Raw genomic sequence first — 52,036 nt, forward strand, 5'->3', positions numbered from 1 at the left:
GACGGCTCCGGCAAGTTCCGCTGGTGCTCGGCCACCTCGATCCAGTCGAACTACCGCAACCTCGTCTCCACCGCCGGCCACTGCGTCTACGACACGGACAGCAACTCGGCGACCCTGGACAACTGGGTCTTCGTGCCCGGTTACTACCAGGGCAAGGCGCCGTGGGGCATCTACGTGGGCAAGCAGGCCTTCACCCACTACGACTTCGACACCTACGAGGACTACGACCGCGACTACGCGTTCGTCACCGTCTACAACGGCATCCAGTTCAACGGTGTCAAGCAGGTGGACCGCAAGGACTACCAGCGCTTCTCCGGCCCGAAGCGCTCGTGGGGCGGCCACTACTACATCCTGCTGTCGAAGGACGCGGGCCGTCTGGGTGACAACGTCGGCGGCCAGGGCTTCGCCTGGAACCAGTCCACCGGCAAGAGCGTGCGCGCCTTCGGTTACCCGGCCGCGCCGCACCCCGACGGCAACAAGCCGTACAGCGGTGTGACGCCGAAGAACTGCTACGGCAAGACCACCTCCAAGGCCGTCGGCGCGTCGTGGCTCAAGATCGAGGAGCACATCGGCCTCAAGTGCGCCGTGACCCCCGGTTACGACGGTGGCCCCTGGCTCCTGAACTACAGCAACGGCAAGCGCCTGGGCTACGTGAACGGTGTCACGAGCACGTTCGCGGACCAGGACGGCAACGACCGCATCGACTACATCACCTCGCCGTACTTCGACGGTGAGACGGCGTCCGTGTACAACGCCGCCAAGAACGTGTGGTCCGGCAAGATCGTCGGCCCGAACGGCGAGCTGTACAAGTAAGCCCTACCAGGGGAAAGCGAGGGCCTCGGAGTCACGAGGCCCTCGCCTTGTCATTTCCGGGCCCATTCGCCTGCGTAGATCTTTCTTTAATCCTCTGACACACCGTGTTGACGTCGTCACGATAAGCGCATGCGTCCTGGTGACCTGACGAACGCCGAGTGGGAGCGCCTGGCCCCGCTGCTGCCCACGGGCGACGATTGCGCCGACCGGCGGGCCGAGCACCGGGCAGTCATCAACGGAGTGCTCCACCAGGCCCGCACCGGCTCGCGATGGCGCGACCTCCCGCCCCGGTTCGGCTGCTGGGTGACCGTCTACAAGCGCCACCGCCGCTGGACCGCCGACGGCACCTGGCAACGCCTCCTGACCGCGATCCGCGCCACCCAAGAGGGCCCTCAGCCGCCCCCAGACGTCCCTCCGCCCGTCTGGCACCGGGAAGGCACAGCAGGCGACCCGATCCTGGCCAGCCTCCGCGCCCACCTGACGCAAACAAACAGGCACCTGAACGACTGACCGCCGCCGGCCCGTACCGCGCGCTGCGCATCGGCGAAGACATCACCGTGGCCGGCAGCCAGGCGGAGCAACCGGCCAGCCGCCGGCCACACGCACGGCTGGACGCTTCGAAGGCAGCCGAGTCCCCAGCCTTCTCACCCACGGCGCGAACCACCGCCGGCATCCGGTTCGGCCTGCCGCACACCGCCTCAACGCCGCGGCCGCGGCCGCGTGGCAAGCCACGCGCGACCCTTGACCCCGCTCTGGGACGGCCCTCGCGCCCTCAGAAACCCCGCCAGATGCGGCGAAACCTGAGAAGTCTGAACGCCCCAGACCGCTTCCTGAAGATCACCTGGCAGGATCGAGCGAGATTAGACGGGGCAGGGTTCCATCTGGTTCCTGTGATCTAAGTCACGTTTTGCCGACTACGTTATGTGTCGAGGCCCTAACGACACTTTCGTCCCGACATAAATAACCCCCGCATAGCCTGCGAAAACGTGATCTCTCCGTCACGATCAGCAAAGGTCTCTGACAGATAACAGCACGGTCACGACGGTCGAGACGCCTTCCGGATCGCCCAGACAGGGTTCCACCTGCGGAGATCACCACGCTATGTTCCTTGCTATCCCTTTACTGACGCATGGGACGCATGTTGCGACCCACGACAGAGCAAGGAGCAGTTCCCTTGAAGCGCATCCTCATCCCCGCCGGTGGCGCCATCCTGGCCACCGGTCTTCTGGCTGCCGGCCTCGCCGGTGCCGCCCAGGCCGACGACACGACCGCCAGTGACCCGATGGCGACGAGCGCGGCCAACGCGAAGGCCATCGCCGAATTCTGGGCGGACAACAACAGCGCGGCCCTCAAGGCAGCCACCGAGTCCAACGTCTGGTCGAAGTCTGAAGTCGCCAAGCTGCAGAGCAAGGGTGGCTACAGCTCCGACACCAAGCCCGGGTCGACTGCTCCGATCGGCGAGGAGAAGAAGACCACTGCCAAGACGCAGAACGTGAACCTGCCGAAGACCATCGGCAAGGTGTTCTTCGTCAACAGCAAGGGCGAGAAGAAGTGGTGCTCCGCCACTTCGATCCAGTCGACCTACCGCAACCTGGTCGCCACGGCCGGTCACTGCGTGTACGACACTGCGAACAACACGGACCTCGTGTCCAAGTGGGTCTTCGTCCCCGGTTACTACCAGGGCAAGTCCCCTTGGGGCATCTACGTGGGCAAGACGGCCTTCACCCACTACGACTTCGATGTCTACGAGGACTACGACCGCGACTACGCGTTCGTGACCGTGTACAACGGCGTGCAGCTGGGCGCCGGCAAGTCCACGAAGATCACCTTCGATGAGGCCAAGGCCGCTCAGGCCAAGGGCCAGGTCGTCGATGTCAAGGCGACCGAGGTCAAGAAGGAAGAGTACGAGTCGGCCATCAAGGACCCGACGAAGCTTCCTTACTACGACCTCAAGCTCGGCACCGCGAAGAAGGTCACCGGCCCGGACTACCCCGGCGCCGTCGTGGACAAGAAGGAAGTCTCCAAGTCCGTGTACGAGGCCGCCAAGGCCAAGGGCACCGGCAGGGGCCAGGACTTCATCTACGGTGAGCCGGTCGTCGAGAACGTCGACAAGGCCACCTGGACCGCCTACGAGGGCCCGGGTGAGAAGGGTGAGGGCGCCGACAAGTTCGGCAACTACCTCATCACCCACTACTACACCCAGGACTGGTACGTCCCCGGCACGGACACCAAGTACTACCGCCTCGACTACTTCGTGATCGAGGGCTTCGCCAAGGACGCCGGTCGCCTCGGCGACAACGTCGGCGGCCAGGGCTTCGCGTGGAACCAGCCCACCGGTAAGTACGTCCGCGTGTTCGGCTACCCGGCCTCGGCTCACCCCGACGGCAACAAGGCCTACACCGGCATTACGCCGAAGTGGTGCTACGGCAAGACCTCGGGCAAGCTTGTCGGCTCCGCCGCCAAGAAGATCGAGGAGCACGTTGCCCTCAAGTGCGCCATGACCGAGGGCGCCGACGGTGGCCCGTGGCTGTACAAGTACAGCAACAGCAAGCGTCTCGGCTACGTGAACGGTGTCACCAGCACCTTCAACGACCAGGACAGCAACGGCCGCGTGGACTACATCTCGTCGCCGTACTTCGACGGCGAGACCAACACCGTCTACAAGGCCGCTGCGGCCTCGTGGTCCGGCAAGGTGGTCTAAGTAACGCATAGCGACCGGCTCTGAGCCGTTCGTGTAACCGTTACAAGCGAAGGGCCCGGCATCCCGCCGGGCCCTTCCGCTTTTTCCGGCCAAAGTGAAGGCGCTTGGACGCATGGGATGCCCAGACGGTGCCATCAACTCGATGTGATCTGCGTCACATCGCCTCGCCCGGCCGAATCAGAGGAGCGCCTCGACATCGCGGATCACACTGACAACTTCCTTATGTTGATCAGGGCAAATGACCGCAAGGCCCGCTTCCTTCACCTCCTGCGCAACATCCGCCTAAACATCACAGAACGATCACGCCCGGCTTGTCGCATCTTTTCCTTCCAAAGCGGCTACCCGAGTTCAAGATCGACACTGTATGTTCCTGGCTATCCCTTTACTGACGCATGGGACGCAAGAAGCGTTCCACGACAGCGCAAGGAGTTACCTTGAAGCGCATCCTCCTCCCCGCCAGTGGCGCCATTCTGGCCACTGGTCTCCTGGCCGCCGGTCTTGCCGGTACGGCCCAGGCCGACGACACGCTGTCCGCCGACCAGCTCGCCAGTGACGCCAAGGCTGCTGAGATCCTGGACTTCTGGACCAAGGCCGACAACGCCGCCCTGAAGTCCGCCAAGGCGTACTACTGGGACAACAAGGACGTCAAGAAGATCGTCTCCAAGGGTGGTTATACGGCTGACGGCAAGCCGGGTTCCACCGCGCCCATCGGCGAGGAGAAGAAGTCCACCGTCAAGTCCCAGAACGTGAACCTGCCGAAGACCATCGGCAAGGTGTTCTTCGAGGGCCGTGACGGTAACCTCTACTGGTGCTCCGGCACCTCCATCCAGGCGAAGTACCGCAACCTGGTCGCGACGGCCGGTCACTGCGTCTACGACATCGCCGGGAACGACGAAGTCGTTTCCCGCTGGGTCTTCGTCCCCGGTTACTACCAGGGCAAGGCTCCTTGGGGCATCTACGTGGGCAAGCAGGCCTTCACCCACTACGACTTCGACGTGTACGAGGACTTCGACCGCGACTACGCGTTCGTCACCGTGTACAACGGCATCGGTGGCGTGCTCAACGCCGCGACCAAGGTCACGTACGAGGAGTACCAGGCCGCTAAGGCCAAGGGTCAGGCGACTGACGTCAAGGCCACGGAGATCAGCAAGGCTGACTACGACAAGGGCCAGAACGGCCCGGACAAGGTCTACTACGACAGCAAGCCGGGCGAGGACGCGAAGGTCGTTGGACCTGACCACCCCGGTGCCGTTGTCGAGAAGATCGAAGTCACCAAGGCCAAGTACGAGGCCGCCAAGGCTCTGGGCACTGGCCGTGGCCAGGGCTTCCAGTGGGGCGACCCGCTGGAGGAGCAGGTCGACAAGGCCAAGTACGACGCGGCGCCTGAGGACTCCCGGCGGACCGACGCGGCCGGCAACTACTTCGTGACGCACTACTACGTCCAGAAGTGGTCCGTGCCTGGCAAGGACGCCAAGTACTACCGTCTCGACTTCTACGTGATCTCCCACAAGATCAAGAGCGTTGGCCGTCTCGGCGACAACGTTGGCGGTCAGGGCTTCGCGTGGAACCAGCCGACCGGCAAGTACGTCCGTACCTTCGGTTACCCGTCGAACCCGCACCCCGACGGCAGCAAGCCTTACTCCGGCGTTACGCCGAAGTGGGTTTACGGCAAGACCGGTGCGAAGGCGACCAAGGTTCCGTCGCTGAAGATCGAGGAGCACATCTCGCTGAAGGGCGCCGTCACCGGCGGCTTCAACGGCTCCCCGTGGCTGCTCAAGTACAACAACGCCAAGCGTCTTGGCTACGTCAACGGCGTGACCAGCGTTCTGTACGACACGGACGGCAACGACCGTTGGGACTACCTGTCCAGCCCGTACTTCGACGGCGAGACCAACACGGTGTACACCGCTGCGGCCAACGTCTGGTCGGGCGACATCACCTGGGGCCTGCCCAAGTAGTCTCGGGTGATCTTCTGAGCTGAGAGTCTGACTCGCAGTTCAACCCAGTTTGTACCCAAAGGGCCCGGCATCCTGCCGGGTCCTTTGGCTTTTCTGGTGCAATCTGAGAATTCCCCTTACCAGAGTTACTAAAGGGTCGATAGGGTCTTTACACCCCTTTTGACAACTGTGGAGCCTCCCGTGAAGCGCCTGCTCATCCCCCTCGCCGCCGCCGGCCTGAGTGCCGCCGCCATCGTCATGCCCGCCAATGCCGCGCCGCACTGGGCCACCGAGAATCTCCAGCCCAAGCCTGCGGACGCGTACAGCACCGCCTATTTCTGGCTTGACTCCAACGGCGCCGCCCTGCGCAAGGCCACCCAGTACCACTGGGACTCCAAGGACGTGCCCAAGCTGGTCACGTCGCAGAGCAACGGCGCGCCTGACGGCAAGCCCGGCATGACCGGCCCGACCACCACGCCTAAGGCGGGCACGTCCAAGAACGTCAACCTGCCCAAGACCATCGGCAAGGTCTTCTTCCTCGACAAGAGCGGCCACTCTCGCTGGTGCTCCGCCACGTCCATCCAGGCCAGGAACCGCAACCTGGTCGCCACCGCGGGCCACTGCGTCTTCGCGAACGGCAAGGACGACGTCTACGACAAGTGGGTGTTCATCCCCGGCTACTACCAGGGCAAGGCCCCCTGGGGCGTCTACGCCGGCGCCTACGCCTTCACCGCCTACGACCTCGACACCTATGACGACTACGACGGCGACTTCGCCTTCGTGGCCGTTCACAACGGCTTCGCGCTGGCCGGTGAGAAAGAGGTGTCGCACAACGAGTTCAAGGCGTGGGCGGGCGACAAGTGGCTCAGGCCGCGCGAGATCGACGCCACGGAGTTCCGCAAGTGCCAGTTGAACCTCGGCGACTGCTGGTCCGAGGGTGAGGACAAGCCGGCCGACCTGGTGGGTCCCGACTACCCCGGTGCCGTGCTGGAGAAGGTCGAGGTCAGCTCGGCCACGTACCAGGCCGCCGGTACCGGCAGGGGCCAGGGCTTCAAGTTCGGCGAGCCCGTGGTCGAGCACGTCTCCAAGGCGCAGTGGGATGCTTACTCCGGGCCTGGCAGCAAGGGCGAAACCCCCGACCAGTTCGGCAACTACACCGTCACCCACTACTACACGCAGAAGTGGGTCAAGCCCGGCACCTCGCGTAAGTACTACGAGGCGCACTACGTCATCGGCTTCGCCAAGGACCTGGGCCGGCTCGGTGACGTCGTCGGCGGTCAGGGTGTCGCCTGGAACCAGCCCCTGGGCCAGAGCGTGACCGCCTTCGGGTACCCCGCCGACCCGCACCCCGACGGCGACAAGCCGTTCAGCGGCGTCACGCCCAAGTGGTGCGCCGGCAAGACCGGTACCAAGACCACCCAGGTCAACACCTTCAGGGTGGACACGCACCAGACGCTCAAGTGCTCGATGACCGGCGGCGCCGACGGCGGCCCCTGGCTCATCAAGTACAACAACAGCAAGCGCACCGGCTACGTCAACGGCGTGACCAGCTTGTTCTACGACAACGACGGCAACGGCCGCGTCGACTACATCAGCGCCGCGATCTTCGACGGTGAGGTGGCCGCCGTCTACGACAAGGCCAACTACGCCGCCACGAAGTCGATCGTGGGCCCCAAGGGCGAGCTGCTCAAGTAAGGCAAACGGAACGGCCCCGGACGTGCGCGCGTCCGGGGCCGTTCGCGTCATCTACACGACGGTGAGCGCGTCTACACGACGGTGAGCGCGTCTACACGGCGGTGAGCTCCCGCGTGCGCTCGCGCAGCGCCCGCACCGGGCGCTCGTTCTTGTACGGCTCCAGCCGCCGCCGGAGATCGGCCGCGTAGGAGCGCGAGCGGGCCGACTGCAGGTCGCCGGCCAGTGTCAGCGCGTTGGCGGCGGTCGCACAGGCCTCCTCCAGCTCGCCGCACTGCAGCAGCCCGGCCGCCAGCAGCGACAGGTTGAACATCCGCCCGCGCACGAAGCGGGTGTCCATGTCGAGCGAGCGCCGCGCCTGGCGCACGGTGCGCTCGCCCTCCCCCAGATCCCTGAAGCAGTGGGCGAACTTGGCCGACAGATAGGCCTCGTCGAAGTAGCTGAGCCACGTGGGCTCCTCGGCGGGCTTGCGGGTGTCGAAGGCGCACTCGGCCTCGTGCAGGGCGGCACCGCAGGAGCGGGGGTCGCCCAGGCCCGCGTGCGCGTGGGCCTCCAGGACGTGCGCGGAGGACAGCAGGGTCTGCACACCGGCCCGGCGGGCCGCGAGCTGGGCGGACCTGGCCAGGTCGAGGGCGTGGGCCGACTGGCCCATGTAGATGGCCTGGTGGGCCATTCCGGCCAGGATCTCCCCGCCCAGGGTGTGGTCGTCGGCGCCCCTGGCCAGGCGGAGCGCCTGGATGAGGTAGCGCTGGGCGAGGCCGTGCTGCTCCATGTCGTAGGCCATCCAGCCGGCCAGACGGGTCAGCTCGGCCGCCGCCGAGGCCAGCTGACGGCCCGTGCTCTCGCCGTAGGAGCCTTCTCTGAGCAAGGGGGAGACGGCGGTGTCGAGGTATTTGACCACGGACGAGCGGACCCGGCCGCTGCCGAACCGATTGTCGAGCTCCCCGAACGAACGGGTGACCTCATGGATGGCGGCGATGTCGGCGCGGCCCACGCGTCGCAGGCCCGTGCCGCTCGGTCGCCCTTCGGTGGGGGACGTCAGCCAGCGGATGGCTCCGACGGAGCCCGCCCCTATCGCGAACGTCGAGTCGATCAGGAACCTCCGTCTCTCCACGTCGGCCCGCCACAGCGCCGTCACGGTCGCGACCCCCTCCTGCCACGTGTGCGTGAACTCCTGTCCGAGGTCGAGGGGGGTGATGATGGCCGGCATCCCCAGGTCCTCTGAGGTCACCTGCCGGCCCAGCCGCAGTGCGAAGATCTCGGTGAGCAAGGAGGGCACCGGGTCACGCGGTCTCTGGCCTCCGATCCACCGCAGCACTGAGCTGTGGTCGTACTTGAGGCCGGGAGTGCCACGTGCGGCGCCCAGATCGTTGAGGCGCCTGGCCAGTCCCTTGTGGGAAAAACCCGCCTCCGCGATGAGCTGCTGCAGCAGTCGATTAGGCTCGCGTTCCATCGCTCTCCTCGTCACAGGAGTCGGCGCCCACATCCTTACAGAGAGCTACTGTTATAGCACCTTGCGTAAAGAGTTTTTGGCAGTTCCCAAAGGTCACCCGAACTCCCGTCCCGCCCCGGCCCGATCAGGGCGCCCACCTACCCCTGGCACCGGCGAATAACCCGAAGGCCGCTCCGACCTCGTACAAGCCGCAAAAAGGGGTGAGCGGGGGCCGAAAGCCCCCGCTCACCGGAAGAGGTCGGGTTCAGGCGCGGGCGACGCCGTCCGCGCGGGCCTGGGCGGCCACGGCGGCCGTGACCGCCGGCGCGACGCGGTCGTCGAACGGGCTCGGGATCACGTACGTCGCCGTGACCTCGTCGCCCACGACGGCCGCCAGGGCGTTCGCCGCGGCGACCTTCATGTTCTCGGTGATCGTGCTGGCCCGCACGTCCAGCGCCCCGCGGAACACCCCGGGGAAGGCCAGCACGTTGTTGATCTGGTTGGGGAAGTCGGAGCGCCCGGTGGCGACGACCCTGGCGTGCCTGGCGGCCACCTCAGGGTGGACCTCCGGCGTCGGGTTGGACAGGGCGAACACGATCGCGTCCGCGGCCATGGAGGCGATCGCCTGCTCGGACACGGTCGATCCGGACAGCCCCAGGAACACGTCGGCGCCCGCCAGGGCCTCCTCCGTCGAGCCGGTGTGGCCGGTGCGGTTGGTGTCGCGGGCCAGGGCCTCCTTGACGGGGTTGAGGCCCTCCCTGCCCTCGTAGATCATGCCCTTGGAGTCGGAGACCGCGATGTCGCCGATGCCCGCCTCCAGGAGGATGCGGGTGACGGCGACGCCGGAGGCGCCGGCGCCGGCCACGACCGCGCGCAGGTCGCCGAGGGAGCGGCCGGTCAGGCGGGCGGCGTTCTGGAGGGCGGCGAGCACGACGATGGCGGTGCCGTGCTGGTCGTCGTGGAAGACGGGGATGTCGAGCAGGTCGCGCAGCCGGTCCTCGACCTCGAAGCAGCGCGGGGCGCTGATGTCCTCGAGGTTGATGCCGCCGAAGGACGGCGCGAGGCGCACGACGGTCTCGACGATGGCGTCCACGTCGGTGCAGTCGAGGCAGATGGGGACGGCGTCGACGTTCGCGAACTCCTTGAACAGCAGCGCCTTGCCCTCCATGACCGGCATGGCCGCCGAGGGGCCGATGTCGCCGAGGCCGAGCACGGCGGTGCCGTCGGAGACGACGGCGACCACGTTGGAGACCCAGGTGTAGTCGTGGACCAGCGCGGGTGTGTCGGCGATGGCGGTGCAGACCCTGGCGACTCCTGGCGTGTAGGCGAGCGACAGATCATCCGCGTTGCGGACGGGAACGGTGGAGCGGACCTCGAGCTTGCCGCCGCGATGGAGCGCGAAGGCCGGATCCAGCTCGAACGGCTCGGCGGAAGCGGAAGCGGATGCAGAAGCGGGCGTGGCAGCCACAGCGACCCCTGTAATCATTGGAAGCGGAAGGACCTTCAGCGGACGTGCCGAGTGGGCTGGCTTCTGGTAGCTGCCAGGATCCCCTCGTCGACCGTCTCGGGAGGGGGTACGGGGGTCACCCGTCTCCCCATAGTGCCACATGCTGAGATGGTGTTCGGTGTCGGAGCCGACGCCGTTCTGTTGACGCATTGTTAAATGCATGGTGACCGACCGCGGCAAAGCCCCACTTAAACTGCACAAAACGCAAGTTTCGTGGCATTTCACTTTCGAGGAGGCCGTACATGGCCCTCAGTTCCCTGAGCCGTCGTGGCTATGCCGCCGGCGCGCTCGTCTTCGCCGCTGCTCTCACGCTGACCGCGTGCGGCAGCGAGTCCGGCTCGGGCACCGGCACGACCAGCGCCAGCGCCTCAGCGGCCGGCGGCGTCCAGCTCGTCCAGCCAGGCAAGCTCACCGTCTGCACGAACATCCCGTATGAGCCGTTCCAGTTCAAGGACGCGAGTGGCAAGATCGTCGGGTTCGACGTGGACATCGTGGATCTCGCCGCGAAGAAGCTGGGCGTGACCCAGGAGATCGTGGACATCGACTTCGCGGTGATCAAGAGTGGCGCGGCCATGGCGGCCAAGAAGTGCGACGTGGCCGCCGCGGGCATGACGATCACTCCGGACCGCCAGAAGAACATCGACTTCTCCGTCCCGTACTTCGACGCCACGCAGGCGCTGCTGGCCAAGAAGGGCACGGGCGCGACGTCGCTGGCCGATGTCAAGGCCAAGGGCCTCAAGCTGGGCGCCCAGGCCAGCACCACGGGCCTGGAGTACGTCAAGAAGCAGGGCTTCGACCCGACCGAGTACGCCGACTCGGCCAAGGAGCTGCTCGCCCTGCAGGCCGGTCAGGCGGACGTCATCGTCCAGGACCTGCCCGTCGTGCTCACCTGGCTCAAGAAGCCGGAGGTGGCCGAGAAGTTCGAGCTGATCGGCAGCCTCGACACCGGCGAGCAGTACGGCATCGGGCTGAAGAAGGGCGCCGACCCGGTCCTGCTCAAGACGATCAACGACGAGATCACCAAGGCCAAGCAGGACGGCACGTACGAGCAGATCTTCGTGAAGTGGTTCGGCAAGAAGCCCGGCGAGCTGGGCTGATCCATGGCCGACCAGCCGAAGACGGCTGAGCCTGCGCGCGCCAGGCTCAGCCCGCGGAAGAAGCAGCAGTACAGCCGCGGCGCCCAGTACATCGTGCTGGTCGCCGCGCTCGTCGCCGTCGTGCTGTACGCCGACTGGGGCAATCTGGCACAGAACTTCGCCAAGCCCGAGGTCGCGAGCGAGGCGCTGCCCGAGCTGTTCACGATCGCCCTGCGGAACACCGTCATCTACACGCTCAGCGGGTTCGTCTTCTCGTTCGTGGTGGGACTGGTGCTCGCCCTGATGCGGCTCTCACCGGTGCGGCCCTACCGGTGGATCGCGATCATCTACATCGAGATCTTCCGCGGGCTGCCGGCTCTGCTGATCTTCATCATGATCACCTTCCTGCCGATCGCGCTGCCCGGCTTCGAGGTGCCCTTCGGCACCTACGGCCAGGTCGCGCTCGGCCTCGGCGTGATCGGCGCCGCCTACCAGGCGGAGGTCTTCCGCGCCGGTCTGCAGGCCGTGCCCAAGGGCCAGACGGAGGCGGCCAGGTCGCTGGGCATGTCCGCGACCAGGACGCAGGTCACCGTGGTCATCCCGCAGGCCATCCGCATGGTCATCCCGCCGACCACCAACCAGTTCGTGGCCCTGCTCAAGGACTCCTCGCTGGTGCTGTTCCTCGGTGTGTCCAGCGAGTACGTCGAGCTGGCCAAGTTCGGCAACGACCTGGCCTCCCAGTACGCCAACGCCACGCCCATCATGGTCGCGGGCGTGACGTACCTGATCGTCACGATCCCGCTGGGCTATCTCGCGTCCCGGCTGGAGCGGCGTAAGGGAAGGATCCAATGACCCACGCCATCGAGCTGAGAGACCTGCACAAGTACTTCGGCAGCAACGAGGTGCTCAAGGGCATCGACCTGACGGTCGAGCCCGGCCAGGTGGTCTGCGTCATCGGCCCGTCGGGCTCGGGCAAGTCCACCCTGCTGCGCTGCGTGAACCTGCTGGAGGAGCCCACCAAGGGCAAGGTGTTCGTCAAGGGGGCCGAGCTGACCCACCCCGACGTGGACATCGACGCCGCCAGGCGGCACATCGGCATGGTCTTCCAGCAGTTCAACCTTTTCCCGCACATGACCGCGCTGCAGAATGTGATGATCGCCCAGCAGCGGGTGCTGAAGCGCGGCAAGCGGGAGGCCGAGATCGTGGCCAGGGAGAACCTGGACAAGGTCGGCGTCGGCGAGAAGTGCGACTCCTTGCCCGGCCAGCTGTCGGGCGGGCAGCAGCAGCGGGTGGCGATCGCCAGGGCGCTGGCCATGAACCCGGAGCTGATGCTGTTCGACGAGCCCACCTCGGCGCTCGACCCGGAGCTGGTCGGCGACGTGCTCACCGTCATGCGCAAGCTGGCGGAGGAGGGGATGACCATGCTGGTCGTCACCCACGAGATGGGATTCGCCCGCGAGGTGGCCGACCGGGTGGTGTTCATGGACGGCGGCGTGATCGTCGAGGACGGCGTGCCGGCCCAGGTGATCGGCGAGCCCCAGCAGGAACGCACGCGCACGTTCCTGCACCGCGTACTGCATCCGGAAGGGTAACCCGAGAGACGCAGGCAGGCGGGGCGCCACCGCGCCCCGCCTTCTCGTGTAATACTCCGGCATGGACCTGACCTCTTACGCCGAGTGGGCGGTCCGGCTAGCCAACGATCCCAGCCCCCCGCCGGAGCTGCGGCCGCTGCGCGACGAGCTGGCCGCCGTGTTCGACGCCGCCGGCGACCAGCGGGACGCGGTCGCGCGGCTCAACGCCCTGCTCGTGCGCTATCCCGTACGCCCCCAGCTCTCCGACCACGACGGCAGCGGCTGGCATCTGCACCTCGCGGAGGACTACGCCGCCGGAGCCGTGATGGGCCTGGCCGCGCTGGTGGCGGAGCTGGGCGTGGACCGGCTCGGCCGCTGCCAGGAGCCGCACTGCGAGCGGGCCTTCCTCGACACCTCCTCCAACCGCTCACGCCGCTACTGCTCGGCCAGGTGCGCCAGCCGGGCGAACGTGGCCGCCTATCGCGCCCGTCTCAAGAGCGGCCAGTAGCGCAGCACCACCCTGCCGACGATCTCCTCGACCGGGCCGAAGTCCCAGCTGTCGCGCCGCCCACTGGCCCGCTGATTGTCGCTCTCCAGCCACCAGCCGTCCGCGCCGCGCCACTGCGCCCGTTTCACGATGAGCTGATCGGGGTCGCCTGGCAGGCGGGCCACCACGAGGTCGCCGGGATGGACGATGGCCCCCCGGCGTACCAGGAGCCAGTCGCCGGGAACCAGCGCAGGACGCATGGAATCGCCCTCGACACGCACTCTCATGGGCTGTGACCCCCTACCCGCAGGCGTTCTGGACCCGAGTAAGGTCGGTTGTGGACCAAGCTGATTCAGCATCAAGGAAGGACTTTCTGATGCTCGCACGACTGCTACGACCCAAGCATGTCGCTTCCGCACACTGCGACCTGCCCTGTGGGGTCTACGACCCCGCTCAGGCCCGCATCGAGGCCGAGTCGGTCAAGGCGATCATGGAGAAGTACGCCGGCAACGAGGACCCGGTCTTCCGCGCCCGTGCGCTGACCATCAAGGAAGATCGCGCCGAGCTCGTCAAGCACCACCTCTGGGTGCTCTGGACCGACTACTTCAAGCCGCCGCACCTGGAGCAGTACCCTCAGCTTCACCAGCTCTTCTGGGACGCCACAAAGCTCGCGGGCGCCGCCGGTGCCAAGGGCACCGTGGACGTCGCCAAGGCCGAGGACCTGCTGGGCAAGATCGACGAAATCTCCAAGATCTTCTGGGCGACCAAGGCCGCCTAAAACAGCACATAAGGCTCTGTGCGGTCGCAGACCGCGCAGAGCCTTTTCTGTTGATGGCGAGTCTGATTCGTCCAACCACCGCTCGGGGGCGGTAAGTTGCAGTTGGCGTCGGATACGGTGAGCCGCGTCAGCGGCTCACCGCACGTAGCGTCCGCACGTAGGCGAGGAGGAACGTGACCGAGGAAACCGAGACGCGCGCGGAAGGCGTGGCAGGCATTCGCGACGTGGTGAGCATCAGGCTCCCCGCGGCGAGCGCCTACCTGTCTGTGCTGCGTACGGCCACCGCCGGGCTGGCGGCGCGGCTGGACTTCACGCTCGACGAGATCGAGGATCTGCGGATCGCGGTCGACGAGGCGTGCGCCATGCTCCTGAGTGAGGCGGTGCCCGGCACCGATCTCACCGCCGAGTTCGAGCTGACCGGGCAGGAGATGCAGGTCAGGGTCGAGGTGGCGACGGTCGGTAGCTCCGCGCCCAAGCGTGACGACTTCGCCTGGATGGTGCTGACCGCACTGGCCGACGACGTCGACGCGGTGACCGGCTCTCCCGATCGCATGGCGATCGTCCTGCGTAAGCGTCGAGGCGCAGCGAGGTCGGCGTGACGGAAAGGACTGGAGCCATGGCCACCAGCGAACACGCCGTGCCCGACAGGGTGCGCGCCCGCATGCTCTTCGCCGAGCTGGCCGAGCTGGGCCCCGAGGAGCCGCGCCGCCAGCGCATCAGGGATGAGCTGGTCGAGCTTCACCTTCCCCTGGTCGAATACCTGGCTCGTCGTTTCCGCAACCGGGGTGAGTGGCTCGACGACCTCACCCAGGTCGCCACCATCGGGCTGATCAAGTCCATCGACCGCTTCGACCTCAACCGCGGCGTGGAGTTCTCCACCTACGCCACGCCCACCATCGTCGGCGAGATCAAGCGGCACTTCCGCGACAAGGGCTGGGCGGTCCGCGTGCCGCGCCGCCTGCAGGAGCTCAAGCTCTCGCTGACCAAGGCGATAAGCGATCTGTCGCAGCGCGAGGGCCGGGCGCCGACCGTTGCCGAGCTGGCCACCTACCTCAAGATGACCGAGGAGGAGGTGCTCGAAGGACTGGAGTCGGCCAACGCCTACTCGACCGTGTCCCTCGACGCGCCCGACTCCGGCGACGACGACGCCCCCGCGGTGTCCGACTCGCTCGGCATCGTGGACGAGTCGCTGGAGGGCGTCGAATACCGCGAGTCGCTCAAGCCGCTGCTCGAACGGCTGCCGCCGCGCGAGAAGCGGATCCTGCTGCTGCGGTTCTTCGGCAACATGACGCAGTCGCAGATCGCGACCGAGCTGGGCATCTCGCAGATGCACGTCTCGCGCCTGCTCGCCCGCACCCTGGCCCAGCTGCGCGAGGGCCTGACCGCGGACGACTAGCCGTCACCGTAGAGGGCGTGGGTGGTGGGAGGCGCCAGCAGGGTCACCAGCCCGGCCACGGCGGCCACGATCAGCGGGATCCCGAGCTGCGGCTGATCCGACTGGATGAGCGTGACGCCGACGGGCAGCAGGAAGATCTGGGTCAGCACGGCCGGCGACCTCCCCCACCGCTCCATCTTGTACAGCCCGCCCCAGGCCACCCAGACCAGCCCCGCGCCGACCAGCAGGCCGAACACGGCCTCCGCCAGAGCGGTCGTCATCGCGTCCGGTGCGCCGGTGAGCGTCTCCACCGCGACCAGGACGCCGAGCCCGAGCGCCACCAGGCCCTCCAGGGCGACGACTGCGGCGGCTATGTAGAGGGTCAGGGGACGAGGGTTCACGCCCGTACCCTACCCGCGTCGCGTACGACGCGGGGAAATAGGACGTTCGGCCGATAAGGCGGACATCGATCACCGGCTACGCTGGCGTTATGCGCGCCATGCTGCTGGTCAATCCCAAGGCCACCACCACGAACGCACGTACGCGTGACGTGCTGATCCGCGCGCTCGGCGCGGCCGTGGAGCTTTCTGTCGAGGAGACCCGCTACCGCGGCCACGCCGCGGCGCTGGCCGCCACCGCCCGTGCCAAGGGCTATGACGTGGTGGCGGTCCTCGGCGGCGACGGGACCATCAACGAGACCGTCAACGGCCTGCTCAACCCGGTCAACGGCGACGAGCCGGGCGAGCTCCCGCCGGGCGACGACCCGAGCGCCGGGCGGCCCGCGCTCATCGTCATCCCCGGCGGCAGCGCGAACGTGTTCGCCCGCGCGCTGGGGCTGCCGAACGACCCGACCGAGTCCACGGGCGCGGTGCTGGAGGCGCTCAGCGAGGGCCGGCGCAGGACCGTGGGTTTGGGGCAGGCCCTCTGGGAGGGGCAGAGCCGCTACTTCACGTTCTGCTCGGGCATGGGTTACGACGCCGAGGTTGTACGGGCCGTAGAAGGCCTCCGGGGCACCGGCAGGAAAGCTACCCCTACACGGTATGTGAACACCGCTCTGAGGCACTATCTGGCCACGGACAAGCGGCATCCTCCGATGCGCCTGACCGGTCCGGGGATTCCGGCGGCCGACGGGGTGTACATGGCGATCATCTCCAACACCTCGCCCTGGACGTACGTGGGGACGCGACCGGTCACGCCGACCCCGTGGGCCAGCTTCGAGACGGGGCTCGACCTGCTCGGGCTGCGCCGGATGGGACCGATGACCCTGGCCACCACGATCCGGCAGATCCTCACGGAGAGTGAGGTTCTTCCGTCCGGCCGGCACCTCGTCCAACTGCACGACGAGCCCGAGTTCACCCTCACCGCGGATCGCCCTGTGGCCTTCCAGCTGGACGGCGACTACCTGGGCGAACTTGAAACCGTGACATTCCGGTCTACACCGAACGCGTTACAAGTTCTGGTCTAGTTGGTTACATTCGGTCATTGTGTGACGCATCCGACATCCATAACCGCCAAAACTTCGCGCCAACCCTCTTGCGTGCACTCTGCGTGGCTGAAAAGCTCAACACTGACGTCGGAACGTAGGACCTTTAACAACCCCAAGGCCCTCCGCGCGTCAACGGGCGACCCCGGTCTTTACAGGATTCGGGTAATCGTTCGGCTGAGTTAGTGAAACTCTTCACAAAGTAGTAGCCGCACGGAGCCGACCAAAGGCTCCATCTACTAAGGAGTGGACGCATGGACTGGCGCCACCGAGCTGCCTGCCGTGACGTGGACCCCGAGCTGTTCTTCCCGATCGGCAACACTGGCCCGGCCCTCATGCAGATCGAGGAGGCCAAGCAGGTCTGCCGGTCCTGTTCGGCCGTCGAGCGCTGCCTGAAGTGGGCGCTGGAGTCCGGTCAGGACGCCGGCGTCTGGGGCGGTCTGAGCGAGGACGAGCGTCGCGCTGTCAAGCGTCGTTCTGCTCGTGCCCGTGCCCGCGCCTCCGCCTGAACCCAACTGAACCTTCCCGTCACGCGCGCCGCGCTCAAGCGGCCGGGAGCGGGATCGACAGCGTGACCACCGTGCCGCCTTCCAAGCGCGGCTGGATGGACAGCTTGCCCGACAGCTCGCCCTCCACCAGCGTACGGACGATCTGCAACCCCAGGCTGGTGGAGCTGTCGAGGTCGAAACCCGCGGGCAGACCGCGGCCGTCGTCCCATACGGTGACGTGCAGCCGATCGGCCGTGGGCTCCACGAGCACCTCGAGCCGCTTGGGCCGTCCGTGCTGCAACGCGTTCTGCAGCAGCTCGGTCAGCGCCATGGCCACCGGCGTGGCGATGAGCGACGGCAGGACGCCGAAACCTCCGATGCGCTTGGGCATGACGGCCACCTCCGCCGCCGACACCTCGCCGGCCATCGCGATCACCCGATCCGCGATCTCGTCGAAGTCCACGAACTCCTCCGGCGCATGAGACAGCGTCTCGTGCACGATCGCGATCGAGCCGACCCGGCGTACCGCCTCCTCCAGAGCCTCCCTGCCCTCCGGCACCTGCAGCCGCCGCGCCTGGAGCCTGAGCAGCGCGGCCACGGTCTGCAAATTGTTCTTCACCCGGTGGTGGATCTCCCTGATCGTGGCGTCCTTGGTCATCAGCTCGCGCTCGCGCCGCCGCAGCTCCGTCACGTCCCTGATGAGCACCAGCGCGCCGATGCGGCCGCCGCCGACGATCAGCGGGATGGCCCTGAGCTGCACGATCGTGCCGCCGGACTCGACCTCGGTCTCCTTCGCCGCCCGCCCGCTGGCCACGATCATGAGGTCTTCGTTGATGGGCTCGTCCGAGTAGCACAGCGTCGCGGTGACCCGGCCCAGCTCGGCTCCGACCAGGTCGGCGTGCAGGCCGAGCCGGCGGTAGGCCGACAGGGCGTTCGGGGAGGCGTATGTGACGCGCCCGGCCCGGTCGAGCCTGAGCAGCCCGTCGCCGACGCGCGGCGAGCGGACCAGGATCGGCTCCTCGCCGGAGAAGGGGAAGCGCCCCTCCGCGACCATCTGCGCCAGGTCGGAGGCGCTCTGCAGGTAGGTCAGCTCCAGGCGGGACGGGGTGCGGGCCGAGGAGAGGTTCGTGGAGCGCTGGATCACCGCGAGGAAGCGGCCCTCACCGTTCTCGACGGCCCGGCGGACCGGGATCGTCTCCTCCCTGACCGGGACGCCCGTGGACCAGTCGGGGTCGCCCTCACGGCAGATGCGGCGCTCGTTCCAGGCCGTGTCGATGAGGTGGCGCTCGCCCTTGGCCGCGACGCTGCCGACGATGTCGTCGTGATAGACGGTCGGCCCGGTCGTCGGGCGCATCTGAGCGATCGCGATCCAGCCACTCTCCCCCAGCAGCGGCGCCCACAGGATCAGGTCGGCGAAGGACAGGTCGGCCAGCAGCTGCCAGTCGGAGACCAGCGAGTGCAGCCAGTCGAGGTCGGCCTCGTCGAGCGTGGTGTGGCGGGCTACGAGGTCGCTGAGAGTCGGCACGAGTGCATCATGCGTGCTTTCCCCCGCAACAACCAAACCGGCCCCCGCGCGAATGGCCACCTTTGACTACGCATCGGAGACACGGGCAGGAGCCCGCTCGACCCGCCCGCACGCCCGCGCACTCGCACAGTGAAGGCGGATACGGCATCGTGCACCCAACTGGTTTTATCGGAAATCTCATATTGTGAGAACCATCACACTGCCGAAGACGCTCGAACCCCAGGACGGGCAGTGCTCGGCGATGCCGGAGGTGATCTCCACGACCAGGTGGTTCCGCCGCGACACGAGTCCGGGACCGGCCTCGGTGACGATCGCGCGCGTCGCTGTGGATATCCTTCACAATCAACCTGAGCTGCTCGGATCCGTGCGTGCCAGGAGCCGTACGCGCTCGGCGCCGGTCGGCCGCACAAGCCCGCGGTTGACCGCTCGGGCCAAAGTGAGTTCCGATGATCTCGCGGTGATCAGACACGCCCTCACCGCCGTGGCAGAAGTGAAGGTGAGCGCGTGACAGACGACAGCCCCCGCGTACCGAAGTACTACGACGTGAAACGGAGCCTGCTCGAGCTCACCAAGAGCCTGCCGGCGGGCTCGGCGCTGCCGCCCGAGCGCACGCTGGCCGTACGTTTCGAGACCTCGCGCACCACGGTCAGGCAGGCGCTGACCGAGCTGGTGGTGGAGGGCCGGCTGCTGCGGATCCAGGGCAAGGGCACCTTCGTGGCGCAGCCCAAGGTGGCGCAGGTGCTGCAGCTCACCTCGTACATCGGCGACCTGCGCACGGCCGGGCTGGAGCCGGACACCAAGATCCTGGAGATCGGCTACGTCACCGCGGACGAGGCCCTGGCCCGCCGCCTGGCCATCAACCCGGGCGGGCGCGTGCTGCGCATCCACCGGCTCAGGCTGGCCAACGGGGAGCCGGTCTCGATAGACACCACCCACCTGTCCGCGCGGCGCTTCCCGCGGCTGCGGCGGGAGCTGGAGGTGCACGCGTCGCTGTACGAGACGCTGCACAACGCCTACAACGTGCGGCTCACGGACGCCGAGGAGATCATCGAGACCGTCCTGGCCACGCCGTACGACGCCAAGGCGCTCGGCGTGGACGTCGGCCTGCCGATGCTGCTGCTCACCCGGCACGCCTTCGACGCCGACGGCAACCCGGTCGAGTGGGCGCAGTCGCTCTACCGCGGCGACCGCTACAAGTTCGTCACCCGCCTGCGCCGCCCCTGACCATCTCGCAGGGTCGCCGGCCTCGCGTCCTTCTAGGCTGAGATGCATGAGCGTTCTCGTCGTGACCGGCACCGACGTCGGCGTGGGCAAGACGGTCGTCGCGGCGGCCCTGGCGGCACTGGCCAGGGCGCGCGGCTCTTCCGTCGCCGTGGTCAAGCCCGCTCAGACCGGGACGGCTCCGGACGAGCCTGGAGACGTCGACCAGGTCATCCGGCTGTCGGGGATCACCACCACCTTCGAGCTCTGCCGGTACGCGGGCCCGCTCTCCCCTGCCGCCGCCGCCAGGGCCGCCGGGATGCCGCCCGTGTCCATGGCGGGGGCCGCCCGGCTGATCCGGGAGCTGGCCGAGAGCAACCGGCTGGTGGTCGTGGAGGGCACCGGAGGGCTGCTCGTACGCTTCGACGAGGACGGCGCGACCATCGCCGACCTGGCCCGGCTGCTGGACGCACAGGTCCTCGTCGTGGCCGGCGCCGGGGCGGGGACCGTCAACCACACCGCGCTCACCCTGGAAGCGCTCGCGCATCGCGGGCTCGACCTGGCCGGGCTCGTCATCGGGCGCTGGCCGGCCGCGCCGGGGATCGCCGCGGTGAGCGCCGTGAGCGACCTGGAGATGCTCGCCGCGCGGCCCCTGGCCGGGGCGCTGCCCGAAGGGGCCGGGACGCTCGGCGGGCCGGCGTTCGCCGAGACGGCCCACAAGGGGCTCGGCGCCACGCTGGGCGGCGCCTTCGACCCCGCGGCCTTCCGCCACCGGCTCCCCCCGGCCTAGGCGTCTGGAGGGTGGGGCTAACCCCACCATTGATCAGCACACCAGACCTATTTCGCGCGTCGGCCGGTCGTCAATACCGTGGAGCCATGAAAGTCCCCCGCCCGTGGGCGGCACGGGCCTGGCTCGACACGTCACACGTGATGATCGGGCTCCCGGTCGCCGCGGTGCTCGGCGCGCTGACGCTCGTCCTGGTCGTGTCGCCTCCCCTGCTGCCGCGCGGCCTGGCCTGGGCCACCGCCGTGCAGCGTTCCAGGTTCGAGGCGTTCCTGGACGCCCGCATCCCGCCCATGCCCGCCCCGACCGGCTGGCGCAGCCCCGCGACGTACCGGCAGATCGGCTACCACCTGCTGTCTCCCGTCGTGAGCCTGCCGGCGGCGATCCTGGTGGCGCTGGTGTGGGGCGGGGCGGTGGTGGGGTTGCTGGCGTTCCTGGCGCCGAAGATGCAGCCGCCTCCGCTGGAGTTCATGTTCGACCTCAGGGACAAGCGGGTCATGATGGCCTTCGTGGCGATCGGGCTCGCGTTGCTGCTGCTCGCCCCGGTCCTGGCGCGCGGCATGGCGGCGCTGGACCTGCTGGTCGCGCGTACGCTGCTCGGACCCAGCCGTACCGAGCTGGGGCAGCGGATCGAGACGCTGACCGAGAGCCGGGCGGGCGTGATCGACGCGGCCGACGCCGAGCGCCGCAGGATCGAGCGGGACCTGCACGACGGCGCGCAGCAGCGGCTCGTCTCGCTCGCCATGAACCTCGGCCTGGCCCGGGCCACCCTGACCGATCTGCCCGACCCGGCCCGCGAGGCCATCGAGCAGGCGCACGAGGAGGCCAAGCAGGCGCTCAAGGAGCTGCGCGACTTCGTCCGCGGCCTGCACCCGGCGGTGCTCAACGACCAGGGCCTGGACGCGGCGCTGTCCGGCGTCGCCGCCCGCGCGCCCTTCCCCGTCAAGCTCCGCGTCGACATCGAGCGGCGGACCACTCCCACCATCGAGGCGGTGGCGTTCTTCACCGTGTCGGAAGCACTGACCAACATCGCCAAGCACGCCGCGGCCACCAAGGCCGAGGTGCGCGTGCGACGCGAGGGCGACCGCCTGCACGTGCTCGTCTACGACGACGGCTGCGGCGGCGCGCGGCTGGACGGCGGCACCGGGCTGCGCGGCCTGGCGCAGCGCATCGACTCGGTCGACGGCTCACTCCGCCTGTCCAGCCCTCTGGGCGGCCCTACGACGATCGAGGTGGATCTGCCGTGCGAGTAGTGCTCGCCGAGGACTCCGTGCTGCTGCGCGAGGGTCTGATCAGGCTGCTGGACGCCGCCGGCCTGGAGGTCGTGGCGGCCGTGGACGAGGCGGAGGGGCTGCTGCGCGCGGCCGAGGAGCACCGTCCAGAGCTGGTGATCACCGACGTCAGGATGCCGCCCACGCACACCGACGAGGGGCTGCGGGCCGCGCTCGTGCTGCGCCGCCAGCAGCCGGGCCTGGCCGTCCTCGTGCTCTCCCAGTACGTCGAGGAGCGCTACGCCGCCCAGCTCCTCGCCTCGGCCGCGACCGGCGGCGTCGGCTATCTGCTGAAGGACCGGGTGGCGGACGTGGCCGAGTTCATCGACGCGCTGCGCAGGGTGGCCTCCGGCGGCACCGCGCTCGACCCCGAGGTGGTCGCCCAGCTCCTGCTGCGCGGCAACAGCGATCCGCTCGAACGGCTGACGCCCCGGGAGCACGAGGTGCTCCAGCTGATGGCGGAAGGCCGCTCCAACGCGGGCATCGGCCAGGCGCTGGTGCTCAGCGAAGGGGCGGTGGGCAAGCACATCGGCAACATCTTCACCAAGCTCGACCTGTCACCCGCCGAGGGCGACCACCGGCGCGTGCTCGCCGTCCTGCAGTTCCTCAAGATCAGGAGCCTGCCATGAGAGCGGTCTGGCTGACGGCGGGCACCGTGGTGACCGTGCTCGCGCTGTTGCTGTCCACGCTGCAGCTGTGGCGCGGCTTCGCCAGGGCCACGCCGCCGACGGACACCACCCAGCGATCCATCCCGTTCACCAAGAACAAGGTCCTGGTCAAGGCGGGCACGGGTGACGTGAGCCTGATCATCATGCCGGGCGTGGCCGGGGAGCTGCTGCTCGACAGGACACTGCGCTGGGCCAAGGATCGGCCGACCGTGACCGAGGACTGGGACGAGCGCACCGGGACCCTGCGGCTCGACGCGACCTGCCCGGGATCCGACCAGCCGGCCGGGCCGCTCTGCCGGGCCGACTACGTCGTCATGGTGCCGCCGGAGACCGACGTCGAGGCCAGCTCGACCCAGGGCGAGCTCGATGTCAGCAACCTGTTCGGCGACGTGCGCCTGACCTCCGTCTCCGGCTGGGTCCACGTCCAGAAGGTCTCCGGCGCCGTCTGGGCCAGGTCGGGCTCGGGCAATGTCAGGGCGGACATGCTCAAGGGCGGGCCGGCCGACGTGGAGGTCGGCTCAGGCGACGTGGACCTGTCGTTCACCACGATGCCGACCGCCGTCAAAGCCGTGGTCAGGACATCGGGAGACGTGAACGTGAACGTGCCCAGAGGCTCCTACGACGTGACCGTGGACGCCGACGAGTCCCTCATCGACGTCAGGCTCGACGCCACGTCCGATCGCAAGATCACCGCGAAGGCGCCGGGAGGGTCGGTGTCCATCTGCTGCAAGTGAGCCCGGCCCCTGGAGAGCGGAGATGGCGGAACCCGACGCCTGCCTTAAGGTCTGTTTACTCCTGTGACTGGTTGGTAAGTTCCCGGCATGGAGTCTGCGAAGCACGCCGGTGACGCCGCCGTCGCCGTGTCCAAGGCCTATGGCGTCGAGACCATGTTCACTCTGTCAGGAGGGCACGTCTTCCCGCTCTACGACGGGGCGGTGCACGAGGGCATGCGCATCCTCGACGTACGCCACGAGCAGAGCGCCGTCTTCGCCGCCGAGGCGACGGCCAGGCTGACCAGGAAACCTGGACTGGCCGTGCTGACGGCCGGGCCCGGCATCACCAACGGCGTCAGCGGGGTCGCGACCGCCCACTTCAACGGCTCCCCCGTGGTCGTCATGGGCGGCCGGGCCCCGCAGTCGCGCTGGGGCAGCGGCGCCCTCCAGGAGATGGACCACCCGCCGCTGCTAGAGCCGATCACGAAGCTGTCGTTCACCGCCGGCGACGCCGAGTCCGTCGGCCAGGACGTCGAGATGGCCTTCCGCACGGCCGTCGCGCCCCACCGCGGCCCGGTCTTCCTCGACGTCTACATGGATCACCTGTTCTCCCCCTCTCCCGTGCACGACGTGCAGACGCAGACGCCCTCGCCGTACGAGCCCGACCCCGACGACCTGGCCGGCATCGCGCGGCTGCTGGCCGAGGCGCAGCGGCCCGTGCTGGTGTACGGGTCCGACGTGTGGATGGACCGGGCCGAGGAGGCCGCGCGCGACTTCGCCGAGACCTGGCGGCTGCCGGTCATCCCCAACGGCCAGGGCCGCGGCATCCTGCCCGCCGGCCACGAGCTGCTCGTCACGAGGGCCCGCGGCCGCGCCTTCAACGAGGCCGACCTGGTGATCGTGGTGGGCACGCCGCTCGACTTCCGCCTCGGCTACGGCTGGTTCGGCGGCAAGGAGGGCGCGCCGCTGGCCCGCGTCGTGCACATCGCGGACGCGCCGTCTCAGCTGGCCACCCACATGCAGCCGGCCGCCTCCGCGGCGGGCGACCTGTCGGTGGTGTTCTGGAGCCTCGGCGCCGCCTGCGGGGACGCGGGGGTCAAGCCGGACGCGTACGCCTCCTGGGTGTCGAGGCTGTCGGAGAGCGCCGCGGCGGCCATCGCGGGCGACGCCGAGCTGCTGGCCTCCGGCTCCGACCCGATCCACCCCATGCGCGTGTACGGCGAGCTGGGCAAGGTCCTGGCCGAGGACGCCGTGGTGATCGGCGACGGCGGCGACTTCGTCTCCTACGCGGGCAAGTACGTCGAGCCGAGGCAGCCGGGCAACTGGCTCGACCCGGGCCCGTACGGCTGCCTGGGCACCGGCCTGGGCTACTCCATCGCCGCCCGCCTGGCCAGGCCCTCGTCCCAGGTCGTGCTGCTGCTCGGCGACGGCGCCGCCGGCTTCTCGCTGATGGACGTCGACACCCTCGTACGCCACCGCCTCCCGGTCGTCATGATCTGCGGCAACAACGGCATCTGGGGCCTGGAGAAGCACCCCATGCAGCTCCTGTACGGCTACGACGTGGCCGCGGAGCTGCAGCCGCAGTGCCGCTACGACCAGGTCGTGACCGCGCTGGGCGGCGGCGGCGAGCTGGTCACCAAGCCGTCGGAGATCGGGCCGGCGCTGCGCAGGGCGTTCGACTCGGGCATCCCGTACATGGTGAACATCGCGACCGACCCGCAGGTCGCCTACCCCCGCAACACCACGGGGGTGTGAGCGTACCTGCTACTTCTGTGTGGCGGTCGGGGTGGCGACCGGCGACGAGGTCTCGCAGACGCCGTCGACGACGATCAGTTTGACCGGCTTCGTCACTTCGAGCGCCACACCGCCGCTCGGCACCGTCTGCTGGACCTTGCCGCACGAGAGGCCGTTGGTGCTGGTGGTCTTGTCGTCGACGTGCACGTCGAAGCCGGCCGCCTGCACCCGGTCCTGGGCCAGCAGGAACGCCATCCCGACGACCTTGGGCACGAGCACCTTCTTGACGCTCGGCGTGGGCGAGCTCGACGGCGACTTGGTCGGCGTCTTCGTGGGCGAAGGCGTGGAAGAGGGCGTCTCCGTCGGCTCCTCCGTCTCCGTGGGCCTCGGTTTCGTGGTCGTCGGCCTGGGATCCGGCCGCGTCGTCACGGGATCGGGCGACTTGGACGGCCTCCTGGTCGGCGGCTTGCTCGTCTTGATCGTGTCCTCGGAGGCACCCGCGGGAACCTGGGTGACCGTCGGTGTGGGCTCGCCGGGGGTCATGCCCGTCAGCGCGACCGCGCCCGCGCCCACGCCGAGCACCACCGCGGCGGCCACGCCCGCGATCAGCCCGGTCCTGCGCGGCGCCTTCGCGGCGCGGCGGCTGCCCGCGCGCCGCTCGGCCACCGTCGTCTCCTCCGGCGACTGACGGCTCGGCGCCTGGTGCGCCCCCGTCTGGTACGCCTCCACCGGCGGCGCCATCGAGGCCCCGGTGGTCAGCGGCGGAACGGGCTCCTGCACGGCGGGCGCCTGCCCGCTCGCGATCGCCCGCGCGGCCTCGCTCATCGCCCTGGCCGTCGGGTAGCGCCTGGCGGGATCCTTCGACAGCGCGATCTCCACCAGCGTCCGGACCGCCGGGGGGATCTCGGCGGGCAGGGGTGGCGGAGCCTCCCTGATGTGCTTGAGCGCGATGGTGACCGCGCTGTCACCGTCGAAAGGCCGCTGGCCCACGAGGCATTCGTACGCGACCACGCCGAGCGCGTAGATGTCGACCGCCGGGGTCACAGGAGCGCCCTCGGCCTGCTCGGGCGCGCAGTAGGCGGCGGTGCCGAGCACCATGCCGGCGTCGGTGAGCCGGTTGGCCAGGTCGGAGCGTGCGATGCCGAAGTCGGTCAGCACCAGCGTGCCGTCGCGCTGGACGAGCAGGTTGCCGGGCTTGACGTCGCGGTGCACGATTCCCCGGTCGTGCACGGCTTGCAGCGCCGACGCGGCCTGCGCGATCAGCTCCATGGCCGCCTGCGGCGGGATCCTGCCCAGCCTGGCCAGCAGCCGGTCGAGCGGCTCGCCGTCCACGAACTTCATGACGAGGTAGACGGTGTCGCCGCTCACGCCGTAGTCGTAGACGTCCACGACGCCGGAGTGGTTGATCGTGGCCATCGCCCGGGCTTCCGCCTGGAAGCGCGCGACGAACCCGGGGTCCTCCATCCGGCCGGGAAGCAGCACTTTGACGGCGACGGTGCGCGCGAGCACGACGTCCTCGCCTCGCCACACCTCACCCATGCCACCGGCGCCGATGCGGGTATCCAGTCGATACCGCCCCGCCAGCGTCGTCCCTTGTGCCACCATGACGCCCCCGCTACCCCCCTACGTCCGTAACCTCTCTCACCCCGCGGTTCTCCAACAAAGCGAACTTGTGTCGCGGTGAGGTAACACAGTGGTCACGGAACTCAGAGAGTGTACGACTCACCTGTCCCACATGCCACTTAAATGCCCCAAGCCGTACAAAGCCTATCCTGAGCCCTTACGCCCGCACTTGTCCGCGTTTTCGGGAACCCAGGGGCCCTATTAGTAAGCTGCACCCCATGACGCTCGTGCCGGGTCTCCGCTCGCAAATTCTGATCATGGTCGAGATGGAGGACACCGCGAAGAGAGCGGGCAGCGGAGACGTGCCCGTGCTCGCCACGCCCCGCCTGCTCGCGCTGGCCGAGGCGGCGACCATGCGCGCCATCGAGCAGCACCTCGCGCCCGGCGAGACGTCCGTCGGCACCCGGGTCGAGATGGAGCACCTGGCGGCCAGCCCGCTGGGCAGGCACGTGCAGATCGGCGTGGAGCTCACGGAGGTCGACGGCCGGCGGCTGGTGTTCGCCTTCGAGGCCCATGACAAGCACACCGTCGTGGGCAAGGGCACCATCGAACGCGTCGTGGTCGACCGCGCGAAGTTCCTCGCTCGCGCTACTCGATGACGGCGATCAGGTCGCCTTCCTGGATCACGTCGCCCTCGGCCACCTTGAGCTTGGACACGGTGCCGTCGTCCTCGGCCAGCACCGGGATCTCCATCTTCATCGACTCGAGGATGACCAGCGTGTCGCCGTCGGAGACGGTGTCACCCTCGCTGACGACGACCTTCCAGACGTTCGCCACCATCTCAGCGCGTACCTCAGCCACCGGAACTCCCCTCGTTCAATGATCTAACAATGTCATGCGGTCCAGGCGCGCATCCGCGCGACCAGACCCGTGTCGTAGTCGCCAGTGACGAACTCCGCGTTCTCCAGCAGCTCCGCACAGAATGGCAGGTTGTTCTTGGGCCCTTCTACTGCGAACTCGGCGACAGCCTTGCGCCCTTTCTCCAGGGCGTCGTCGCGGCTCTCCCCGTGGACGCACAGCTTGGCCATCAACGGATCGTAGAACGGGGTCACCGTGTTACCGGCTTCGTAGCCTGAATCCACGCGCACGCCGTCGATGGACGGCTCCTCCCACACCGAGATCTTGCCAGGACCCGGGAAGAACCGCTGAGGATCCTCCGCATAGACCCGGAACTCGATCGCGTGCCCCCGGGCGACCGGCCGTACCTCGGGGCTCTCCCCCGCCGCGACCCGGAGCTGCAGCTCCACCAGGTCGAGCCCGGTCACCAGCTCGGTGACGGGATGCTCCACCTGCAGCCTGGTGTTCATCTCCAGGAACACGAAGTCCTGCTCGTCGGCGTCGACCAGGCACTCGACGGTGCCCGCGCCCAGATAGCCGACGGCCTCGCCGGCTCGCACGGCGGCGGCCAGCATGCGCTCGCGCAGCTCGGCGGTGATGCCGGGGGACGGCGACTCCTCGACGACCTTCTGGTGGCGCCGCTGCACCGAGCAGTCGCGCTCGCCCAGCGCCACGACCCGGCCGTCCGGCAGGCCCAGGATCTGCACCTCGACGTGGCGTGCCCGCTCGATGTAGCGCTCCAGCAGCACGGCGGGACCGTCGAGCGCGTCGCCCGCCGTCCCCGCGAACCTGGCGGCCGCCCGCGCCGCCTGCTCGTACGCCTTGGCCAGGCCCTCGTCGTCGTGCGCCACGCTCATGCCGATGCCACCGCCGCCGCCCGCGGTCTTGACCATGACCGGGTAGCCGATGACGTCGGCGGCTTTCAGCGCCAGCGACAGGTCGGTGACCGGCTCGCGGGTGCCCGCGGCGACCGGCACGCCGGCGGCCTCCATGAGGTTGCGGGCGTTGATCTTGTCGCCCATCCGGTCGATCGCCTCGGGCGCGGGCCCGATCCACACCATCCCGGCGTCGATCACCGCTCTGGCGAACGCGGCGTTCTCCGCGAGGAACCCGTAACCCGGGTGAATCGCCTTCGCGCCGGTCGCGCGGGCCGCCTCCAGCACCTTGCCCGCGTCCAGGTAGCTCTGCGCGGGATGTGCCGGGCCGATCAGCACGGCCTCGTCGGCCTCGCGGACGAACGGCAGATCGGCGTCGGCCTCGGAGTAGACGGCGACCGCACGCAGGCCCATGCGCTGGACCGTGCGGATGATCCGCCGCGCGATCTCCCCTCGGTTGGCGATCAGAACGGGTCCGAGCGTCTCAATAAGCACCCGCCCACCCTATGACCGCCGCCGCCTCGATCCCGTTCCCCGAAACCACCGATCCGAGGATCACGATCTGTAGGAACCCCACAAAACCAAGGCGGAGGAACCAGGACGGATCGCAGGCCGGCTTGTACAGATCAGCCGCGACCCCGGTCGATCACCCGCGCGAGCGCCTCCAAGGCGTGCCCGTCGTAAGCACTGCCCGAGGAGAACCTGATCCGCTCCAGCGCCGCCCCCGCCCGGTCGCGGTCGGTGGACGGGCCCACCAGGTCGTCGTAGGCGTTGGCGACCTTGATGATGCGGCTCGACAGCGGCGGATCGTCGGTGATCGGGTCGCACTGGCGCCTGACCACCTCGGCCACCCGGTCGAGCACGCCCGTCTGCCTGATCACCTCCGCGCCCAGCTCGGCGATGCGGCGGGCCTGCTCGGGCTCGGTGAGCACGGTGGCGCCGCCGGGGATCGGGTCACGCAGCGAGAGCTGGCCGATGTCGTGCATCAGCGCGGCGTACTCCAGCTCCAGCAGCTCCGGCTCGGCCATGCCCAGCTCCCTGCCGACGGCCACGGCCAGCCGGCTGACCCGGCGCGAGTGGCCGGGCTCGACGTAGCCGCCGACCTCCGTGACCCGGGACAGGGCGCGTACGGTCTGCAGGTAGGTCGCGCGGATCCCGGCGTATTTCCTGAAGGCCACCTGCGTGACCAGCAGCGGCGCGGCGAACACCAGCAGCGCCACCAGATCCATGCTGTGCGTGGCCAGCGCGAGCAGCACCCCGGACGAGGCCACCGCCGCGCCCAGCGGGAAGGCCATGTTGATCTCGTCGCGCACGGCCACCCTGAACGCCGTGCGGACCTGCTCGGCGCGCAGCAGCGCGGCGATCAGCACGTCGATCAGTAAGGTGACCGCGATGAGCGTCACCATCACCGCGAGCGCGGGCCACCAGGTGCTGGTCGGCGGCTTGGTGAGCAGATAGAGCGAATCGGTCAGCGGCCGGAAGGCGAAGGCCAGCAGCGCGCCGGTGAGCAGGCGGCGAGCCATCGCGTCGAGCCGCGGCGGCCGGCCGACCGCCAGGTGCGGGAGCGCTCCCGCCAGCATGCCGACGGCGATCACCGCGACGACCTGCAGCGCGGAGTGGCGCAACTGGTTCTGGCTCAGGTCGAGCAGCAGCGTGTAGCCGAGGGCGGCGGCGGCCCCGATCGGCGCGACCTCCCTGTTGCCCGGCATGGTCAGCCTGGCCAGCTCGCCGACCGCGATCAGCGCCCCGAACCCGACCGCGATCTCCGGATCGACGAGCCCGACGGCGGCGGTGTGGGCGATGCCCGCGACCGCGACCAGCCCGGCCGCGCAGATGAGCAGGAGCTGGCCGGAGTCGAGCCGGCGCAGGACCGTGTGCAGGGATCCGTCGGTACGTCTGGCGCGCTCTGTGGCGGTCATTGGCCGGTCACGACCTCGATGGGCATGGTGGGGTCGTCATGGTCCTTGATCGGGGTCTCGGTGGCCTCGGGCGGTGGCGGATCGACGCGGCGCGGCGGCTGCCACGGCTCGTGCTCCAGCGCCCGGATGAAGGCCGCCACCATGACGGGGTCGAAGTGAGTGCCCGCGGTCTTGCGGAGCTCGTCGATGGCCTCCGGCACGGGCCGCGCGCCGCGGTAGGAGCGGTCGGAGGTCATCGAGTCGAACGCGTCGGCCACCGCGATGACCTTCGCGAACTCGGGGATCTCGTCGCCGGCCAGCCCCATCGGGTAGCCGGTGCCGTCGTGGCGCTCGTGGTGGTGCATGATCCCGGCGTACGCCTCGTCGAGGAAGCCGATGCCGCGCACGATCTCCAGCCCGCGCATCGGGTGGAGCTGGATCGCGGCGAACTCCTCCTCGGTGAGCGGCCCGTTCTTCTGCAGCACCTTGGTGGGCACGCCGAGCTTGCCGACGTCGTGCAGCATGCCCGCGTAGCGGATCGCCCGCACCCGCTCCAGCCCCATGCCGATCTCCTGCGCGATCATGGAGGAGGCGAGCGAGACGCGCGTGCAGTGGCCCCTGGTGTAGTAGTCCTTGGTCTCCACGGCCTGGCACAGGGCGGCGATGGTGGCGTCGTAGGAGCGCTGCTGGGCGTGATATTGGCCGAACGCCCACCGCGCCACGAAGAGCGGCAGCAGCACCAGCACCGCCGAGATCGACTGCACCGTCGCCCACAGCCCGGCCACCAGCAGCCCGAACGTGCCGTAGCCGAGATAGGACAGCAGGAACTGGGCCATGCCGCGCATCGGCACCTCGGTGGCCCGCACCTTGGTGGCCAATCCGATCATGGTCAGCGTGAGCACGATGTTGAGCGGCACGAAGACGGCCGTGGCCGCGGCGTACGGGCCGATCAGGTCGTCGAACGCGTTGACCTGCGGCACGCCGACCCGGCCGTCGAGCGCTTCGTACAGCAGCCCGGCCGCGTAGCCGCAGATGGCGAACTGCGCGCCGTTGAACAGCCGCTTGATCAGCGGCAGCCCCGGCCGCACGCTCAGCACGGCGGTGAGCCCCACCAGCGCCGCGCCCTCCGGCCCGATCAGCACGACCGCGGCCAGCGAGGCGGAGAAGCTCACCGACACCGCGAACTGCTCGACGTTGAGCAGCGTCGGCATCGACTCGCACACCAGGAACAGCAGCGCGAGGACCAGCAGGACATCCAGGTCCGCCGGGGCCACGGGGCCGCCGGAGACGATCACGCTGCGTACGATGAGAGCGGCCGCCGCGCCGATCACGGCGACCAGATAGACCCTTGCAGGCCACGGCAGATCACGCATTGCGGCCCCCTACGGTGTTCAGGTCCAGGACACCCCGGGCGGAACCGCTGCGCCGGCCGGCATGACCACCGGAGTGATCAGCACGACGGCCACGAGCAGCCGGGCGACCATAACCTTCAACATCCACATGCCTCCACGTCGACTTCTGGGGTTCACGCTACAGAAGACGACGTGGTCGTATGGGCTTAGTCGGAAATCGCAAGCAAAGCGTAATCAACCAACTACTTGCCGCGACGGCCCGCCGCCCACTCGACGGTCCGCTTGACCCCGGTCGGCAGATCGGTGCGCGGCTGCCAGCCGAGCCCGTCGTGCGCGGGCACCGGATCGACGGCCATCGCGGGCAGGTCGCCGGCGCGCGGCGGCGCGAACCCCGGCTTGTCCTGCGCGCCGGCCGCGTCGGCGATCAGCGCGTGCAGCCGGCGGTCGGTGGTCTGGATGCCGGTGCCGAGGTTGAACCGGCGGCCGTCGCCGTCCTGCCCGCACGCCCGGACGAAACCGTCGACCACGTCGTCGACGAAGACGTAGTCGCGGGTCTGGGTGCCGTCGCCGTACAGGACCGTGGGCGTGCCGCCGAGCAGCGCGTCGGTGAAGATCGCCACCACCCCGGCCTCGCCCTCGGGCGACTGGCGCGGGCCGTAGACGTTGGAGAGCACGAGTGTGGTGTATTCGATGCCGTGCAGCGCGCGGAACGTGGCGAGGTAGGTCTCGCCGCTCAGCTTCGAGGCCGCGTACGGCGAGCGCGGGTCGGTGGCCGCGTCACCAGGCACGGGAATCGTCGTCGGCCGCCCGTAGACGGCCACGGACGAGGCGAACACCACCTTGCGCGTGTGGCCCTGCTGGGCGGCGGTCAGCACGGCCGCGGTGCCCTCGACGTTGATCCGCGCGTCGCGCACCGGGTCGGCGACGCTCTTGCGGACGCTGATCTGCGCGGCCAGATGGCAGATCACCTCCGGCCGCAGCCTCGTCACCAGGCCGATCAGCGCGGGATCCAGCACGTCGAGCTCGTGCAGCCGGAAACGCTCGCTCTGGCCGGCCTGCGCCAGGTTGGCCCTGTCTCCGGAGGACAGATCGTCGACCACGTCCACCTCGTGCCCGTCGGCCAGCAGGCGATCGACGAGATTGGACCCGATGAACCCGGCACCCCCGGTGACCATGACGCGCATGGGGTGAATCCTAGTCGGCCAGCTCCGACCTCACCTGCGCGATGCGGGCCAGCACCTTGGAGCGCAGATCCGCCGGGATCGGGTCGCACCCGCAGTGCTTGGCCACGAGCGCCTTGACCGCCTTGTCCAGGTCATATTCCTTCAGACAGGGACTGCACTCGTCGAGATGGACGCGGATCTCGACGACGGCGCCCTCGGTGAGCTCGCCGTCGAGATAGGCGTAGACCCTGTCCAGAACTTCGCGACAGTCGGTGTCATGTGGGTTGCCACAGCTCATTTCGATCCCTCCGCCGGGACCAGGCCACGCCCGCGAGCATAATCCTCAAGGAGGCCCCGCAGCTGCCTTCGTCCCCTGTGCAGCCTCGACATCACGGTGCCGATCGGAGTGCCCATGATGTCGGCGATCTCTTTATAGGGGAAGCCTTCGACATCGGCCAGATAGACCGCGATCCTGAACTCCTCAGGCAGGGCCGCGAGGGCCTGCTTGATGTCGCCGTCAGGGAGGTGCTCCAGCGCCTCGACCTCGGCCGACTTCAGTCCGCTCGACGTGTGGGACTCGGCTCGCGCGAGCTGCCAGTCCTCGATCTCCTCGGTGCCGGACTGCTTCGGCTCACGCTGCTTCTTGCGGTAGCTGTTGATGAAGGTGTTCGTCAGGATCCGGTAGAGCCACGCCTTGAGGTTGGTGCCCTGCTGGAACTGATGGAACGATGCGAACGCCTTGGCGAAGGTCTCCTGGAGCAGGTCCTCCGCGTCCGCGGGATTTCGGGTCATCCGGAGCGCGGCGGAGTAGAGCTGTTCGAGATACGGCATGACGTCGCGCTCGAATCGCTCGCTGCGCTGCTCCAGCGTCTCCGCGCCTGTCGCGGGCACCGGACCCACCCCCCTAAGATCACCGGTGGCCGGCTGTGGCGGAACACCGTACTCAGGGGAGGATACCCGCTGGCCCGTGACCAGTCGGTCAGCGGGTTGGGGGCTGAGCAATGTGAGCATGCTCGTCGCAACACGCCCGCGCCCTTGTCTGTTCCCGCAAGATAGAAGGTACGAAGGAGCCGGTGCGGGGAACGTCAATACGTACCGGCTGGTAGCCCTTTTCCCGGAACCCAGGAGTCGCGTGTGCTGCCCATTCCGGCCGAGGAACTGAACGGCTCAGGGACGCTCGGGCCGTACTGGACCTTCTACCGCGCCGTCGCCGCCGAACAACTCAACCGATGGCTTCCCGCTGAGCCCTCTGTGATCCTCGACCTGTCCGGCGGCCGCGGGCGGTGGTCCGGTCAGGCGGCCAAGGCGGGGCACCGGGTGATCGAGGTCCTCGACTTCCGCAGGACGGTCGACGGGCAGTCGCGGCTGCGGGACGCCGACCGCGTCCGCCACGTGCGCGCGGACGATCTGGCGTTCCTGCCCGACGCGAGTGTGGACGCGGTGCTGGCCGAGGAGCGCGTGATGTCGATCGAGCTGATGGCCGAGTCGGCCATGAGCGACGTGGCCAGGGTGCTGCGTCCCGGCGGCCGGGCGCTGGTGTGCGTCGACTCGCTGGTGCTCGGCATGGCCATCCTCGCCGAGCAGGAGCAGTGGCAGCACCTGCGGCAGACCGGCGAGGTGATGCTCGTGCCGTGGCCGGACGGCAGCATCACCCGGTGCTTCAGCAGCGGGCAGCTGCGCGAACTGCTGATGGGCGCGGGGCTCGAGGTGGAGTGGATGCGGCCGCGCACGGTGCTGTCTCCGTCCACGGTCGACCACGTGCTCGGGTCCGACACCCGGTCACTGACCTGGCTCGTACGCACGGAGCTCGAGGCCCATCCCGACGACGACGACACGGTCGGCATCCATCTGGTGGCCAGCGCCCGTAAGTGCTGAGCCGGGTGACCCGCGTGAGCCGGGCGGCCGCCGTTCTTCGTGTCCGGCGGCGTTCGGCGCTCACTGCGGCGCAGGGGGTCCGCCGGTCTTTATCGGCGGCTGGTCCTTATCGGCGGCGTTCGCGCTTGCCCTGGCACCCGACGCAGCGCGAAGCCTCTGGGCGAGCCTCCAGCCGGCCCTCCGGCACCGGCTTCTCGCAGTCGACGCACCTGCCGTACACGCCTTCTTCGACGCGCTTGATGGCTTCGATCACGGCGCGGCGCTGTGCCGTGGCCACGGTCAGCATGGCCTGGACGCGATCGGCGTCGGTCAGATCGGAGCCGGCGTCGGCCGCCGAGTGCTCACGTACGGCGACGGGGTCGCCTTGGAGGACCCCGATCGAACGATCCAGTTCCGCGAGCATGTCTTCCAGCCGCTCACGAGCGGTCGCGACGTCCACGAATCCGCACCTCCGGGTAAATGAGGGCAGCCCGCGGCAAGGACTCCCCGGTTGTCCCGCCCGGTGCAATTTAGGGGGCATTCCTGGCGGTGACACCGAGTAAACGGATGCATCGCTTTCCTCACCGGATGCCCACTTACTGTGGTTCTTACACCTTTAGGAAAGTGCGGTTTCCTCCCCTTCCGGTAGCGGTTTGATGAGGTCGGGGCCGTTGTTCCGGACGTTGTTGACATCGGTGGAGACCTCGTACGCCGTGAGCCGTCCCGCCTCGGCGGGCACCAGCAGCCCGGAGGCCTGGGCGGTGTCGGTGAGCTTGGGATCGAGCCATTCGGCCCAGCGGTCGCGCTCGATCATCATGGGCATCCTGTCGTGGATGCGGCCCAGCTCGTCCTCGGCGTCGGTGGTGATGACGGTGCAGGTCACCAGCCATTTGAGTGGGTCGTCGTCGTCGCGCGACGGGTCTTTCCAGAACTCGTACAGGCCTGCCATGGCCAGCACCCCGCCGTCTTCGGGATGAATGAAGTACGGCTGTTTCTTCTTCTTTTCGCCTTCGACCGGCATCCATTCGAAATAACCGTCGGCAGGGAGGAGGCACCTGCGCTTGGCGAACGCCTGGCGGAACGACGGCTTCTCGGCCAGCGTCTCCGCCCTGGCGTTGATCAGCCGCGAGCCGATCGACGGGTCCTTGGCCCAGGCGGGCACGAGGCCCCATTTCACGATCCTGAGCTGGCGCACCGCCCGCTCGGCCTCTTTGGGCACGCGGCTGAGGACGGCGTAGACGTTCTTGGTCGGCGCCACGTTGAAGTCGGCGCCGAGCTCCTTGTCGGGGTCGCCGTCGAGCTCGACCTCGAACTCCTCCAGGAGCTCGTGCTTCTTGCGCGCCGAGGCGTATCTACCGCACATGACCCCACACTGCCATGTCCGGCATTCGATCGCATGTTTCGGTCACATGCGCCGCCCAGGCGCGACCCGCCGGCGTCATCCACGGCGCGACCCGCCGGCGTTGTCCACAGGCAGCGCGCCCGCGACAGGCGTCATCCACAGGCTGTGATCCCGCCCCACCCCGCCCAGTAGTCTTTGACCATGCCCGCTCCGCACTGGCCCGCCCCGACGGCGACCGCTCCGGTCACCGCCACCGTCGCGCTGCCCGGCTCCAAGTCGGTGACCAACCGCGCGCTGCTCCTCGCCGCGCTCGCCGACGGACCCGGCACCGTGCGCCGGGCGCTGCGCAGCCGCGACGCGGACCTGATGGCGTCGGCGCTGCGCGCACTGGGCGCCACGCTGGTGGCCACCGGCGAGACCGCCGCCGGAGTCGACTGGCGGGTGACACCCGGGCCGATCCGCGGCGGCGCGAGCATCGACGCCGGGCTGGCGGGCACGGTGATGCGGTTCGTCCCGCCGATGGCCGCCCTGGCCGACGGACCCGTCTTCTTCGACGGCGACCCGCACGCCCGCAAGCGCCCGATGGGCCCCATCCTCGACGCCCTGCGCGCGCTGGGGGCGCGGATCGACAACGACGCCCTGCCGTTCACCATCACCGGCCCCCTGACGGGCGGGGAGGTCACGCTCGACGCCTCGGGCTCGTCGCAGTTCGTCTCGGGCCTGTTGCTGACGGCCGCACGCTTCGAGAAGGGCGTCACGATCCGCCACGTGGGCCCGCCGGTGCCCTCGCAGCCGCACATCGAGATGACGGTGCAGATGCTCAGGGCGGCGGGCGTCACCGTGGACGACGGGGAACGCGACGTGTGGCGCGTCCAGCCAGGCCCGATCGCGGCCAGGGACATGACGGTGGAGCCCGACCTGTCCAACGCGGCCCCGTTCCTGGCGGCGGCGCTCGTCACGGGCGGCACGATCACGATCCCCTCATGGCCCGTGCACACGACCCAGGCCGGCGACGCCCTGCGCGGCCTCCTGACCGCCATGGGCGCCACGATCACCCGCTCCCCCTCCACCACCGACGCCCCCCACCCGGCCAACCGGCCGGAAGCCCACCCCACCGGCCAGCCCGGAGCCCACGCCCACCCCACCGGCCGGCCCGGAGGCGAGGCCGGCCCGGACACCACCGACCTCGTGGTCACGGGCTCTGGTGTGATCACCGGCATCGACGCCGACCTCCGCGACGTGGGCGAGCTGACCCCGACGATCGCCGCCCTGGCGGCACTGGCGACCACGCCGAGCCGCATCCGCGGGGTGAGCCACCTGCGCGGCCACGAGACCGACCGCCTGGCCGCGCTCGCCACCGAGATCAACCGTCTCGGCGGCGACGCGGAGGAGACCGACGACGGCCTCATCATCCGCCCCCGCCCGCTGCACGGCGGCACCTTCCACAGCTACGACGACCACCGCATGGCCACGGCAGGCGCCGTGATCGGCCTCGCGGTGCCCGGCGTGGCGGTGGAGAACATCGCGACGACCGCCAAAACGCTGCCCGAATTCGTGCAGATGTGGACGGCGATGCTGGACACCCCGTGACCGCCACCCAGGACTTCGACGCACTGCGGGACCTCGACCCGCTCCGGGACCTCCACACGCCGCAAAGCGCCCGCGCACCGCACGACCTCGGCCCACGACAGGACGTCCACGCACTGCGAGACCTCCACACATCGCAAAGCGCCTGCGCACCGCAAGGCGTCCGCACGCCGTATGACCGCGTCCCACGACGCGACCTTCGCGCACTGCGGGACCTCCAGGCATCGCCTGAGTCGCACGCACAGCCCCAGTCCAAAGCACGGCCTGAGTCTTGCCCGCTGCGAGGGCTTCGACCGCTGCCGGAGCTCCGCCCGCCGTGGGAGTCCCGGTCGTCCCGGGACGTCCGGGCGTTGTGTGGGAGCGGCGCCGGGCCCCATCCTGCCGGGAATGGCGGGTTTCGCGGGGGACGCGCCGGGCATTTCGGGGAGGGGCGGCACGCGCTGACACGCTGGCGCCCGCATGGCGACGAAGAGGTTCACCGACGCGACGCCACCCGCTCAGTCCCGGGTGACGGCCGAGACACCGGGCGGCATGACATGGGCCGGCCGCCCACCGCAGTGCAGCACGTAGACAGCCAGAGCGAGCCCAGGTGGTTCGCGCCGTCACCGATGCCGACCGGCGGAGAGCCCCGCCGGATCGCCGCGGCGACAAGGAAGTGCGCCCAAGGACCGCAGAGGGGAAGCGAGCGTATGGGAGCAGACCGCTGAGAAAGCGGGAATACGACGAGGACGACGTACGGGTCAGGCCGGGCAAGGGCTCCAGGCCGCGGACCCGGATTCGTCCTGCGCACGAGGATGCCGTCCAAGGGTTCGTGGTGGCCGTTGACCGCGGCCGCTACACGACGCTGGTCGAGCCGGAGCCCCCCAAGGGCTCGGCTCAGAAGCGCAAGCAGCGGCGCCTGGTGGTCGCCATGAAGGCACGCGAGCTGGGCCGTAAAGGCATCGTCGTGGGCGACCGGGTGGCCCTGGTCGGCGACGTCTCGGGCGAGCCCGACGCGCTGGCCAGAGTGGTGCGGGTCGAGCCCCGTACCTCGATGCTGCGCCGCTCGGCCGACGACACCGAGGACACCGACGGCATCGAACGCCCGGTCGTGGCCAACGCCGACCAGCTCGTCATCGTGACCGCGCTGGCCGACCCGCCACCCCGGCCCCGCATGATCGACCGGATCCTGGTGGCGGCCTTCGACGCGGAGATCGAACCCCTGCTCTGCCTCACCAAGTCCGACCTGGCCCCGCCCACCGGCCTGCTCGCCCTGTACGAGCCCCTGGGCGTGCCGCACCTCGTCGTGCACAAGGGCGGCTCACTGGACGAGCTGCGCGATCATCTGACCGGCCGCATCAGCGTCCTGGTCGGGCATTCGGGTGTCGGCAAGTCGACCCTGGTCAACGCCTTGGTGCCCGATGCCAACCGCGCGGTCTCGCAGGTCAACGCGGTGACCGGACGGGGCCGCCACACCTCCACCTCGGCCGTGGCGCTGGAGCTGCCGGAGGGCGGCTGGATCATCGACACGCCGGGGGTCCGCAGCTTCGGTCTGGCCCATGTGTCCGTGGAGACGGTGCTGGCCGCGTTCCCCGACATGATCGAGGTCACGGTCAACTGCCCCAAGGGCTGCAACCACCTCGGCGACGGCTGCGCCCTGGACGCCTGGGTGGCGGAAGGGAAGGCGGACCACGCCCGGCTCGAGTCCCTGCGCCGCCTCCTGTCCAGCCGCGAAGGCACCCTCGACGACACCGCCCCATCCCACCTGGCCGACTGAGCCCACCCCAGTCCGGCCGGGACCGAAGGGAACCGGCCGGTGGGAGACCCTCAGGGGCGGTTGAGGCGGAGGGTCCAGGAGACCGTCAGGGGCCGAGGGTCCAGGAGACCGTCAGGGGCGGTTGGGGCGGAGGGTCCAGGTGACGGTCAGGGCGGAGACCAGGGTGCCCTCGGCGTTCTTGATGTCCACCGCCACCCCGAACTCCGGCCGCTCCCCCGCGTCCAGCCTGTCCACCACGTCCTGCCGGGTCGCCAGCAGGACGGCCTCAGCCCGTACCTCGCCCTTGGCCAGTTTTCTGAAGTCGATCGTCGCCGTGGTCGGCAGCGGCACCGCGCGGCCGAGCTGGTCGCCGAAGGCGGACAGCATGGCCGCGCCCGAGGCCGACTCGGCCAGCGTGAAGAGCGCGCCCGCGTGCGGGCCCGCCACATGGTTGTGCAGGTCCGAGCGATCGGGCAGGCGACACGTGGCCCGGCCGTCTCCCACCGACTCGAACGTGATGCCCAAAGTGCGGGCGAACGGGACCATTTCCAGCAGCAGAGCACCGACATCCAGCGACATGACGGACATGCTACTGGCGAGTAACCCAAACGGGAGTTACCAGAAAGGAGTCGAAGGTGACTGATGTTCGGGATGCGCGGCACGATAGCGTGGGCGATCGTGCAGGGTTATACCGATGATCTTCGCCTCGCTCATGTCATGGCGGACGCCGCCGATGACCTGACCATGCGGCGGTTCAAGGCGGTCGACCTGAAGGTCGACACCAAGCCCGATCTGACCCCGGTCAGTGACGCCGACCGCACGGTGGAGGAGGCCATCCGGGGCACGCTGCGCCGCGCCAGACCGCGGGACGCGGTCGTCGGCGAGGAGTTCGGCAAGACCGGCTGGGGTGCCAGGTCCTGGATCATCGACCCCATCGACGGCACGAAGAACTACGTGCGCGGCGTCCCCGTCTGGGCGACGCTGATCGCGCTCATGGAGTACGGCAAGGTCGTCGTCGGCGTGGTGTCCGCCCCCGCGATCGGCCGCCGCTGGTGGGCGGCGACCGAGGGCGGCGCGTGGACGGGCAAGAGCCTGACCAAGGCGTCCAGGATGCGCGTCTCCTCCGTGACCGCCCTGGAGGACGCGTCGTTCTCCTACTCCAGCTTCGGCGGCTGGGAGAAGACCGGCAAGCTGGACAACTTCCTCGACCTCGGCCGGGCCTGCTGGCGCACCAGGGCGTACGGCGACTTCTGGTCGCACATGATGGTCGCCGAGGGCTCGGTGGACCTGTCCGCCGAGCCCGAGCTGTCGCCGTGGGACATGGCGGCGCTGACGGTGATCGTCGAGGAGGCCGGCGGCGTCTGGACCGACGTCGCCGGGGTGAAGGGCCTGGAGGGCGGCAGCCTCGTCTGCACGAACGGCTCCCTGCACGACGAGGTCATCGCCCGCCTCAACGGCACCATCGTCCTCTAGGAGCCTCTAGGAGCGGGGGCGCAGGAGCCCGGCCCGCTCCCGGATGGCGGCGGTGGCGGCGTTCAGGTCGTGTTCATCCTTGTACGTGACATTCCCCTCGTACGTGACCCCGCTCGGCGGATCGTCGTGCCCCACCGGGTCGGCGTCCCAGAAGTTCCCCCGGTAGACGACGTTCTCCAGCGGCGGCCCGACGTGCAGGACGGAGGTGTTGTCCGCGCGCATGACGACGTTCGCCTCGACCGTCAGCCATGCGGCCCCGTAGTCGGTGTAGAGCCCGAAGTTGTACGCCGTCCTGGTGTCCTTGATGACATTGCCCTGGACCAGGCCCTGGTTCTCCCACGAGTCGCCCTGCGGCCCCGACAGGTAGACGCCGCCCCCGTCGGCCAGCACCTTCATGGTGTCCACCGTGAGGTTGCGCAGGACCCGCACGCCCTCCGACGGCCCCACGACGATCCCGCAATGGGGCACGTCCGTGATCTCGTTGTGCGCGATGGTGCAGCTCCGTGTGCCCGTCACCGTGATCCCGGGCGATCCGGAGTACTCGAGCCCGATGCGGCGGACCCGGTTGTCCTCGATCACCGCCCCCACGCCGCCGGAGACGGTCACGCCCACCGCCGAGAGCGTGTCGAAGTCGCACCCGCGCACCACGAGACCCTCGCCGCCGGACACGCCCAGCGCGGAGCTGCCCAGCCGGGTGAACCGGCATCCCTCGATCTTCACCCCGGCCGGGTCCTCGAACCGTACAGAGGAGGGGATGGACGCCGACGCGGCCGGGTACGTCACCGAGGCCCCTTCGCCGATGACCGCGACCTCCACGCCGCCGCCCTCGTAGTAGCCGCTGCCGTGATAGTGCAGGAAGCCCTCAGGACGGCTCGGACGCAACCAGGTGGCCTCGGCGAACACCAGGCCTCTGAACGACACGTCCCGCGCCCCCACGGCGCTCAGCAGCGTCTCCAGGACCGGCGCGACCACTCTGGTGCGCTCGGGGTCCTCGCCGGGCCGGGGCAGGTACAGCAGGACGTGCCGGCCGGGGCGCGAGCGGTCGAGCACGAAGGTGCCCGGCTCGGTGAGGAAGCTCGGGTCGTTCTCGATGCTGGTGGGCAGCCCGGGGCCGTGGGTCGTCTGGCCTTCCCACGTGGCGGCGTACAGCTCCATGGCCCACCCGAAGGCCGGCTGCACCATGGTGATCACGGTCGCGCCGTCGCCAGAGGGGGAGACGGTGGCCACGCCGCAGCGGGCCTCGGTCCAGGGGTAGACGCCCCGGTAGACGAACTCGACGTCACCGGGGCTGCGCCATTCGCGCGGTCCTGCGCTGTCCGTGACGTAACCCGTCTCGGTCATGCTCACCTCGCCGGGCAGCCCCGGGATGGCGGCGCGTTCGGCCCTGCGGCCGTCCACGTAGAGCTGGCGGGTGTCGAGGTCGCCGACGTCGGCCGCCCAGACGCCGTCCCGCTCCCGCCAGCCCGTGATCGGCCGGCCGCCGCTCACCACGGCCTCCTCCTGCTCGGAGGTGCCGTAGCCGTACGCCTGGTAGACGACCCCCGAGTCGGCTTCGGTGAGCTCGAACGGCCTGGTCAGCGTATGAGTGCCGCCCCGGAGCTGGACGACGACGTCACCGGTGGCCGCACGGGCGGCGGCACGGGCGCGCTCTATCGTGGCGAACGGACGCTCAGCGGAGCCTGGCCCCGAATCGTCCCCCGAAGGCGCGACATGGAACTGGAACATCTCAACCACCTTTGCTGTTTATGCCGTACACGTAGTAGTACACCATAAACAAGGAGGACGCTAAATGACGAGCGGGAAAGCCGGGGATCCCGATCACGGGGTCGAGCTCCTGTGGCGCGGCGCGGAGCCCGAGCCGCGGCCGGGCCTGAGCCTGGGCAGGATCGTGCGCACCGGGATCGAGCTCGCCGACGCGGACGGCCTGGAGGGCCTGTCGATGCGCAAGGTCGCCGACCGGCTCGGCTTCACGACCATGTCGCTCTACCGCCACGTCCCCGGCCGCGACCAGCTCGTCGACCTGATGCGCGACGAGGTCCTGGGCGAGCACGAGGCCGGCCGCTCCGGGGCGGACGGCGAGGACCCGCCCGGATCCGGCTGGCGGCCACGGCTGGAGGCCTGCGCCAGGCAGGCATGGCAGATCTACACGCGACACCCCTGGCTGGCCGAGGTACGCGGCAGCCGCCACCTGCCGGGCCCCAACGCCATCGCCCACTACGACTACATGCTGGGCACCCTCGTCGGCACCGCGCTCACCCCGTCCGAGGTGATCGCCGTCGCCAACCTGGTCGGCCGCTTCGTCAACGCGGAGGCCCTGCTGCTGATCGAGACCCGGCGCGAGGAGCGGCGCAGCGGCGTCTCGGAGGAGGAGTGGTGGGGCGCCCGCGACTCCCTGTACGAACGGCTCGACCGCTACCCCACGCTCTCCTACCTCTGGGAGTCGGGCGGCTGGGACCACCCGGAGGACTCCTTCGAGTTCGGCCTGCGCCGCACACTGGACGGCATCGAGGCACTCATTCGACATCGTGATGAAACGCGTGACGAAACGAAGCTCTGCGAGGAGTGCGGCACCGAGCTGGAGCCCGTACCGTCCGGCCGTCCCCGCGTCTACTGCTCACGCGCCTGCCAGCAACGCGCCTACCGCAAGCGCAAGTCCGCCTAAAGGGCGAGCACCCGCCGGACCGCGTTCATCAACGCGTCCCGATACCCGCCCCCGTACAGCACTACGTGCACCAGCAGCGGATGCAACTGATGCAGCGGCACCCGCCTGCGCCAGCCCTCGGCGAGCGGCCACTCCTCCTGATACGCCCCGAGCACCCGGTCCAGGTACGGCAGCCCGAACAGCGCCAGCATCGCCAGATCGGTCTCCCGATGCCCTCCATGCGCAGCGGGGTCGATCAGCACCCCGGACCCGCCGGACCACAGCACGTTCCCGCTCCACAGGTCCCCGTGGATCCGCGCGGGCGGCTCCGGCGGCCCCGCGACCTCGGCGAACCGTTCCACCGCCCGCTCGACGACGGCCACGTCCCGCGCGGGCAGCCGCGCCTGACGGAGGAACGGCAGCACCCGCCGCGAGCCGTAGAACTCCGGCCAGCCGGCGACGGGCGAGTTGTCCATCGGCAGCTCGGCGATGAACCCGGGCCACGGCGCCCCGAAGCTCCCGGCCCCCGCGCGGTGCAGCCGGGCCAGCGACCGCCCGAACCGCTCGGCCGCCACAGCGCCCGGCGCCTCCTCCGCCACCCAGGACAGCACCAGCCGATCAGGCCCGGCCTCGATCACCTCGGGCACCGCGATCGCCTCGCCCAGCCACCGCAGCCCAGCCGCCTCAGCAGAAAAAGCCCCAGAAGAAGACACCTCGGAAGCAAACACCTCAGAGTCGACTGCGATCTTCGCGAACACCTCGCGCCCGTCGTCGAGCACCGCCCGCTGCAGCCGCCACCCATGTGACGCCCCCAGATCCGCGACGACCCTCATCGCGATCGGCCCCACGAGAGCGCCCTCACGAGGCCAGCTCGTCGGCGATGTGCTCGGCCACCCCCGCGGAGGCCGCCTCGACCAGCGCGAGCACCTCCTCGAACCCCTCATTCCCCCCGTAATAGGGATCCGGCACCTCGGCCCCTTCAGGAGCAACCGGGTCGAACGACCGGAACAGCCGCACCTCCACCCCGGAGGGGGCCAGCCGCCGCAGATTGGACACGTTGTCCCGGTCCATCGCCAGCACCAGGTCGTACCGGTCGAACCAGTCTTCGGTGAACTGCCGGGCCCGATGGGCGGAGCCGTCGTAGCCGTGCTGGGACAGAATCTGGAGCGCCCGTTCGTCCATGGGATCCCCGGCGTGCCAGCCGCCGGTCCCGGCGCTGTCGACCGCTACAAGCCCGTCCAGGCCGCGGGTTTCGAGCGTCTGGCGGAGCACCACCTCGGCCATCGGCGAGCGGCAGATGTTCCCCATGCACACCAGGCATACGCGATAGGTCATAGCTCCCATCATGAGGGTGACCTGGTGCGTTCACCGAACGTTCACCCTTGTTAGGGGGTCCGAGTCACCTTGGCTGCATAGCTTCATGGCGACTAAGGACCAAGTGGGAGGAACCCAACCGTGAAGTATGCAGGCCGGCTCGCCGCCGTCGCCGTCGTCGGCGCGCTCTCCCTCGCTGCGTGCGGCACAGACAACAATGCCGGCGGAAACAGCACCAGCTCCGCCAGTGCCAGTGCACCCGCCGGCAATGACAATGGTCTGAGTGGCACGATCAACGCCGCGGGCTCCTCTGCCCAGGCTAATGCGATCACCGAGTGGACGAAGAACTTCACGGCCACGAACCCCGGTGTCACCCTGAACTACCAGCCCAGCGGCTCCGGCGCGGGCGTGCAGGCGTTCATCCAGGGTACGGTCGCCTTCGCCGGCTCCGACTCGGCGCTGAAGGAAGACGAGCCCGCCCAGGCCGACGCCCGGTGCAAGACCGGCAAGGCCATCAACATCCCGATGGTGACCGGCCCCGTCGCGGTCGTCTACAACCTGCCCGGTGTCGAGGGCCTGCAGCTGTCGCCCAAGACGCTCGGCGGCATCTTCAACAGCACCATCACCAAGTGGGACGACGCCGCCATCAAGGCCGACAATCCCGAGGCCAAGCTGCCGTCCACCCCGATCCAGGCGTTCCACCGCTCGGACGAGTCGGGCACCAGCGACAACTTCACCAAGTTCCTCAAGGCCACCGCCGGCTGGCCGCACGAGCCCGCCAAGGCGTGGCCCGCCGAGGCCAAGGGCCAGGGCGCCAAGGGCTCCGACGGCATCGCCTCCTCCGTCAAGGACACCGAAGGCGCGGTCAGCTACGTCGAGCTCTCCTACGCCGAGAACTCCTCGCTGCAGAAGGCCAAGGTCGCCAACGGCGCCGGCGAGTTCGTCGAGCTGAACGCCGACAGCGCGGCCAAGACGGTCGAGACCGCCGAGATCAAGGGCAGCGGCAACGACCTCGCCCTCTCGATCGACTACGCGACCAAGACCGCCGGGGCCTACCCGATCGTCCTGGTGACGTACGAGATCACCTGTGAGAAGGGCCTGGCACCGGAGGAGGCGAAGGTCGTCAAGTCCTTCCTCACCTACACCGCCAGCGACGAGGGCCAGGCAGCGCTGAAGGACCTGGGGTATGCCCCGCTCGCGGGCGGCCTGCTCACCAAGGTCCGGGCGGCTGTCGAGGCGATCTCCTAAGCCCCCATGACGACCAACGTTCGCACCCGTGACGGCGGGCCGGCCACGAGCCGGTCCGCCTCGCGGCGCAGCCATGGTGAAGGGCCGTTCCGCTTCCTCGCCACCGCGGCGGGCGTCCTTCTGCTGGGGATCATGGCGGCCATCGCCGTGTTCCTCATCGCCGAGGCGATCCCCGCCCTCCAGGCGAACAAGGGCTCCTTCTTCACGGAGCTCACCTGGGACCCCAACGGCCAGAAGGTATTCGGGATCGGCGCACTGGCGTTCGGCACAGTGCTCAGCTCCGCGCTCGCGCTCGTCATCGCCGCCCCGATCGCGGTCGGCGTCGCGCTGTTCATCTCGCACTACGCGCCCCGCCGCCTGGCGTCGCCGCTCGGCTACCTGATCGACCTGCTCGCCGCCGTGCCCAGCGTGGTCTACGGCCTGTGGGGCCTGGCGTTCCTGGTGCCGCTCATGAGAACCCCGTCGCAGTGGCTGAACGAGAACCTCGGCTGGTTCCCGCTCTTCGCCGGCGAAGGGGCCATCGGCGGCAAGACCATGATCGCGGGCGCCATCGTCCTGGCCATCATGATCCTGCCGATCATCGCCGCCATCTCGCGCGAGGTCTTCCTTCAGGCCCCGAAGATGAACGAGGAGGCGGCGCTGGCCCTCGGCGCCACCCGCTGGGAAATGATCAGGATGGCCGTGCTGCCGTTCGGCCGCCCGGGCGTCATCAGCGCCGCGATGCTCGGCCTCGGCCGGGCCATGGGCGAGACCATCGCGGTCGCGCTGATCTTCCCGGCGACCTTCGACATCAGCTTCGAGATCCTCACCCCCCACGCCAACAGCATCGCGGCGAACATCGCCAACGGCTTCGGCGAGGCCACCCAGATCGGCCGGGGCGCGCTGATCGCCTCGGGTCTGGTGCTGTTCGTCATCACGTTGCTGGTCAACATGGGCGCCCGCCTGATCATCAACCGCCGCAAGGAGTACGCGAGGGCCGGCGCATGACAGCCATCCAACACATCTCGACCAGAAGAAGGATCAAGGACCGGTTCGTCCAGGGGCTGGTCTACCTGGCGTTCGCGATGGCCGTGGTGCCACTCGTCTCCGTCCTCTGGCTGGTCATCTCCAACGGCGCGGCCCGCTTCGACATGGAGTTCCTGACGCACTCGATGCGCGGCATCGGCGCCAGGGACGCGGGCGGCGGCGCGTACCACGCCATCATCGGAACGCTGGAGCAGGTCCTGCTGGCCTCGCTCATCTCGGTCCCGATCGGCCTGCTCACCGCGATCTACCTGGTCGAGTACGGCAACGGCGGCCGGCTCAGCCGGTCCATCAGCTTCTTCGTGGATGTCATGACCGGCATCCCTTCAGTCGTTTCCGGCCTGTTCATCTTCGCGTTCTGGATCCTCGTGCTCGGCTTCCAGTTCTCCGGCTGGGCGGGCGCGCTCGCGCTGTCCATCCTGATGATGCCGACCGTGGTCAGATCGGCGGAGGAGATGCTCCGGCTGGTGCCCACCGATCTGCGCGAAGCCTCGTACGCGCTGGGTGTGGCCAAGTGGCGCACGATCATGAAGGTCGTGCTGCCGACGGCGCTCACCGGCATCATCACCGGCGTCATGCTGGCCGTCGCGAGGGTCGCCGGTGAGACGGCGCCGCTGCTGCTGACCGTGTTCTTCACCAACTCCATCAACAACGACCCGTTCACCGGGCCGCAGATGGGCCTCCCGCTCTACGTCTTCGACCAGGCGGCCCGTCCGAACGACACCGCCATCGATCGGGCGTGGACCGGAGCTCTCACGCTCATCCTGATCGTCATGCTGCTCAACCTGGTGGCGCGCCTGATCGCCTGGTGGCGCTCGCCCGCCAGGGGCCGATAGGGGGTAATCGCCGAAATGTCCAAGCAGATCCAGGTCTCGGGTCTCGACGCGTACTACGGGTCGCACAAGGCGATCGAGGACGTGTCGATGACCATCGAACCCCGTTCGATCACCGCGTTCATCGGCCCGTCCGGGTGCGGCAAGTCGACGTTCCTGCGCACGCTCAACCGCATGCACGAGGTGATCCCCGGCGCTCGCGTGGAAGGCAAGGTGCTGCTCGACGGCGAGGACCTGTACGCCAGCACCGTCGAGCCCGTCTCCGTGCGCCGGATGATCGGCATGGTCTTCCAGCGCCCCAACCCGTTCCCGACGATGTCGATCTACGAGAACGTGGCCGCCGGGCTCAAGCTCAACGGCCGCATCGCCAAGTCGCAGCTCGACGGCGTCGTGGAAGACTCGCTCAAGGGCGCCAACCTGTGGAACGAGGTCAAGGACCGCCTCAACAAGCCCGGCGCGGGCCTGTCCGGCGGCCAGCAGCAGCGGCTCTGCATCGCCCGTGCGATCGCGGTCAGCCCGCAGGTGCTGCTGATGGACGAGCCCTGCTCGGCCCTAGACCCGATCTCCACGCTGGCCATCGAGGACCTGATGGCCAAGCTGAAGGACGATTTCACCATCGTCATCGTCACCCACAACATGCAGCAGGCCGCCCGGGTCAGCGACAGGACCGCGTTCTTCAACCTGGCCGAGCAGGGCAAGCCCGGCAAGGTCATCGAGATGGACGAGACCTCCCGCATGTTCACCAACCCCACCCAGAAAGCGACCGAGGACTACATCACGGGGCGCTTCGGCTGATGACCCAACCGCAGGCGGCATCCACGATGAACGGGGACACGAGGACCAAGCCCGTGCTGCTCATCGCCGACCCCGACAGCGCCGTCGTGGACGACTTGGCCACGGCGCTCGAACGCGAGGGCGTGTCCGTCACGGGCACCTTCGACGGCGCTCAGGGGTTGCTGCAGGCCGGAGCCCTGCAGCCGGACGTGGTGCTCGTCTCGGCCACACTGCCGGTCATCGACGCGGTGGAGTTCGTCCGCGCCGTACGGCTCGCGCGAGCCGTCCCCGTGCTGCTCGGTGTCGGTGATGGGCACGCCGAGCAGGCGGTACGCGCGCTGGCCGCGGGCGCGGCGGCCTGCGTGGCCAGGCCCTACCGGGTGCCGGAGCTGCTGCCGTTCATCCAGGCGGCCTCGCCCGAGTCGCGCAAGGTGCTGGCCGTGGGCGGGGTCGAGCTGGACATCCAGGCCTACCAGGTACGCGTCGGCGGCCGGGCCGTACACCTGCCGCTGCGTGAGTTCGAGCTGCTGCAGTATCTGATGCGCAACGCCGACCGCACGGTCACCCGTGAGCAGATCATGCGCCACGTGTGGCACGCGGCCGCCACCACCTCGACGAACACCATCGCGGTGCACGTCAAACGGCTGCGCGCGCGGCTCGGTGACGAGGACGACCAGCTCATCCAGACCGTACGCGGGGTGGGCTATCGACTCGTCACGCCCGGCATTTCCGGAACGATTCCATAATCCGCTCGGTCACGCCTTCGACGGTCGCTATGCCGTACCCCACCTCGGGGCTCCCCTCGGTGAGTACGGCAACGGCGTAGTCGTGGCCGTCGCCCCGGATCAGGCCCACGCTGATCGTGGCCCAGAGCTTGGTGGAGACGCGCTTGAGCCAGCCGTTCTTCAGCGCCACGCGATCACCTTCGCACGCCGCGACGCCGATGCCCCAGTTCTGGCCGTCGATCACCTCGCCCATGAGGCCGAGCACGTGATCGCGGTCCTTGGCCTTGAGCGGGCTCTTGCCGGACACCAGAGCCTGCATGAGGCGAATCTGGTCGTCGACCGACGTTCGGGTGATTCCCCAGCAATACAGGTCCACACAGTCGCCTGAGACGCCCTGCGTGTGCTTGAGCCCGAACTTCCTGCCCGCCTCGGTGAACCCGGGCGCGCCGCCCACCCGCAGCCAGAGGCGGTCGGCGGCATGATTGTCGCTGTAGCGAATCATGATCTCGGCGTCGTGCCTGACGTCCGCCGGCAGTTTCTTCCACGGGGTCTTCAGCAGGAGCCCCATCAGGATCTGGACCTTGGCCGAGCTGGCCGTGATCAGCCGTTCGCCCGGGTGATACCGATAGAGCCGGCCTGTCTCCAGATCCTTGACCATGGCGGTGACCGTTCCTGAGCGGCCTGCCAGATAGCGGTCGAGCCGCTTGCCGATCGCCTTCGCCGGGACCGCGGCCAGGAGCTCCGTACCGGTGATCTGCTCGATCTTCCCCGTCGTCGCCTCCCCGACCTTCGGCCGGGCCCGCTCGTGCTCGGGTAGGGCCTGCCGGACGATTGGCGCCTGTGAGGACTCGGGGACCGGCAGCGCCGCCTGGATCGCGGCAGGCACCTGCCTGGGTGTCGAGACCAGCGGCAGGGTCAGGGCGAGCGCGATGACCATCCGTGGTATCGCCTTCGCCCTGCCCGCGATCATCCGTGAATTATCACGAAAAAAGGCGACAAGCCGCTAGACGCCGACGGCGATCATTTTCGCGACCGAGCCGTCGTCGCACGTGGCCCCCTGCGTGAACCAGAACACCTTCGACACGACCTCCATCGCCGTCTCCACCCGCCTCACGGCCAGGCGCGTACCGGGTGTGCGCCAGGGCGTTCGCGTGGCCGATCACCTCATGGACGTGGAACTCCGCCAGTCCCGGCACGTCCCCAGCCGCGCGGAACCGGCCGCCTCAGGAACCGGCCGCCTACGCCTACCGGTGCGACAAAGCCAAGCGCGAAGGGCCGCATGAGGAATGCGCCCGCTGGTTCGTAGTGACCCGCAGCGGCAGGACCTGGCAGCTTGACGACGCGGCCGAGGGCACCCCGGTCGACCTGAGCGCGGACGGCCGCTACCTCGCCTACGCGCGGGCCACCGACCAGCGGGTCGTCGTCCGCGACCTGGCCGCAGGAACCGTCCTGCCGATCCAGGAGTCCGTACGCGCCGACGACCTGGAGGGCCGCGAGCTCGTGCCCACCCTCCTCAGCGACGGCCGCCACCTGCTCGTCACCGTCAGGGTCACCTACTCCCCCGACGACGAGGCGCCCCTGCCGCCCGCCTTCATCGTGAACCTCGCCGACGGCCGGACGCTCTGGCACCTCCCGCAGGACGGCACCCTCGCCCGCCTCGACCAGGACGGGACGCGACTCATGGTCACCGACGAGCGGGCCCTGTCCACCCTGGACTCCTCGGGCACGAAAAAGGTCCCGCTCCCCGCCCGGCTCCGCACGCCGGCCGCCTTTGGCGCCTTGGTCCCGGACGGATCCGCCCAGGCCGCTCAGGTCGTGTCCAGGAACCCTGCGGCAGGCGGCTCCGACATCCGCCCGTCGCGCCTCGTCACCATCGACACCCGCGACGGCAAGGTCCTCCACGACGTACGCCTGCGCCTCCCGCTTCGGGACCGGGCGAGCGTTTGCGACACCACTCAGGGGGTGAACGCTTCCGAGGTGCTGTTGAGCTGCGCCACGGGCAAGCTCTTCGAGGAGATCACGTTCCGCGTGGGACACGAGGACGGGCACGTTCGCGAAGGTAACCGAGCTCCATCCGCCCAGGCCGCACCTGTTCGAGCTGGTCGGGGCGGGAAACCAGCAGCACCCACTCCGGAAACGCAGAAAGGGCCCGACGCATTAAGCGTCGAGCCCTTCCCAAAGATTGTCCGGCGGTGACCTACTCTCCCACACCCTCCCGAGTGCAGTACCATCGGCGCAGAGAAGCTTAACTTCCGGGTTCGGAATGTAACCGGGTGTTTCCTTCCCGCCATAACCGCCGTAACCCCATGAAACACACAAACATCACTGCTTGTTGCCTCAGAATTGCGTAGTGGACGCGAGCAAGAACTACAAAAAGTATGCTTTGTGGTCAAGTCCTCGGCCTATTAGTACCGGTCAGCTCCACACGTTACCGTGCTTCCACCTCCGGCCTATCAACCCGGTCGTCTACCGGGAGCCTTACCCACTCTCATGGTGGGAGACCT

Annotated in this window: 52 protein-coding genes and 2 rRNA genes (1 of these 54 only partly in view); 32 read left to right on the forward strand and 22 right to left on the reverse strand. The window is 69.0% G+C overall.

All coding sequences use genetic code 11. From position 1 onward, the window contains the following. The 5 genes from ABEA43_RS26400 to ABEA43_RS26420 form a co-directional block, all read left to right on the forward strand. On the forward strand, positions 1 to 813 hold the 3' portion of the coding sequence (locus ABEA43_RS26400) for a trypsin-like serine peptidase (protein WP_345565819.1). Its footprint begins 351 nt before the window's first position; the window shows 813 of its 1,164 coding nt (coding positions 352-1,164); its start codon lies off the left edge, out of view; its stop codon occupies positions 811 to 813. Between the two features lie 129 nt (positions 814 to 942). Then, positions 943 to 1,323, forward strand: a complete 381-nt coding sequence (locus tag ABEA43_RS68220) for a transposase (RefSeq protein WP_425570366.1) — start codon at positions 943 to 945, stop codon at positions 1,321 to 1,323. 664 nt (positions 1,324 to 1,987) lie between these two features. Next, the gene (locus ABEA43_RS26410; RefSeq protein WP_345565821.1) at positions 1,988 to 3,514 is read left to right on the forward strand and encodes a trypsin-like serine peptidase; all 1,527 of its coding nucleotides are present in this window, start codon (positions 1,988 to 1,990) and stop codon (positions 3,512 to 3,514) included. Between the two features lie 434 nt (positions 3,515 to 3,948). Then, positions 3,949 to 5,472 (forward strand): trypsin-like serine peptidase, encoded by a 1,524-nt coding sequence (locus ABEA43_RS26415; RefSeq protein ID WP_345565823.1) that lies wholly within the window; start codon positions 3,949 to 3,951, stop codon positions 5,470 to 5,472. 180 nt (positions 5,473 to 5,652) lie between these two features. Continuing rightward, positions 5,653 to 7,146, forward strand: coding sequence for a trypsin-like serine peptidase (locus ABEA43_RS26420; RefSeq protein WP_345565825.1), 1,494 nt, complete (start codon positions 5,653 to 5,655; stop codon positions 7,144 to 7,146). Positions 7,147 to 7,237: 91 nt separating this feature from the next. Here the strand turns inward: ABEA43_RS26420 and ABEA43_RS26425 are convergent, their stop codons facing one another. Beyond that, the gene (locus ABEA43_RS26425; RefSeq protein ID WP_345565827.1) at positions 7,238 to 8,596 is read right to left on the reverse strand and encodes an NsdA family TPR-like regulatory protein; all 1,359 of its coding nucleotides are present in this window, start codon (positions 8,594 to 8,596) and stop codon (positions 7,238 to 7,240) included. A gap of 244 nt (positions 8,597 to 8,840) precedes the next feature. After that, positions 8,841 to 10,061 carry an NAD(P)-dependent malic enzyme gene (locus ABEA43_RS26430; RefSeq protein ID WP_425570367.1) on the reverse strand — a complete coding sequence of 407 codons (1,221 nt, stop codon included), beginning with the start codon at positions 10,059 to 10,061 and terminating at the stop codon, positions 8,841 to 8,843. Positions 10,062 to 10,324: 263 nt separating this feature from the next. Between ABEA43_RS26430 and ABEA43_RS26435 the strand changes: the two genes are divergently transcribed. The 4 genes from ABEA43_RS26435 (at position 10,325) to ABEA43_RS26450 (ending at position 13,237) form a co-directional block, all read left to right on the forward strand. Further along, positions 10,325 to 11,179: an ABC transporter substrate-binding protein gene (locus ABEA43_RS26435; protein WP_345565831.1), complete on the forward strand. Its 855-nt coding sequence runs from the start codon at positions 10,325 to 10,327 to the stop codon at positions 11,177 to 11,179. 3 nt (positions 11,180 to 11,182) lie between these two features. After that, positions 11,183 to 12,010, forward strand: coding sequence for an amino acid ABC transporter permease (locus ABEA43_RS26440; RefSeq protein WP_345565833.1), 828 nt, complete (start codon positions 11,183 to 11,185; stop codon positions 12,008 to 12,010). Beyond that, positions 12,007 to 12,750, forward strand: coding sequence for an amino acid ABC transporter ATP-binding protein (locus ABEA43_RS26445; protein WP_345565835.1), 744 nt, complete (start codon positions 12,007 to 12,009; stop codon positions 12,748 to 12,750). Before ABEA43_RS26440 ends, ABEA43_RS26445 begins: the two co-directional genes overlap by 4 nt. 61 nt (positions 12,751 to 12,811) lie before the next feature. Then, positions 12,812 to 13,237: a CGNR zinc finger domain-containing protein gene (locus ABEA43_RS26450; RefSeq protein ID WP_345565837.1), complete on the forward strand. Its 426-nt coding sequence runs from the start codon at positions 12,812 to 12,814 to the stop codon at positions 13,235 to 13,237. Here ABEA43_RS26450 and ABEA43_RS26455 read toward each other — a convergent pair. Then, positions 13,207 to 13,575: a S24 family peptidase gene (locus ABEA43_RS26455; protein ID WP_425570368.1), complete on the reverse strand. Its 369-nt coding sequence runs from the start codon at positions 13,573 to 13,575 to the stop codon at positions 13,207 to 13,209. The genes ABEA43_RS26450 and ABEA43_RS26455 overlap by 31 nt on opposite strands. A gap of 17 nt (positions 13,576 to 13,592) precedes the next feature. Between ABEA43_RS26455 and sodN the strand changes: the two genes are divergently transcribed. The 3 genes from sodN (at position 13,593) to ABEA43_RS26470 (ending at position 15,390) form a co-directional block, all read left to right on the forward strand. Next, complete coding sequence (gene sodN / locus ABEA43_RS26460; RefSeq protein WP_345565841.1) at positions 13,593 to 13,994, forward strand: superoxide dismutase, Ni; 402 nt, start codon at positions 13,593 to 13,595, stop codon at positions 13,992 to 13,994. A gap of 173 nt (positions 13,995 to 14,167) precedes the next feature. Beyond that, positions 14,168 to 14,593: an anti-sigma factor gene (locus ABEA43_RS26465; RefSeq protein ID WP_345565843.1), complete on the forward strand. Its 426-nt coding sequence runs from the start codon at positions 14,168 to 14,170 to the stop codon at positions 14,591 to 14,593. 17 nt (positions 14,594 to 14,610) lie between these two features. Continuing rightward, complete coding sequence (locus ABEA43_RS26470; protein WP_186404427.1) at positions 14,611 to 15,390, forward strand: RNA polymerase sigma factor SigF; 780 nt, start codon at positions 14,611 to 14,613, stop codon at positions 15,388 to 15,390. Here ABEA43_RS26470 and ABEA43_RS26475 read toward each other — a convergent pair. Next, on the reverse strand, positions 15,387 to 15,770 hold the full coding sequence (locus ABEA43_RS26475) for a hypothetical protein (RefSeq protein ID WP_345565844.1): 384 nt from the start codon (positions 15,768 to 15,770) through the stop codon (positions 15,387 to 15,389). The two genes, ABEA43_RS26470 and ABEA43_RS26475, sit on opposite strands and share 4 nt — an antisense overlap. An 89-nt stretch (positions 15,771 to 15,859) precedes the next feature. Here ABEA43_RS26475 and ABEA43_RS26480 point away from each other — a divergent pair, with 89 nt between their 5' ends. Beyond that, complete coding sequence (locus tag ABEA43_RS26480; RefSeq protein ID WP_345565846.1) at positions 15,860 to 16,834, forward strand: diacylglycerol/lipid kinase family protein; 975 nt, start codon at positions 15,860 to 15,862, stop codon at positions 16,832 to 16,834. Between the two features lie 272 nt (positions 16,835 to 17,106). Then, positions 17,107 to 17,361, forward strand: a complete 255-nt coding sequence (locus ABEA43_RS26485) for a WhiB family transcriptional regulator (protein WP_345565848.1) — start codon at positions 17,107 to 17,109, stop codon at positions 17,359 to 17,361. A gap of 34 nt (positions 17,362 to 17,395) precedes the next feature. Here ABEA43_RS26485 and ABEA43_RS26490 read toward each other — a convergent pair whose 3' ends face one another. Then, positions 17,396 to 18,865 carry a histidine kinase N-terminal domain-containing protein gene (locus ABEA43_RS26490; RefSeq protein ID WP_345565850.1) on the reverse strand — a complete coding sequence of 490 codons (1,470 nt, stop codon included), beginning with the start codon at positions 18,863 to 18,865 and terminating at the stop codon, positions 17,396 to 17,398. Between the two features lie 504 nt (positions 18,866 to 19,369). Here ABEA43_RS26490 and ABEA43_RS26495 point away from each other — a divergent pair. From ABEA43_RS26495 to ABEA43_RS26520, 6 genes are all read left to right on the forward strand, one after another. Then, positions 19,370 to 20,089 carry a GntR family transcriptional regulator gene (locus tag ABEA43_RS26495; RefSeq protein ID WP_345565852.1) on the forward strand — a complete coding sequence of 240 codons (720 nt, stop codon included), beginning with the start codon at positions 19,370 to 19,372 and terminating at the stop codon, positions 20,087 to 20,089. 46 nt (positions 20,090 to 20,135) lie between these two features. Next, entirely contained in the window at positions 20,136 to 20,855 is a 720-nt protein-coding gene (gene bioD, locus ABEA43_RS26500) for a dethiobiotin synthase (RefSeq protein WP_345565853.1), read from the forward strand. Positions 20,856 to 20,941: 86 nt separating this feature from the next. Then, positions 20,942 to 22,102 (forward strand): sensor histidine kinase, encoded by a 1,161-nt coding sequence (locus ABEA43_RS26505; protein WP_345565855.1) that lies wholly within the window; start codon positions 20,942 to 20,944, stop codon positions 22,100 to 22,102. Beyond that, positions 22,093 to 22,749, forward strand: coding sequence for a response regulator transcription factor (locus ABEA43_RS26510; RefSeq protein ID WP_345565857.1), 657 nt, complete (start codon positions 22,093 to 22,095; stop codon positions 22,747 to 22,749). Before ABEA43_RS26505 ends, ABEA43_RS26510 begins: the two co-directional genes overlap by 10 nt. Next, positions 22,746 to 23,522: a DUF4097 family beta strand repeat-containing protein gene (locus ABEA43_RS26515; RefSeq protein ID WP_345565859.1), complete on the forward strand. Its 777-nt coding sequence runs from the start codon at positions 22,746 to 22,748 to the stop codon at positions 23,520 to 23,522. Before ABEA43_RS26510 ends, ABEA43_RS26515 begins: the two co-directional genes overlap by 4 nt. 87 nt (positions 23,523 to 23,609) lie before the next feature. Next, positions 23,610 to 25,256 (forward strand): acetolactate synthase, encoded by a 1,647-nt coding sequence (locus tag ABEA43_RS26520; RefSeq protein ID WP_345565861.1) that lies wholly within the window; start codon positions 23,610 to 23,612, stop codon positions 25,254 to 25,256. 9 nt (positions 25,257 to 25,265) lie between these two features. On the opposite strand, the gene ABEA43_RS26525 is transcribed toward ABEA43_RS26520, so the two are convergent. Next, complete coding sequence (locus tag ABEA43_RS26525) at positions 25,266 to 26,840, reverse strand: protein kinase domain-containing protein (protein WP_345565863.1); 1,575 nt, start codon at positions 26,838 to 26,840, stop codon at positions 25,266 to 25,268. 236 nt (positions 26,841 to 27,076) lie between these two features. On the opposite strand from ABEA43_RS26525, the gene ABEA43_RS26530 reads away from it, so the two are divergent. Continuing rightward, positions 27,077 to 27,457: a thioesterase family protein gene (locus ABEA43_RS26530; RefSeq protein WP_345565865.1), complete on the forward strand. Its 381-nt coding sequence runs from the start codon at positions 27,077 to 27,079 to the stop codon at positions 27,455 to 27,457. Here ABEA43_RS26530 and ABEA43_RS26535 read toward each other — a convergent pair. The 7 genes from ABEA43_RS26535 to ABEA43_RS26565 form a co-directional block, all read right to left on the reverse strand. Further along, a complete protein-coding gene (locus ABEA43_RS26535; RefSeq protein ID WP_345565867.1) occupies positions 27,447 to 27,659 on the reverse strand; it encodes a biotin/lipoyl-binding carrier protein in 213 nt (70 codons plus the stop codon). The two genes, ABEA43_RS26530 and ABEA43_RS26535, sit on opposite strands and share 11 nt — an antisense overlap. A 32-nt stretch (positions 27,660 to 27,691) precedes the next feature. Further along, positions 27,692 to 29,065, reverse strand: coding sequence for an acetyl-CoA carboxylase biotin carboxylase subunit (locus tag ABEA43_RS26540; RefSeq protein WP_345565868.1), 1,374 nt, complete (start codon positions 29,063 to 29,065; stop codon positions 27,692 to 27,694). Between the two features lie 131 nt (positions 29,066 to 29,196). Further along, positions 29,197 to 30,489: an HD-GYP domain-containing protein gene (locus ABEA43_RS26545; protein WP_345565870.1), complete on the reverse strand. Its 1,293-nt coding sequence runs from the start codon at positions 30,487 to 30,489 to the stop codon at positions 29,197 to 29,199. Then, positions 30,486 to 31,841, reverse strand: coding sequence for an HD-GYP domain-containing protein (locus tag ABEA43_RS26550; protein ID WP_345565872.1), 1,356 nt, complete (start codon positions 31,839 to 31,841; stop codon positions 30,486 to 30,488). The genes ABEA43_RS26545 and ABEA43_RS26550 overlap by 4 nt, the downstream gene beginning before the upstream one ends. A 221-nt stretch (positions 31,842 to 32,062) precedes the next feature. Continuing rightward, positions 32,063 to 33,004, reverse strand: a complete 942-nt coding sequence (locus ABEA43_RS26555) for an NAD-dependent epimerase/dehydratase family protein (protein ID WP_345565873.1) — start codon at positions 33,002 to 33,004, stop codon at positions 32,063 to 32,065. 10 nt (positions 33,005 to 33,014) lie between these two features. After that, the gene (gene rsrA, locus ABEA43_RS26560) at positions 33,015 to 33,281 is read right to left on the reverse strand and encodes a mycothiol system anti-sigma-R factor (RefSeq protein ID WP_345565874.1); all 267 of its coding nucleotides are present in this window, start codon (positions 33,279 to 33,281) and stop codon (positions 33,015 to 33,017) included. Further along, on the reverse strand, positions 33,278 to 33,883 hold the full coding sequence (locus tag ABEA43_RS26565) for a sigma-70 family RNA polymerase sigma factor (RefSeq protein WP_345565875.1): 606 nt from the start codon (positions 33,881 to 33,883) through the stop codon (positions 33,278 to 33,280). Before ABEA43_RS26565 ends, rsrA begins: the two co-directional genes overlap by 4 nt. Before the next feature lie 234 nt (positions 33,884 to 34,117). Here ABEA43_RS26565 and ABEA43_RS26570 point away from each other — a divergent pair, with 234 nt between their 5' ends. Next, positions 34,118 to 34,858 (forward strand): class I SAM-dependent methyltransferase, encoded by a 741-nt coding sequence (locus ABEA43_RS26570; RefSeq protein ID WP_345565876.1) that lies wholly within the window; start codon positions 34,118 to 34,120, stop codon positions 34,856 to 34,858. Positions 34,859 to 34,964: 106 nt separating this feature from the next. Here ABEA43_RS26570 and ABEA43_RS26575 read toward each other — a convergent pair whose 3' ends face one another. Beyond that, a complete protein-coding gene (locus ABEA43_RS26575; protein ID WP_345565878.1) occupies positions 34,965 to 35,297 on the reverse strand; it encodes a TraR/DksA family transcriptional regulator in 333 nt (110 codons plus the stop codon). 156 nt (positions 35,298 to 35,453) lie between these two features. Beyond that, positions 35,454 to 36,200, reverse strand: a complete 747-nt coding sequence (locus tag ABEA43_RS26580) for an SOS response-associated peptidase (RefSeq protein WP_345565879.1) — start codon at positions 36,198 to 36,200, stop codon at positions 35,454 to 35,456. A gap of 180 nt (positions 36,201 to 36,380) precedes the next feature. Here ABEA43_RS26580 and aroA point away from each other — a divergent pair, with 180 nt between their 5' ends. After that, on the forward strand, positions 36,381 to 37,769 hold the full coding sequence (aroA, locus tag ABEA43_RS26585) for a 3-phosphoshikimate 1-carboxyvinyltransferase (protein ID WP_345565880.1): 1,389 nt from the start codon (positions 36,381 to 36,383) through the stop codon (positions 37,767 to 37,769). Between the two features lie 700 nt (positions 37,770 to 38,469). Then, complete coding sequence (gene rsgA, locus ABEA43_RS26590; protein WP_345565923.1) at positions 38,470 to 39,522, forward strand: ribosome small subunit-dependent GTPase A; 1,053 nt, start codon at positions 38,470 to 38,472, stop codon at positions 39,520 to 39,522. 111 nt (positions 39,523 to 39,633) lie between these two features. Here the strand turns inward: rsgA and ABEA43_RS26595 are convergent, their stop codons facing one another. Beyond that, positions 39,634 to 40,080, reverse strand: a complete 447-nt coding sequence (locus tag ABEA43_RS26595) for a DUF4442 domain-containing protein (protein WP_425570369.1) — start codon at positions 40,078 to 40,080, stop codon at positions 39,634 to 39,636. A gap of 63 nt (positions 40,081 to 40,143) precedes the next feature. On the opposite strand from ABEA43_RS26595, the gene hisN reads away from it, so the two are divergent. After that, positions 40,144 to 40,974 carry a histidinol-phosphatase gene (hisN, locus tag ABEA43_RS26600; protein WP_345565884.1) on the forward strand — a complete coding sequence of 277 codons (831 nt, stop codon included), beginning with the start codon at positions 40,144 to 40,146 and terminating at the stop codon, positions 40,972 to 40,974. Between the two features lie 6 nt (positions 40,975 to 40,980). On the opposite strand, the gene ABEA43_RS26605 is transcribed toward hisN, so the two are convergent. Beyond that, entirely contained in the window at positions 40,981 to 42,699 is a 1,719-nt protein-coding gene (locus tag ABEA43_RS26605; RefSeq protein WP_345565886.1) for a right-handed parallel beta-helix repeat-containing protein, read from the reverse strand. Positions 42,700 to 42,763: 64 nt separating this feature from the next. Here ABEA43_RS26605 and ABEA43_RS26610 point away from each other — a divergent pair, with 64 nt between their 5' ends. Continuing rightward, positions 42,764 to 43,636: a TetR/AcrR family transcriptional regulator gene (locus ABEA43_RS26610; RefSeq protein WP_345565888.1), complete on the forward strand. Its 873-nt coding sequence runs from the start codon at positions 42,764 to 42,766 to the stop codon at positions 43,634 to 43,636. Here the strand turns inward: ABEA43_RS26610 and ABEA43_RS26615 are convergent. Both ABEA43_RS26615 and ABEA43_RS26620 read right to left on the reverse strand, forming a co-directional pair. After that, a complete protein-coding gene (locus ABEA43_RS26615) occupies positions 43,633 to 44,448 on the reverse strand; it encodes a fructosamine kinase family protein (protein WP_345565890.1) in 816 nt (271 codons plus the stop codon). The two genes, ABEA43_RS26610 and ABEA43_RS26615, sit on opposite strands and share 4 nt — an antisense overlap. Positions 44,449 to 44,473: 25 nt before the next feature. Then, complete coding sequence (locus ABEA43_RS26620; RefSeq protein ID WP_345565891.1) at positions 44,474 to 44,950, reverse strand: low molecular weight protein-tyrosine-phosphatase; 477 nt, start codon at positions 44,948 to 44,950, stop codon at positions 44,474 to 44,476. Positions 44,951 to 45,070: 120 nt separating this feature from the next. On the opposite strand from ABEA43_RS26620, the gene pstS reads away from it, so the two are divergent. The 5 genes from pstS to ABEA43_RS26645 are packed head-to-tail and all read left to right on the forward strand — an operon-like array spanning position 45,071 to position 49,553. Continuing rightward, the gene (pstS, locus tag ABEA43_RS26625) at positions 45,071 to 46,177 is read left to right on the forward strand and encodes a phosphate ABC transporter substrate-binding protein PstS (protein WP_345565893.1); all 1,107 of its coding nucleotides are present in this window, start codon (positions 45,071 to 45,073) and stop codon (positions 46,175 to 46,177) included. Between the two features lie 6 nt (positions 46,178 to 46,183). Next, entirely contained in the window at positions 46,184 to 47,164 is a 981-nt protein-coding gene (pstC, locus tag ABEA43_RS26630) for a phosphate ABC transporter permease subunit PstC (protein ID WP_345565894.1), read from the forward strand. Then, positions 47,161 to 48,036, forward strand: coding sequence for a phosphate ABC transporter permease PstA (gene pstA, locus ABEA43_RS26635; protein WP_345565896.1), 876 nt, complete (start codon positions 47,161 to 47,163; stop codon positions 48,034 to 48,036). The genes pstC and pstA overlap by 4 nt, the downstream gene beginning before the upstream one ends. Positions 48,037 to 48,051: 15 nt before the next feature. Next, a complete protein-coding gene (gene pstB / locus ABEA43_RS26640) occupies positions 48,052 to 48,828 on the forward strand; it encodes a phosphate ABC transporter ATP-binding protein PstB (protein ID WP_345565898.1) in 777 nt (258 codons plus the stop codon). 26 nt (positions 48,829 to 48,854) lie between these two features. Beyond that, positions 48,855 to 49,553: a response regulator transcription factor gene (locus tag ABEA43_RS26645; RefSeq protein WP_345565900.1), complete on the forward strand. Its 699-nt coding sequence runs from the start codon at positions 48,855 to 48,857 to the stop codon at positions 49,551 to 49,553. Here ABEA43_RS26645 and ABEA43_RS26650 read toward each other — a convergent pair. Next, entirely contained in the window at positions 49,522 to 50,502 is a 981-nt protein-coding gene (locus ABEA43_RS26650; protein WP_345565902.1) for a serine hydrolase, read from the reverse strand. The genes ABEA43_RS26645 and ABEA43_RS26650 overlap by 32 nt on opposite strands. Before the next feature lie 335 nt (positions 50,503 to 50,837). Between ABEA43_RS26650 and ABEA43_RS26655 the strand changes: the two genes are divergently transcribed. Further along, the gene (locus ABEA43_RS26655) at positions 50,838 to 51,728 is read left to right on the forward strand and encodes a TolB-like translocation protein (RefSeq protein WP_345565904.1); all 891 of its coding nucleotides are present in this window, start codon (positions 50,838 to 50,840) and stop codon (positions 51,726 to 51,728) included. On the opposite strand, the gene rrf is transcribed toward ABEA43_RS26655, so the two are convergent. Continuing rightward, positions 51,717 to 51,833 (reverse strand): 5S ribosomal RNA (gene rrf, locus ABEA43_RS26660). The two genes, ABEA43_RS26655 and rrf, sit on opposite strands and share 12 nt — an antisense overlap. A gap of 84 nt (positions 51,834 to 51,917) precedes the next feature. Next, positions 51,918 to 52,036, reverse strand: a 23S ribosomal RNA gene (locus ABEA43_RS26665); the annotation flags it as partial.

The sequence above is a fragment of the Nonomuraea rosea genome (assembly GCF_039539705.1).
Lineage (GTDB): Bacteria > Actinomycetota > Actinomycetes > Streptosporangiales > Streptosporangiaceae > Nonomuraea > Nonomuraea rosea.

Bases quoted from the DNA above. Each gene is read 5' to 3' on its own strand.
- ABEA43_RS26505 (WP_345565855.1), top strand. From the start codon at position 20,942: ATGAAAGTCCCCCGCCCGTGGGCGGCACGGGCCTGGCTCGACACGTCA.
- ABEA43_RS26470 (WP_186404427.1), top strand. From the start codon at position 14,611: ATGGCCACCAGCGAACACGCCGTGCCCGACAGGGTGCGCGCCCGCATG.
- ABEA43_RS26445 (WP_345565835.1), top strand. From the start codon at position 12,007: ATGACCCACGCCATCGAGCTGAGAGACCTGCACAAGTACTTCGGCAGC.
- ABEA43_RS26425 (WP_345565827.1), bottom strand. From the start codon at position 8,596: ATGGAACGCGAGCCTAATCGACTGCTGCAGCAGCTCATCGCGGAGGCG.
- ABEA43_RS26595 (WP_425570369.1), bottom strand. From the start codon at position 40,080: ATGTCGCTGGATGTCGGTGCTCTGCTGCTGGAAATGGTCCCGTTCGCC.
- ABEA43_RS26645 (WP_345565900.1), top strand. From the start codon at position 48,855: ATGAACGGGGACACGAGGACCAAGCCCGTGCTGCTCATCGCCGACCCC.
- bioD (WP_345565853.1), top strand. From the start codon at position 20,136: ATGAGCGTTCTCGTCGTGACCGGCACCGACGTCGGCGTGGGCAAGACG.
- ABEA43_RS26525 (WP_345565863.1), bottom strand. From the start codon at position 26,840: ATGGTGGCACAAGGGACGACGCTGGCGGGGCGGTATCGACTGGATACC.
- aroA (WP_345565880.1), top strand. From the start codon at position 36,381: ATGCCCGCTCCGCACTGGCCCGCCCCGACGGCGACCGCTCCGGTCACC.
- ABEA43_RS26520 (WP_345565861.1), top strand. From the start codon at position 23,610: ATGGAGTCTGCGAAGCACGCCGGTGACGCCGCCGTCGCCGTGTCCAAG.
- ABEA43_RS26480 (WP_345565846.1), top strand. From the start codon at position 15,860: ATGCGCGCCATGCTGCTGGTCAATCCCAAGGCCACCACCACGAACGCA.
- ABEA43_RS26650 (WP_345565902.1), bottom strand. From the start codon at position 50,502: ATGATCGCGGGCAGGGCGAAGGCGATACCACGGATGGTCATCGCGCTC.
- sodN (WP_345565841.1), top strand. From the start codon at position 13,593: ATGCTCGCACGACTGCTACGACCCAAGCATGTCGCTTCCGCACACTGC.
- ABEA43_RS26550 (WP_345565872.1), bottom strand. From the start codon at position 31,841: ATGCGTGATCTGCCGTGGCCTGCAAGGGTCTATCTGGTCGCCGTGATC.
- ABEA43_RS26530 (WP_345565865.1), top strand. From the start codon at position 27,077: ATGACGCTCGTGCCGGGTCTCCGCTCGCAAATTCTGATCATGGTCGAG.
- hisN (WP_345565884.1), top strand. From the start codon at position 40,144: ATGTTCGGGATGCGCGGCACGATAGCGTGGGCGATCGTGCAGGGTTAT.
- ABEA43_RS26455 (WP_425570368.1), bottom strand. From the start codon at position 13,575: ATGCTGAATCAGCTTGGTCCACAACCGACCTTACTCGGGTCCAGAACG.
- rsrA (WP_345565874.1), bottom strand. From the start codon at position 33,281: ATGAGCTGTGGCAACCCACATGACACCGACTGTCGCGAAGTTCTGGAC.
- ABEA43_RS26620 (WP_345565891.1), bottom strand. From the start codon at position 44,950: ATGACCTATCGCGTATGCCTGGTGTGCATGGGGAACATCTGCCGCTCG.
- ABEA43_RS26435 (WP_345565831.1), top strand. From the start codon at position 10,325: ATGGCCCTCAGTTCCCTGAGCCGTCGTGGCTATGCCGCCGGCGCGCTC.
- ABEA43_RS26605 (WP_345565886.1), bottom strand. From the start codon at position 42,699: ATGTTCCAGTTCCATGTCGCGCCTTCGGGGGACGATTCGGGGCCAGGC.
- ABEA43_RS26555 (WP_345565873.1), bottom strand. From the start codon at position 33,004: ATGCGCGTCATGGTCACCGGGGGTGCCGGGTTCATCGGGTCCAATCTC.
- ABEA43_RS26515 (WP_345565859.1), top strand. From the start codon at position 22,746: ATGAGAGCGGTCTGGCTGACGGCGGGCACCGTGGTGACCGTGCTCGCG.
- ABEA43_RS68220 (WP_425570366.1), top strand. From the start codon at position 943: ATGCGTCCTGGTGACCTGACGAACGCCGAGTGGGAGCGCCTGGCCCCG.
- ABEA43_RS26580 (WP_345565879.1), bottom strand. From the start codon at position 36,200: ATGTGCGGTAGATACGCCTCGGCGCGCAAGAAGCACGAGCTCCTGGAG.
- ABEA43_RS26450 (WP_345565837.1), top strand. From the start codon at position 12,812: ATGGACCTGACCTCTTACGCCGAGTGGGCGGTCCGGCTAGCCAACGAT.
- ABEA43_RS26615 (WP_345565890.1), bottom strand. From the start codon at position 44,448: ATGAGGGTCGTCGCGGATCTGGGGGCGTCACATGGGTGGCGGCTGCAG.
- pstC (WP_345565894.1), top strand. From the start codon at position 46,184: ATGACGACCAACGTTCGCACCCGTGACGGCGGGCCGGCCACGAGCCGG.
- ABEA43_RS26545 (WP_345565870.1), bottom strand. From the start codon at position 30,489: ATGACCGCCACAGAGCGCGCCAGACGTACCGACGGATCCCTGCACACG.
- ABEA43_RS26610 (WP_345565888.1), top strand. From the start codon at position 42,764: ATGACGAGCGGGAAAGCCGGGGATCCCGATCACGGGGTCGAGCTCCTG.
- pstB (WP_345565898.1), top strand. From the start codon at position 48,052: ATGTCCAAGCAGATCCAGGTCTCGGGTCTCGACGCGTACTACGGGTCG.
- ABEA43_RS26440 (WP_345565833.1), top strand. From the start codon at position 11,183: ATGGCCGACCAGCCGAAGACGGCTGAGCCTGCGCGCGCCAGGCTCAGC.
- ABEA43_RS26485 (WP_345565848.1), top strand. From the start codon at position 17,107: ATGGACTGGCGCCACCGAGCTGCCTGCCGTGACGTGGACCCCGAGCTG.
- pstA (WP_345565896.1), top strand. From the start codon at position 47,161: ATGACAGCCATCCAACACATCTCGACCAGAAGAAGGATCAAGGACCGG.
- ABEA43_RS26430 (WP_425570367.1), bottom strand. From the start codon at position 10,061: ATGATTACAGGGGTCGCTGTGGCTGCCACGCCCGCTTCTGCATCCGCT.